Here is a 57,450-nt window from a genome sequence, read left to right as displayed (position 1 = left end):
GCAATTGGTTAATTTCAATTGCAATCACAGCAGCTCTGCTAAAATCACTCTGTCTTTCAGCTTCTTTTAGTTCTAATTCTTTTTCTTTTATTTTTAACAATTTTTGATAATTCAACACCTGTTTGATATAATCAGTTAATTCTTGATTGCTTAACTCATCATTTATCGACATCATTTCAATATTAGCAACCATTCTTCTAAGATTTTCATCTTGAATATAGGTTAAAAATGCGCTCGAATCAGGTTCTAAATGATTTTCATAAAATCCCAATAGATATGTTATTATTGCCTGATGTTCATCGATATTAAACGTGTTACCTTGTAATAATTCCTGAACCTTGTAAGCAACATCACGGTCTTTTAGCATATGGGCTATTAAGCGCCTTTCTGCAGTGTAATAAGCAGGCTTTAATTCCTCGACGGGCCTTTTTATTACGATTGTCTTACTGATATTCTCATTTTTCCCGGTTGACTTTCTTTTTTCTGAAAAGAAAATCTGCTTTTGCTGTTCTCTTAACGCATCTAAAGAAAGCGAAAATTCAGCTGCAAGCTGCCGTAAATAATGATCCCTTTCAACTGCCTTCGTTAATTTGCTAATTTCTTTGATTATTTCTTCGATATAGGCAAGTCTATCTCCTTCAAGCTGAAGATTTTTTCCCCTTCGAAAGTAAATAAACTTAAATGCCATCCAAGTTAAACTGGCACCGATAACTTCTTTTTGAAATTTATCAGGACCAAACTTTTTAATATATTCATCCGGGTCCATACCATCAGACATCATGCCTACTTTTATTTGAAAGCCAGCTTCGTTAAGATGATTACCTGCACGGTAGGCAGCCTCAATTCCGGCCTTATCGGAATCGTAACAGATGGTTACAGACTGGACACTTTGCCTTAAGAGGGCGATATGATCATCTGTTAGGGAAGTCCCCATTGTGGCGATGCCATTTTCCACACCAGATCGATCAGCAGCAATTACATCAGCAAATCCCTCAAAAAGGACAGCTTGCTGCATTTTTTTTAGGCTTGATTTTGCTTGATGATAATTGTATAATATTTTGCTTTTATTAAAGATTGCCGTTTCAGGACTGTTTAAATATTTAGGCTCATCAGATCCCAGAGATCTTCCAGAAAAGGCAATCGGATTTCCATTCCGATCAAAGATTGGAAACATGATCCGATCTCTAAACCGATCAAAATACGTCCCATCCCGTTCACGTTTGATAATTAATCCTGCCCTTTCCATCCAGTCAGGTGCAAAATCCCGCTTTGATAGGAATTTCGTAACGAAATCCCAGGAATTTAAGGAATAACCAATTTGGAACTTATCAATCGATTCACGGGTAAATCCTCTGCCTAGCAAGTATTCCAATGCATGCTGGCCTTCCTTTGTATTTACCAGCAAGTGATGGTAGAATTTAGTTAACAGTTCATGAGCATCAAGCATAGCTTGCAAATCTTTTGCAATTTTTCTTTCGCCACGAGCTCCTGCAAGATTGATATCAAGATCGATATTTCCTTTGGCAGCAAGCTTAATGGCAGCTTCTTGAAAAGAGATTCCCTCAAGCTCCATTAAAAAAGAAAAAACATTTCCTCCAGCACCACAACCAAAGCAATGGAAAATTTGTTTGTCGGGTGATACTGAAAATGATGGTGTGCTTTCACCATGGAAAGGACATAATCCGAAGTAATTTCGCCCTTGTTTTTTCAGTTGTACATAATCGCTGATAATTTCAACAATATCAACTGTTTGACGAATTTGATCAATTTTTTCTTCGGCAATACGATCCGCCATGGAAACAACCTCATTTGTTCTTACATAAATTCTACGTTGAATAACTAAATTCCTGCAAATTTCGACAAATTTCTTACTAATTCCATCATGAAATATCCTGAGTAATAACTATGTCCCCAGTTTGTGCATGATTCATAATGAATAAATTCTCAGCTTCCTTTCCAGAATCAACATATTCCAATTTGAGTATGTAATTTCTTTCTAACATGGTGATCATAGGAAGCAATAAAAAGAACTTGCAGAAATTTAGAAGCTATTTCGACAATCTCCTCTTTTACCGGGCAGTAATCTGCATCGACAAAATCAGTTGAAATGCCTTTTATATTAGTATTAATTCTACATCACTCTGCATTTTCCTTCTTTAGCTATTAATTTTATAAAAAAGGATTTATGTCGAATTTTTTCAGGATATTTTATAGGGACCTACTTGACATCTAACAATAAATAGTTTATTCGTTCACATGCAAGTCTAAACCTAAAAAGTATATTTTTATCACAATTTTTTATTATAGTACAATTAATATCATTTTGCCATAACTTTTTTATTTTCTTTTTTCAATAAAAAACACATAATCTTATGACTATGTGTCAGGGTCTGCCTTTTTGAATATAATTTAAAATAATATTGGCCGTTTCTTCAACAGCTTTATTGGTAACATCAATCACAGGGCAATGAATTTTTTTCATGACTGTGTCAAAAAAGGTCAATTCCTCTTTAATCCGATCAATATTTGCATAGCTTGCCTTATCGTTTAAACCCAATGAAATCAATCGTTCTCTTCTAATATTGTTTAATTTTTCCGGGCTGATTTTTAAGCCAAAGCATTTTTCAACGGGTACCCTGTATAGCTCTTCAGGAGGGTCTACCTCTGGTACAAGAGGCACATTGGCCACTTTTAAACGTTTATGTGCTAAGTACTGTGATAGCGGAGTTTTTGAAGTTCTCGATACACCAATTAAGACAATATCCGCTTTTAGGATGCCCCTAGGATCACGCCCATCATCATACTTTACTGCAAATTCAATTGCTTCTACCTTTTTAAAATAATCCTCATCAAGTTTCCTAACAAGGCCTGGTTCACACAGTGGAGTCTTTCCGCTAAAGGATTGAATTTGATCCATAATTGGGCCAATTAAATCAACAGCAATAATCCCTTCCGCAGATGCCCTTTCTGTTATATATGTACGCATTTCTGGTTTGACTAAAGTAAAAGCAACCATTCCTTTATCGAGCGCAACAAGTGAGAGCACCTCATCGATATGTTCCTTGTCTTCAACATACGGGAACCTCTTTAATGTCATTCCGGATCCATTAAATTGGCTAATTGCCGCTTTCGTCACTAATTCCGCTGTCTCCCCGACGGAATCAGAAACCACGTAAATGATTGGCATACTCATTCTTCCAAATCCACCCCTCTTTTTATTCGTCACCTAATGTAACAAAAGCCTTTGTTATGTTTGTTTTCGTTATTCGGCCGATTACTTCAAATCCTTTATCGGATTTTCTAACTACTGGTAAGGCATCAATTTGTTTTTCAATTAATTTTTTAGCAATATCGATTAAAAGATCATCACGTTCACACATGGTAATATTCGGCATTCTAGTCATGATAATATTAACCGGGATGGTGGAAAGCTCTTGTTTTCCGATACTTGCCCGAAGCAAATCTTTTCTCGATAGTACCCCAACTAATGAGGAGTTATGGTCCACTACAAATAATGTTCCCACATCTTCAAGGAACATTGTGCAAATAGCATCATAGACTGAAACATTTTCGCTTACCACAACAGGAATGGACTGATAATCCTTAACATAAATTTTTTGCAAATTTTCAGTCAGCAGCTGTGCTCCAGATTTCCCAGTATAAAAATATCCGACTCGCGGTCTGGCATCTAAATAGCCTGCCATTGTTAAAATGGCGAGGTCAGGTCTTAATGTGGCTCTTGTCAAGCTTAATTGATCGGCGATATGCTCCCCTGTTATCGGTCCTTTTTCCTTTACTATTTGCAGAATATGTTCCTGGCGCTTAGTCAGTTCGATTGTGCTCACCACCTTATACATAATCGTTATACTTTTATAACAATATTATATACTAGTTAATTTTCTTTTGAAATTAATACAGTGGTTAAAATATACATTAAAGGTGCGGAGGCCCGCACCTTTTAATTTGGCTATGTTAAACTTGGCTGTTGAGTTGCACTTCAGCGCTTCGCTTTCCGCTCCAATCAACAGGTTAAAAAGATCAACAATTGTATTTAACAAGGCCTTTTTTTAGAACACCATTTTCTCCTGTAGGAAGCTGACAAGTTCTGAAATCGGAATACGTGTTTGCTCCATTGTGTCACGGTTTCGCACTGTTACCATTTGATCTTCTTTGGAATCAAAGTCATAAGTGATACAGAACGGTGTTCCAATTTCATCATGACGGCGATATCGTTTACCAATTGATCCCGCTTCATCGTAATCCACTGAAAAATGCTTAGATAATGCAGCAAAAACCTCTCTCGCCTCATCCGATAATTTTTTCGATAACGGTAATACCGCTGCCTTAAATGGAGCTAATGCCGGATGAAAATGCATGACTGTTCTTGTTGTGCCGTCTTCAAGCTGTTCTTCATCATAAGCATCGATTAAGAAAGCTAAAGTTACACGGTCTGCACCTAAAGATGGCTCAATACAGAACGGAATATATCTTTCATTTGTTTCAGGATCAATATAGTTGAAATCTTCTCCTGAGAATTCCATATGTTGTTTCAAATCATAATCCGTTCTTGAAGCCACACCCCATAACTCTCCCCATCCAAATGGGAATTTAAATTCAAAATCGGTTGTAGCATTACTGTAATGAGAAAGTTCATCATCAGAGTGATCTCTAAGTCTTAAATTTTCTTTATTAAGCCCTAAGGAAAGCAGCCATTGTTCAGCAAATTGCTTCCAATAGTCAAACCACTTTAATTCCTCACCAGGCTTACAGAAAAACTCAAGCTCCATCTGTTCGAATTCTCTTGTTCGGAATGTAAAATTACCTGGTGTAATCTCATTGCGGAAGCTTTTTCCTATTTGCGCGATACCAAATGGCAGCTTCTTTCTCATTGTCCGCTGCACATTTTTAAAGTTAACAAAAATTCCTTGAGCAGTCTCTGGGCGTAAGAAAATTTCATTCGTGCTTGATTCAGTCACACCTTGGAAGGTTTTAAACATAAGATTGAATTGGCGAATTCCAGTAAAGTCATGGCTTCCGCAGTCTGGACAGGCGATATTATGCTCTTTTACCAGCTCTTCCATTTTTGAAAAAGGCAGTCCGTCTACAACCATTTCGATTCCTTTTTCTTCAAGGGCATTTTCAATTAATTTATCAGCTCGGTGACGGGCTTTACAATTTTTACAGTCAATCATTGGGTCATTAAAGTTACCGATGTGTCCAGATGCTTCCCAAGTCCGCGGGTTCATCAAGATACTTGCGTCCAAACCAACGTTGTATGGTGACTCTTGAACAAACTTTTTCCACCATGCCTGCTTGATATTATTTTTAAATTCAACGCCTAATGGGCCGTAATCCCAAGTGTTTGCTAATCCGCCGTAGATTTCTGATCCTGGAAAAATAAATCCTCTGTGTTTTGCGTGCGATACAATTTGCTCCATTGTTACTTTCATTTTAAAAGCTCCTTTAATAGTTTTTTCTGCAAATAAAAAACTCCCGACCCTATGCTTACAATAAGCATAGGGACGAGAGTTACCCGCGGTTCCACCCTATTTGCTGCTAAATTAGCAGCCTCCTTAAAATGTGTTGATCAACACATGATTGCTCAGGAACGCCTTCGTTAGTGCCCTATACCCTAGCTTCCACTGTCCTAGGTTCGCTTCTATAGAGCTTACTAAGTACTACTCTCCATCAACGCAATTATTAATTTTAAAGAAAATATTAACTAAAAGTAGAAAAAATGTCAACAGAAACTATAATAAATTGCGAAATTGGGCCATAGAATTGAGAAACTTCTTGGTTTTAAGATGCAGACCAGAATATTCTTCATAATAAGCGGTAATGACATTTTTTAATTCTGCTTTCGTTTCTTCTTTTACAGAAATATTCCCTAACCTAGAAAGATCAAAATAATAAAATAGCCGTAATAATTTCACTGCCGCTGGTGATAATTTAAAATGGTACGGATCTTTTTCAAGGCATCGGTGGCAAATAAATCCGCCTTCACGAATGGAAAAAGAAAAATGCCCGTCTGTACTGCCGCAAACGGAACATTGATTTAACACCGGATACAACCCCATCACATTTAACATTTTCATTTCATAAATATTCATAAGAATATCCGGGTCATAACCTTCATTCATAAAATTGAGTGTTTGATAAAGCAGTTCAAAATGAAAAGGATTAGGCTTCTTTTCCTCTGTACATTTATCAGTTAATTCGACAATATAACTAGCATAAGCAGTTAAGAAAATATCCTCGCCAATGGAACGCATGGAAGAAATCATTTCACCCTGTTGCATGCTGCCTAATCCAGAACCTTTTTGAACTAGAAAATAACCATGAGTGAAAAGCTGGGTAATGGAAGAAAGGCGGCTATTTGGCTTCTTTGCACCTCTAGCCATTACGCCAACCTTTCCCCATTCCCTCGTATATATTGTTACAATTTTATTTGTTTCACCATAATCTGTTGTTCTAATGACGATGCCTTCACACTTCTGAAGCATAAATGTCACCTTCTAAAGAGCGCGAAAGACTTGCTTATGAAACGGGAAAATCTATTTGTGCTAGCTCTTCATCAAGATTACCGGGTATTTCTTGGTTTTCCTTCTCAAGCTCTTTAAAGAGAAGATATGTGTCAATATTCCCTGTCTGGGTAAATACTTTCCACGTAAAATCCATCATCGAAAACCCCACCTTTCATTATTTAGACTAGCCTAAAGTTCAATCCCAAACCTTACATTTATCATAGCCTGCCTGCGCAAAAATCATAAGACGAAAAAATTGTTAATGTTGTCCATGCATAATCTTGTCAATTGATTAATATTTTAGTTAGGGTTATTCATCAGTATTCATCTTCATTAAAGCCATAATCACGAAGCTGGGACATCTTGTTGCGCCAGTCTTTCTGAACCTTTACCCATAATTCTAAAAACACCTTAGACCCTAGAAGATTTTCAATATCTACGCGAGCCCGCTTTCCGATTTCCTTTAACATGCTGCCTTTTTTTCCAATGATAATACCTTTCTGTGAATCCCTTTCCACAATGACCGTTGCCATGACATGAATTATATCCTTACCTTCTTGACGCTCCATTTTGTCTAATACAACAGCTAAGGAGTGTGGAATTTCTTCTCTAGTCAGGTGAAGTGCTTTTTCCCTGATTAGTTCAGTAATGATGAATCGTTCCGGATGATCTGTAACTTGGTCTGCCGGATAGTATTGCGGCCCTTCAGGTAAAAAGGATTTAATTTGCGTAAGCAAACGCTCTACATTATTACCTTCTAGTGCAGATATTGGCACTATTTCTTCAAAGTTGTATTTTTCCTTATACGATTCAATAATCGGCAATAAATCATCAGGATGAATTTGATCAATTTTATTTATTACAAGAAAGATTGGAGTGCTTACGGTTTGAAACTTTTCAAGGATAAATTCTTCACCACGGCCAAATCCCTCTTCAGCATTTACCATAAAAAGAATTAAATCAACTTCTTTTAATGTATTTTGCGCAACTTTCATCATAAAATCGCCCAATTTGTGTTTTGGTTTATGAATACCTGGTGTATCAATAAAAACCATTTGGGTGTCTGAAAGTGTAAGGACGCCTTGAATCTTGTTGCGGGTTGTCTGCGGCTTATCGCTCATAATAGCAATTTTTTGACCAATCACCCGATTGAGAAACGTTGATTTTCCGACATTAGGCCGGCCAATAATCGAAATAAATCCAGATTTATAGCCTTTATTTGTAATGGTATTATTTTGATTATTATGCATGCAGATCCTCCGGTGAAAAAGCGCCAGGCAATAAATCTTCGACAGTCATTTCTTGAATATCACCTTTTAGATTTGTTAAAACCACTTTCATCTCTTTTGGGCATAATTCCGAAATAACCTGCCTGCATGCCCCGCATGGAGAACAAGGCCGTTCAGTATCGGCAACAACAGCCAGCATTTGAAAATCCCTATCCCCTTCTGAAAGCGCTTTAAAAAGGGCAGTTCGTTCTGCGCAGTTACACATACTATAGGCAGCATTCTCTATATTACAGCCCTTATATACTTTTCCATCTGTTGTTAATAATGCTGCTCCTACTCCAAACTTTGAATAAGGAACATAGGCTTTTTCTCTTGCATTTTTTGCTTCTTCAATTAGTTGAACAATGTTCACTAGTTTTTCTTCCTTTCCAGCAGAAACCTGCTGTGTCTTTATTTTACATTAAAAATCAGAGAAAATCATTAGTTGTAAATAAAAAGTAATAAAAAATTTTAAAAAGTTAGAATTTTCTCATAAATGTATTTGTCTTAAAAATTTCTTGTTGATTAGTCATTTTACCGAAATAAAATTCCCTTTTCAAATCCGTCCCTCGATAGTTAAAAAAGACTAAATAAATACGGTAAAAAGATTACTATCCCAATAATGACCGAAAGTATAGCATACACAAAAACTGCTCCTGCTGCCAAATCTTTCGCTTGTTTTGCCAGTGGGTGATATTCTAAGGTTGCCAAGTCAACAACCCGTTCTATTGCGGTATTCATTAGCTCAAGCGCAAACATGCCGCCTATTGAAATAAGAACAAACAACCACTCGATCTTTGTAATAGAAAAGAAATACGAAAAGAATAAAACAACTATCGAGCTAACAGCATGAATCCGCATATTTCGCTCCGATTTAAGAGCAGTCAAGATTCCAGTAATCGCATAGGTAAATGACCGAATTAATGGAATAATCTTTTTCTTATCTAATGAGTCCATACTCATTTAAAATATCCTTTTGCAGGGTGAACATTTCTTTTTCTTCTTCCTCGGTCATATGGTCATAACCCAATAAGTGCAAGAATCCATGCACAGCTAAAAAGCCAAGCTCGCGCAAAAAATCGTGTCCATATTCTTCTGCCTGCTCTTTTGCTTTTGGAACTGAGATGATGATATCTCCTAACACACGAGGCATATCAGCCCCAATCAAAGCGACTTCACCTTCTCCCATCTCCTCCATCGCGAAAGAGATAACATCCGTTGGAGCATCCTTATCCCTATATTCACGGTTAATTTCATGAATTCGCTCATTTGAAACAAAAGTGACGGATACTTCACTATGTTCTTCAATGTTTTGTTTATTAGCCGCAAAATTTATTAGTCTCTCAATTTCAAGCATTTGCTCGTCTGATAATTCATTCGTTTCATCAACACTATCAATAAGTAATGTCATGCTTGCTTCACCTTCTTATTCATTTCTGGATATTCGATCCTGGAATGGAAAATTCCCTTCAATGTTTCACATAGAGTGTGGGAAACAATTTCAATCTCCTTCATTGTGATATCACATTCATTTAACTGGCCATCCTGCAGTCGGTCGGCAACTATTTTTTTGACTAACGACTCAATTATTTCCGGCGTAGGTTGTGATAAAGAGCGGACAGCCGCTTCCACGCTGTCCGCGATGCCAACAACAGCAGATTCTTTTGTCTGAGCTTTAGGGCCAGGATAACGAAATTCCTCTTCCTTTATCTCTTCACCATTTTGATTCGCCTTATGATAAAAAAATTTCAATAGCGTTGTACCATGATGCTGCTCGGCGATATCAATAAGTTCTTTTGGCATATGGTATTTCCTCAAAATATTTGAACCATCAATGACATGGGCAATAATGATTTGTGCACTTTTTTCCGGCGGCAAACGATCATGGGGATTGTCATGATGCATTTGATTTTCTATAAAGAAGTTTGGCCTTTTGGTTTTACCAATATCATGATAATAGCTTCCGACTCTTGCTAATAGGCCATTTGCACCTATTGCTTCACAGGCAGATTCTGATAAGTTAGCGACCATCACACTATGATGATATGTACCTGGTGCCTCCATTAAAATCTTTCTAAGGAGTGGATGATTGGGATTAGATAATTCAATTAACCGCATAGTCGACAAAATTCCAAAACTTGTTTCAAAGAACGGAAGTAAACCAATCGTCAGTACGGCTGAACCAATTCCTGAAATTAGGGCCGTAATAAAATAGTACCCATATTCCAGTCCGGTAAATCGGCCATTTGGTATATACATCAAAGCTAAAATAGTCAATAAATTGACAATGGCTGCAAACGAACCAGCTTGGAGAATTTTTGAGCGCTGATTTTGATTTGTCAAAAACAGGATTCCCGCTAAAGCACTAAAGAGAATATAAATTCCCACCGAAAAGTTAAGTGAGCCAGTCACACCCTCATTAAATAAAATGCTTCCGCAAACAGCAAAAATAATCGCCATCAGGATTGCTAGCTTTTCATCAATTAATATTTTAATCAGCATTCCCCCCATTGCAGCAGGGAATAGATAGCCAATCCAAGAATAATTATATACTTGGAGCATGCTAATAATTTTCAAAATAAAAATCGAAAGAGTGAAAATCATTCCGTACAATAACAAATAGGTTTGTCTTTTATCCGGTGCAATTTTCATTTGATAAAAATAATAATAGATGCCAGAAAGAATAATCGCAATTAATACCATTAGACCAATGTATGGTTTAAAGGATTTTTCATTATTAATTAAACCCACGAGCTTTAATTGTCGATAAATATCCTGGTTTATCAGTTCGCCCTCTTCCACAATAATTTGCCCTTGAAGAATTTTTACAGGCTCTACACTTTCTGCTGCCTGCTGTCTTAGCTCCTCTGTCGCAACAGGATCATAAAATTCATTTTGAATGACCGCATATCTTCCCAGTTCGATAGCAGCAAGCCGTAAATTATCGTTCAAAGCCGAAAATTTTAGTTCCTCTTCCACTCTTTTCTTTGCATTTTCAACGTCATCAGCAGAAATTCTATTATTCATCACATTATTAATGGCTGTAACGGTCAAATCCTTTGCAATCGATAACTCATCGTGCCCAGCTTGTACTAAAGCAGAAAAAACTTGATCAGAAAGATCCTTAGTCACATTAGGAGTTAATTTCCCTTTTAATCTTGTTACTTTTTCTTCAACACTAGGTTCTGAATTGGCAGGCTGCTCGTCAGTGGCTGCCGCTTCTTGTTTCTTCATTTCATCCTTAACTTCATCATCTACTTCAATTGCGGATTGGAAGATAGAAGTAATTAAATCCACTCGGTTTTGCGTATATTCCTTTTTTAAGGCATATACATCCTGAACTTGATCAAGAGCATCTTTTCGTTTGTTTTCAGTAGATTTCTTGTCCTCAACGGTCCCTGGGGAACGAATAGTTTTTTCAGCAACAGAAAACAAGCTTAAATCCACTTTTTCAGGCTTTACATTACTAAACAGGGCGGTATATAACAAAGCCCCTAAAACCAGAAAAAATAGAACTCGAAAAAAGGTTATATCGAGCAGCTTCCTTATCCGTATGAAGTATTGCTGCAGTTTATCCAACCCAATCCCTCCAACCACGGCCAATGAAAATTCTGTTTCAATGAGTTTTCAACTGAATTTAGTTAAAAGTACACGTTATGTAAAATGATAACAGTTTTTCTGTCAAGTTTCATCTTTTAATAAAATCAAAAAGGGATAAACCTTTACCGGTGCATCCCTTTAACGAGTGGATTAGTTTTGTTTGGCCTTTTTTTCATAAGCATCGATGATTTTTGCAACCAGAGGATGACGGACAACGTCACTCTGCTCTAAAAAGACAAAGGATAGTCCCTTTACATTTAGGAGGATCTCTTCGGCCATAATTAAACCGGATTTGGCTCCTTTGGGCAGATCAATTTGTGTTTGATCACCGGTAATAACCATTTTAGATCCAAAGCCCAATCTGGTTAAAAACATTTTCATTTGTGCGTGAGTGGTATTCTGAGCCTCGTCTAAAATAACAAAGGCATCATCTAATGTACGCCCTCTCATATAGGCTAATGGAGCAATTTCAATCGTTCCGCGCTCAATTAACCTTTGTGTATGTTCTGCACCTAATACGTCATGCAAAGCATCATAAAGAGGTCTTAAGTAAGGGTCGACCTTCTCTTTTAAATCTCCGGGAAGGAATCCGAGGCTTTCCCCCGCTTCAACAGCTGGCCTCGTTAAGATAATTTTATTTACTTGCCCATTCTTAAGGGCATTGACTGCCATCACAACGGCAAGGTATGTTTTCCCTGTTCCAGCAGGGCCAATACCAAACACCAAGTCATTTTTCTTAATAGCGGTAACATACTGCAGCTGTCCCAGCGTTTTAATTCTTATTGTTTTCCCTTTTACGTTTTTAGCAATTTCTTCATCATACAAATTTACAAAATAATCGAGCGTTCCCTTATTTGCCATTTCGATGGCATAGACAACATCCCGCTGGCTAATGTTAATCCCCTTTCGGATGACAAACATCAAGCGATCTAGAATTTGCCCGGCCAAGGATACCTTGTCCTCATCACCTGACAAACTTACGGATTCACCTCTGGTGATGATCGAAACGCCAAGCTCCTGCTCAATGATTTTTAAATTTTGATCAGAATTTCCTAGCAGCGTAATTGCCTCTGCAGGATTTTCAAGCTGTACATTGATCGTTGTTAATTTTTCTGTCATTCATGAGTCTCCTTGGAAATCGGTGCCCCGACTGCAATGTTTTCTATTATCTTAAAATGGATATCTAGTATAACCTTACCATTTTTAATTGCTTTGTGTAAAATTTTTTCATCTTTAATGATAGCATCTTCATCTAATTGACTTTTTATTTGTTTTTTAGCCAGCTCCAGTGCATTTTGTTCAGCCTCTTCATTCGTATAGGTTCGTGTGAATTCTTCTCGTTCCCGAATGGTTTTATGAATATAGGAAACAGGAAGCTCCCATTTTAAGAAATGAATTTTATGAACATCCTTTTCCGTTTCGAATTTTTTAAAGCCATGTTCTCCAAAGCCCCAAATAGGGACTTCTAACTTCCCAAATGAAAGATAATACTTTTGTTTTTCTTTCCCATTAAAAACATTAAAATTCGTTTTAAAAGGGAGCTCTACATGGCTTTTATACCAGGTTTCTCCCCAAACCTCGCCTTGAGCTGAAACTAATTCCGGTTTTAGGCCATCCTCACCGATTATTCCGGATACTAATAGTTGTCCCGCCTCCACATGATCATTCCTATCTACAACCTTTTGGCCATATTCTATATCCATTTTTACAATGATAGCCTTCTTTTTCGCGATTAGGTTCTGTGGTAATAATTGTTTCTGCTTTTTCGGCTCGTTTTTTTCCACCACTTGCAGGTGGTAGGTTGTCCCGTTTAATTCCACACCAACCCATGTAAGGTCGCCAACATTATTGGTTAACCGTCTTTGAATTCCTTCCACATTATCGACAAAAAACTGGAGCTTACCAATCTTTACACCCATCTTGTCCAATTCTTTACGAATCTGATATTCAGTAGCCGGTTTTGCTCCTTTTATCTCAATTCCCCATATGACATTGGATAAAAGCAAAAGGATGAACAGAAAAATTCCTGCCCCAATTAAAAATCCGCTATTTTTTAATAATCTTTTAAAAAGAAAAGGGACGCCGCTCCTTTGCAAAAAGGAAATGTTACACTCACTATGTCTCGCAAAGTGTCTGATGTTCTTAGCATCCTCAAGTCTCATTTTAAAGGTAATGGTCTCTGTACCATGCCTCTTAATATTCCAAATATGCAAACCGTTTCTGGCTAAAATATTTAAAAAACGTTCAACCCCCTTTCCTGAGACTTTTACCGTTACTCTGCCAAATATAAATTCTATCCACTGGTTCTTCATTTTGCTCCTCCCGGATTATCAGTTATATATATGACCTGATCGATTTTCCCTTCGAGTAACACCTCTTCAGGTAAAAACGTTTTAATAACGAAGGATTTTCCTTTTATCAATAATTGCCCTTGCTTTAAAAGCAGACGGAGTTCTTTGTCTGTGTATGCAAGCAATCCGCGATGATTCTCTATATAAATATGAATCTGCCCAATCATAGTGATACGGGGTAAATCCATCATGACATCTTGAGGAAGATCCATTTTTTTAGCCATCCAATTTCGGACTTTCTGGCCCCATTTTTTCGCCATAAAAAAAGAACCCCCTTTCATCTCATATGTATGAAATGAAATAGGGTTCTAGCACATTTTTCTCCAATAAGATGGATTGTTTTATTCGGTTTCAGCCTGCCTTTTCCTTGGGAAATATGGTTTCCTCGACCGTGGTTCTCCAAGGATTTCGGACCAGATTATGCCGTTGATGATTGAATTTGGATTAGGGGTCTCAAATTCTGGTTCACCATCATTATCTAAAGCAGCATATAAAGGGTCTTTAGTTTTTTCTTTCTTTAGTTGCCCTTGATTAGCTGGATTCGTAAATCCTTTTTGGATGACATCCGATTCCTGTTTAATTTGTTGATAAATTTTTTCTACATCCTGTTTTTTTGGCTGATGAGAATTCTTTTTCTCTTGAACAGGATGTATTCTTCGGTCCGTTTCATTCTGGAATAGGTTTTTAAGCTCATATAAAGTATTCATGGAAAATGATTTGTTTTTTATTGGCAGCTTTTTCCCCTTTTTCTTGCCAAATATAGAGGAGAGAATCCCAATTATTATTAAAAAAACTAAAGTTTCCATACTACCGCCTCCTTTATTTTTTTAGCGGTCGTCTTTCTTCTCACCTGTAATTTTGCCGATGGAGCCCCTCATATCGGTATCAGCCGAAATATTTTTAATGTTCATATAATCCATCACACCAATATTTCCAGATTTAAGCGCTTCTGCCATCGCGAGAGGGACTTCTGCTTCGGCTTCCACTACTTTCGCTCTCATTTCCTGAACTTTTGCCTTCATTTCCTGTTCTTGAGCCACAGCCATTGCCCTGCGTTCCTCTGCTTTTGCCTGAGCTATTTTCTTATCGGCTTCGGCTTGTTCTGTTTGTAATTCTGCACCAATATTCTTGCCGATATCTACATCTGCGATATCAATTGAAAGGATTTCAAAGGCCGTTCCAGCATCCAGACCTTTAGAAAGAACTGTTTGAGAAATCAAATCCGGGTTTTCTAAAACCTTGCTATGGCTATCCGATGAACCAATTGTTGATACAACCCCTTCACCTACACGGGCTACTACTGTTTCTTCACCTGCACCACCAACGAGTCGATCGATATTAGCTCTAACGGTAATTCTTGCTTTTGCTTTCACTTCAATCCCATTCATCGCCACACCAGCAATAAATGGCGTTTCAATCACCTTTGGATTAACACTCATTTGCACCGCTTCTAAAACATCACGTCCAGCCAGGTCAATCGCGGCACAGCGTTCGAAACTTAATTCAATATTTGCCCGGTGTGCTGCTATAAGAGCATTCACCACTCGGTCAACGTTTCCGCCGGCCAAATAATGGCTTTCAAGCTGATTAGTCGTAACATTAAGACCTGCTTTATGAGCTTTAATAAGCGGATTGACCACTTTGCTTGGGGTTACCCTTCTTAAGCGCATCCCGACCAATGTAAAAATGCTAATCCGGACACCTGCTGCAAGGGCTGATATCCAAAGCATTACTGGGACAAATGATAATAAAATTCCTAAAAAAATGAAGACCACAACTACAAGGGCAATAATAAAGATTGTTCCATTTGTGACCATTTTCCAAACCTCCTAATTATTCGATTTCCCTAACGACAATCCGGGCCCCTTCGACTTTAATCACTTTTACGGGGGCATTTTGCTCAATAAACCCGCCCTCACTCACGACATCAATTCGTTCATTCTGAATGATGACTGTTCCAGCAGGCCGTAATATCGTCAGAGCGATGCCCTCCTTACCAATTAAATCGGTACGATTAATATTCGAAACATACCCATCCTCTTTTCTAGCCGACTCTGACAAAACCATCCGATTAAAAAGGACGAGTTTTTTGCCAAAGATCTTAATCATCAAAAAGAAAACAAGAATTGAAATGAAAATAGCGATTAAGATGGATACTCCCATCTGTAAGGCATTTTCCCCTGCTAAAAAGAGACTTAAAATTAAGGCTGCGACACCCAAAGTCCCTGAAATAGCTCCAGGCAGGAAAAACTCCAAAAAGATTAGAAGTATTCCTCCAGCAAATAAGATCAATGTACCGAATCCGGCATATCCCGCTTGGAAATGCGCATAAAAGAATATTAGCAGTGCCAATACACCTATGAAGCCAGCCACACCAAACTTCGCTGAAAAAAGCTCTAAAACAATTCCAACGCCCGCGATTGTTAAAAGAACAATAATCACAATCGGGTCAGTAAGAAACTCAATCATACTTGGGGCCCCCTTTCTTTCTATATAGCCGTTATTAATCAATACGTATGTATGTTAGAAAAGTTTCACTATTAATAAAATTAAAAGACCACAAGCTCTTGAGCTTGTGGTCTTAATGTCAGAATACTTATGAAAGGTGTTGTTGTACAAATTTATTTACAAGTGATCCATCTGCCTTGCCCTTTACTTTAGGCATAATCGCAGCCATCACTTTTCCCATATCCGCTTTTGATTTTGCGCCGACTTCAGAAATCGTTTGTGTTACAATTTCTGACAGCTCTTCTTCAGAAAGCTGTTTCGGTAAATACAGCTCGACAACTGCTAGTTCTGCACGCAATTTTTCAACTAGGTCTTCACGACCAGCCTTATCAAATTCATGGAGGGAGTCTTTGCGTTGTTTTACTTCGCGAGAAAGGACCGTTAACTCCACATCTTCGGATAGTTCTTTTACTCCAAGCTTAATGGCTTCATTTTGCAATGAAGATTTAACCATCCGAATAACAGAGAGTTTGTCTTTTTCCTTGTTTTTCATCGCTTGTTTCATGTCATTATTTAAACGCTCGAGAAGACTCATGATTACACCCTCTCTTAAAACTTACGTTTTCTTGCTGCTTCAGACTTTTTCTTACGTTTTACACTTGGCTTTTCGTAGAATTCGCGCTTTCTTGCCTCTTGCAAAGTACCAGTTTTTGATACTGTACGTTTGAAGCGACGAAGAGCATCTTCAAGCGATTCGTTTTTACGAACGACGGTTTTAGACATTCTCTTTCCCTCCCTCCGAAACACAACACACTTACATTCAATCCATGTACCTTGCAATTATAATATAACCTTGATACAAGGTCAACTGAAATTCGCAGTGTAAAAAATGCTTTTTATTTTTTATGCATGTTTAAAACAAAATTATCATAGCCTATCTTTATTTTTGCAGCAAGGTGGCATGTCCCTTCATCAGCGGCCATACAATGAAGGGAGGGGGGCCTTAGACATGCTATACATATTATTATTTGTCCTTTGTATTTTATTATTTATTTTTGGAATGACCATTATAAGATTTGGCTTATTTAATTTATCTGCAAATAAATTGAAAACATGGCTGATTAAACTAACCAGTTCTCCATTAAAGGGAATGCTGACGGGAACCTTTGTAACGGCCCTGTTGCAAAGCAGCTCAGCTGTAATGGTGATCACCATTGGATTAATTTCAGCAAAGATTATGACATTCCCACAGTCAATTGGTATCATTCTTGGTACCAATATTGGGACTACCTTTAAAACAGAGTTAATTACCTTTAATTTGGATGCCATCCTTGTTCCTTTGGCTATTTGCGGCGCCGTCTTGATTTTGTTTAAAAACAAGAAGGCGCGGAGTATTGGAATGTTGATATTTGGAATCGCCTCTGTTTTTACAGCAATGAAGGGCTTCGAATTATTGGCTCATCCTTTAACTTCGATGGACATTATTAATAAATTTATTTTGTCCATTAACGACAATATTTTCTTAAGCTTATTAACAGGGACTATTATTACGGCCATTATTCAGTCTAGTACGGCAATGACCGGAATCGCCATGGGTTTTTTAACGGCAGGATCGCTTCAGCTGGACGCGGGAATTGCCATTGTACTTGGAGCAAATATTGGGACTTGTATTACGGCCGTTATCGCCTCTATCGGGGGAGGAAAGGAATCCAGATTGGCAGCTTTCGCTCATGTTTGGCTAAATGTAATTGGTGTCTTGTTATTTATTCCGTTGATTCCGACTTTAACGGATCATGCCCTATTACTAGCTAATCGAAAAGATGTGCAATTAGCACATATTAGTGTGATTTTTAATGTAGTATCCTCCATGCTCATCCTTCCTTTTGCAACTAAATTTGGTGAAATGATATTATTTTTACACGATAGGAAACCAAATAAATAAGACGGCCATATTCGGCCGTCCTTCTTTAATAATCTGCAGTCACTTTTAGTCCATTAATAATCGCTACACTTGAACTGGCCCCAATCCTTGTGGCACCAGCTTCAATCATCATCTGAGCATCCTCAGTACTACGAACACCGCCAGAAGCTTTCACACCAATATCTGGCCCAACTGTCTTTCTCATTAAGGCAATATCCTCAAAAGTTGCTCCTCCAGTTGAAAATCCAGTGGATGTTTTCACATAATCAGCACCTGCTTTTACTGATAATTCGCAGGCACGAATTTTTTCATCTTTCGATAAAAGACTTGTTTCAATAATTACCTTCGTAAGTGCTTTGCCTTTCGCTGCATCTACGACGGCACGAATGTCGCTTTCTACAAATTCATCATTCTTATCCTTTAAAGCACCAATATTAATGACCATATCCACTTCATCCGCGCCATGATCAATCGCATTTTTAGTTTCAAACGCTTTTGTTTCGGGAGTGGAAGCCCCAAGAGGAAAGCCAATAACAGTACATACCTTCACAGCACTTCCTTGTAATAATTCCTTTGCTGTACTGACCCATGTTGGGTTTACACAAACAGAAAAGAAATCGTTTTCTCTAGCCTCTTTGCAAAGCGTTTCGATTTGATCTCTAGTCGCCTCAGGCTTTAGTAAAGTATGGTCAATCATTGCAGCAACATTATTAGCCATTTTACAAGCTCCCTCCAATTTAGATAAGAAAGAAATATGCTGCTTAAAATAGTATGCCCTGAACCAAAAGAAAAAAGGACCTATATTGGTCCTTAGATTGCTGCTTCTTTACTTGTAAATATTTCTTCTTTTACTAATTTTGTGTCCTCAACCACACGGACAAACTGCCCTTCATTGTAAGGGTAGCCTGCTTTAGTAATTTTTACTTTAACGATTTTTCCGATCATATCTTCTGTTGCAGGGAAAACGATCTTTAGATAATTATCTGTATAGCCTACAAATAATCCTGATTTGCCTTCTTCGTTAAATGCCTCTTCCGGAATCACTTCTAATACTTCGCCTTCAAACGTGGAGGCGTATTCTTTAGCCAATTGATCAGAAAGGGAAATTAAGCGATGTACCCGCTCATTTTTTACCTCTTCATCCACTTGGTCGTCCATCCGGGCAGCCGGAGTACCCGTGCGTTTTGAGTATGGGAATACGTGTAGTTCAGAAAATTTATGTTCGTTAATAAAATTATAAGTCTCCATGAACTCTTCCTCAGTTTCACCAGGGAAGCCGACTATAACATCAGATGTAACAGCAAGACCAGGGAGTACCTCTTTTAACCGGTCTAATCTTTCACCAAAGAACTCCATTGTATATTTACGGCGCATTCTTTTTAAAACCGTATTTGAACCTGATTGCAACGGAATATGCAAATGGCGGACAATAATATTCGAATGTTTGATTACCTCAATGACTTCATCGGTAATCTGGCTTGCCTCAATTGATGAAATGCGCAGTCGCTCTATACCTTTTACTTCTGCTTCTAAATCACGGAGTAAAGCTGCGAGATTATAATCCTTCATGTCTTCACCATAACCACCTGTATGAATTCCAGTTAAAACGATTTCTTTGTAACCGGCATCCACTAGCTGTTGTGCTTGGCGAATGACTTCTTTTGGGTCGCGGGATCTCATTAAGCCGCGGGCCCATGGAATAATACAGAAGGTACAGAAATTATTGCAGCCTTCTTGAATCTTTAAAGATGCACGTGTTCTATCTGTAAACGAAGGAACATCAAGTTCTTCATAAACACGATTTTTCATAATATTACCGACACCATTAATCGGCTGGCGTTCAACCTTGTACTGCTCAATATAATCAAGCATTTTTATACGATCTTGTGTACCTACAACAATATCCACACCAGGGATGGCCATTATTTCCGCTGGAGACGTTTGTGCATAACAGCCTGTTACACAAATTACGGCATCAGGATTTTTTCGCACAGCTCGTCTAATTACCTGACGGCTTTTTTTATCTCCAGTGTTGGTTACTGTACATGTATTGATAATGTATACGTCCGAGATGGATTCAAACTCAACTCGGTCATAACCTTCTTGCTTAAATAATTGCCAGATTGCTTCAGTTTCATAGTGATTTACTTTACATCCAAGTGTATGAAATGCAACTGTTGGCATTGATTGTTCACCTCATTAATTCAAAATGGTAGGAAATCGCCGCGAGCGCATATAACGGCGCGGTTTCCGTTCTCAATATTCGCGGCCCTAATCCACACAAGTTAAAACCGTTGTCTTTAAAGGCTTTGACCTCTTCTTCTGATAATCCTCCTTCAGGACCAAACACGATCAGGAGGGATTCCCCGCTTTGCATTTTCTGAAGTGTTGCAGAAAAAGTAGACGTTTCACCACTTCTGCTTTCATCTTCAAATGCCGCTAATTTATAATTAAATTCCTTACTTTTTTCAAGCAAAGCTTTGAAATTCATCGGATTCAAAACTTGGGGTACAAGATTGCGATGCGATTGTTCTGCAGCTTCTTTAGCAATCTTTTGCCATCGCTCTATTTTCTTAGCTGCTTTTTTCTCATCCCATTTCACAATTGACCGAGCGGCAGAGTATGGGAGGAACTGATGTGCGCCTAATTCTGTTCCTTTTTGAATAATCCACTCAAGCTTGTCCCCTTTAGGGAGCCCGCTGGCAATTGTAATTGAAATCGGAAGCTCTGAAATCTCCATTTTCCATTGTACAACGTCTGCAACGACTCTTTCATCGGTAATTTCTGCAATTTTGCAGACAGCGGATTTTCCATCCGGGTCGACACAAATGATTTGTTCACCAATATCCATGCGCATAACCTTAATTATATGATGGCGGTCATCAGCATCAATAACAAAACGGTCTTCATTTGCTCGGTCTTTAACAAAGTAGCGTTGCACACGATGCACCCTCTCTAAAAACATTTTACGCCTTATTTTACTAAATGTAAGTTCATTTTGAAAGCAGAAAAAGGGGTTAATCCCCCTTTTCTCAAATAGTTATTTCCTTTTTGCAATAATGGCAACCCAATCTTCCATCAAAATGGTTTCAGTGATTTCAAAGCCTGCACTTACAATTGCTTCTTTAACTAACTCTTTCTTCTGCTGAATGATTCCCGATGCAATAAATGACCCGCCAGGCTTAACCACCCGCGCAACATCGTCTGTAAAGCGCAAAATCACTTCAGCTAAAATATTCGCAACAATGACATCCGCTGAATTTTCCTCAACACCATCCAGCAGATTGTTTTGCGAAATGGTAACCGTATCACTGACTTTATTTAATTTAATATTTAATTTGGCCTGTGTCACAGCCACTTCATCAAGATCATACGCCCGAACATCCTCAGCACCAAGCTGCGCCGCAGCAATGCTTAAAACACCTGAGCCCGTTCCAACATCAATAACCCGGTCTCCTGGAAGGACTGTCCGTTCAAGTGCTTGTATACACATAACCGTTGTCGGGTGGGTTCCAGTCCCAAAAGCCATGCCTGGATCCAATTCAATGATTAATTCGTCGCTGCTGACAGGTTCATAAATCTCCCATGTAGGGACAATTGTAAATTTCTCAGAAATTTTAACTGGATTATAATATTTTTTCCAGGCTGTTGCCCATTCCTCTTCATTTACTTCACTGATGGTGACTTGATTTAAACCTAAATCGATATCATAAATAATTAAATTATTAATCGATTCTTTAATGGCCTCGACTGTTTCACCTAGAAAGCTGTTAACTGGAAGATATGCTTTTACGATTACGCCTTCTTCCGGATAGTCATCAGGATTGAGTTGGTAGATTTCACCGAATTGATCTACCCTTTCCTTTGTCAATTCGAATGGATCTTCAATCACTACACCGCTCGCCCCAGCTTCATGCAATATATGTGAAATAGGTTCGATCGCTTCATTTGTTGTGTGGATACTAATTTCTGACCACTTCATTCTACCAACTCCAATCCTTACTCGCCTTTAAAGGCACGTTTTACTTTTGAGAAAAAACTTTCTTCATGTTCACCTATTGGCGCCGAACCACTGGCTTCAGCAAACTCACGCAAGACCTGTTTTTGTTTATCATTGAGCTTGGTTGGGGTAATGATGCGTACCTGAATATGCTGATCACCAACACCGTATCCACGGACATTCGGAACCCCTTTACCTTTCAGGCGGAATCTCGTTCCCGTTTGTGTTCCAGCTGGTACCTTCAGCTTCACTTTACCATGCAGGGTTGGGACTTCAATTTCATCACCTAGAGTAGCTTGCACAAATGTGATCGGCATCTCGCAGTAAATATCATCGCCATCCCTTTCAAAAAACTCATGCTGACGGACTTGGAAGACAACATAAAGGTCTCCGGCTGGTCCTCCATTGATGCCCGCTTCTCCTTGCCCAGACATTCTTAATTGCTGGCCATCGTCAATTCCCGCTGGGATTTTCACATGGATTTTCTTGCGTTTCTTCACTTTTCCTGTTCCGCCGCAGGTTGAACATTTATGTTTAATTTCTTTACCAGATCCATTACAGTGATGGCATGTGCGACGGTTCACAATTCTGCCAAATGGAGTATTCTGTTCAACATTTAATTGCCCTGACCCCTGGCAATGCTTACATGTTTCGGCTTTAGTCCCAGGTTTAGCCCCAGAACCGCTGCAGGTACCACATGTTTCTTCACGAGGAATTTCAATATCGGTCTCTTTTCCAAACGCTGCTTCTTCGAAGGAAATCGTCATTGTATATTGCAGGTCTGCTCCTTGTCTTGGAGCATTCGGATCACGTCTTCTTGAGCCGCCGCCACCGCCAAAGAAGGTGTTAAAGATGTCTTCAAAACCGCCAAAGCCGCCGCCGAAATCACTGCCGCCGCCAAAACCTTGATTTGGATCGGTATGGCCAAATTGGTCATAATGAGCCTTTTTCTGATCGTCACTTAAGACTTCATATGCTTCAGCAATTTCTTTAAATTTATCAGCTGCATCTGGCTCTTTATTAATATCTGGATGATACTTTTTTGATAGTTTACGATATGCCTTTTTTATTTCATCCTTTGAAGCGCCCTTAGCTACACCTAGCACCTCATAGTAATCCCGTTTACTCATGATTACCACTCCCGAATCTTTCACATAAAGATTATTCTAACATCGTTATTAGTGCTATTGCAATAAAAAAGCCAAAGCAGCTAAACTGACTTTGGCTTTTATCTTTATTTTCACAGCCTATTACTTATCATCTTTAACTTCTTCAAATTCTGCATCAACAACGTTATCGCTCTTGCCAGCTGTGCTGCCGCTCTCTTGACCGCCTTGCTGCGCTTGTGCTGCCTGCTCATATAGCTTAACTGTCAAAGCTTGAACGATTTCTTGAAGAGCATCCTTTTTAGTACGGATTTCATTAAGATCATTCTTCTCAATGGCTTGTTTTAAAGCATCCTTTGCATCATTAGCTTTCGCAACTTCAGCAGCGTCCACCTTGCCTTCAAGATCTTTTAATGTCTTTTCAGTTGTGAAGACAAGTTGGTCAGCTTCATTGCGAAGCTCTACTTCTTCTTTACGTTGTTTGTCAGCTTCTGCATTTTCTTCTGCTTCTCTGACCATCTTTTGAATTTCTTCATCAGATAGACCAGTTGATGATTTAATTGTAATTTGTTGTTCTTTATTTGTGCCAAGGTCTTTCGCACGAACGTTTACAATACCGTTTTTATCAATATCAAAAGTAACTTCGATTTGCGGAATTCCACGTGGTGCTGGTGGAATATCTGACAACTGGAAGCGTCCTAATGTTTTATTATTTGCAGCCATTGGACGTTCCCCTTGAAGAACATGGATATCAACAGCAGTTTGATTGTCTGCAGCGGTAGAGAATACTTGCGACTTTGATGTAGGTATAGTTGTATTACGGTCAATTAGTTTTGTAAAGACGCCACCCATAGTTTCAATACCAAGTGATAATGGAGTTACGTCTAGTAAAACAACATCCTTCACATCACCAGTGATAACGCCGCCTTGAATGGCAGCACCCATTGCAACCACTTCGTCAGGGTTTACACCTCGGTGCGGTTCTTGACCTGTAGCTTTTTTAATTGCCTCTTGAACAGCAGGAATACGTGTTGAACCACCTACAAGGATTACTTTATCAATCTGTGAAGGAGTTAAACCTGCATCACTTAAAGCTTGACGTGTAGGGCCCATAGTGCGCTCCACAAGATCTGCTGATAGTTCTTCAAATTTAGCACGGGACATGCTGACTTCAAGGTGAAGCGGGCCTGCAGGTCCAGCCGTGATAAATGGCAATGAAATTTGCGTTGAAGTTACACCTGAAAGGTCTTTTTTCGCTTTTTCAGCTGCATCCTTTAAGCGCTGCAATGCCATTTTATCTTGAGAAAGGTCAATACCATTTTCTTTCTTGAATTGCTCTACTAAGTAATCAATAATAACTTGGTCAAAATCATCTCCACCAAGACGATTATCCCCAGCAGTTGCTTTTACTTCGAAAACGCCGTCACCAAGTTCAAGAATGGAAACGTCAAATGTACCGCCGCCAAGGTCATAAACTAGAATCGTTTGGTCTTGGTCCGTTTTATCTAAACCGTATGCAAGTGCAGCAGCTGTTGGCTCGTTGATAATCCGTTCAACTTCAAGACCGGCAATCCTGCCTGCATCCTTTGTAGCTTGACGCTCAGCATCATTGAAATAAGCAGGAACAGTAATAACCGCTTTTGTAACGGGTTCGCCAAGATAGTCTTCTGCATAAGACTTTAAATATTGAAGGATTGCGGCAGAAAGTTCTTGAGGAGTATAGTTTTTCCCTTCAACCTCCACTTTGTAATCAGTGCCCATATGGCGTTTAATAGAAATAATCGTATTTGGATTTGTAATAGCTTGGCGTTTTGCCACTTCCCCTACCTGACGTTCGCCATTTTTAAAGGAAACAACAGAAGGTGTTGTGCGGTTTCCTTCTGGATTAGGGATAACTTTTGGTTCTCCGCCTTCAAGTACAGAAACACATGAGTTTGTTGTACCAAGGTCAATACCGATAATTTTACTCATTACCTTTTCCTCCTAGATAAAATATGTAAACTTTTATTGATTGACTTTAACCATAGATGGCCGGATGACTCTATCTTTTAATAGATAACCCTTTTGAAACTCCTCAATGACAATATTGGAACCATAATTTTCATCTTCCCCCTGCATGACTGCCTGGTGCTGATGTGGATCAAATTCCTTGCCAACCGCTTCAATTGGTTCAACACCTTCTTTTTTTAAGGCATCTACCAAACTGCGGAATACCATGTCCATTCCTTGCAAAAGAGATTTTGTTTGCTCATTGTCAGCTTCCACTTTCAATGCTCTTTCAAAATTATCTAAAGCAGGTAGCAAATCCGTAATTAATTTTTGTGCTCTATATTTTTCACTCGCTTCTAGATCGAGTCTAGTACGGCGACGGAAATTATCAAAATCTGCTTGAAGACGAAGATAACGATTATCTGCTGCATCTAACTTTTCCTGAAGCATTTGAATTTCTTTTAGTTGTTCTTCAAGAGGGTTCACCGCTTCTTGTTCAACATTTTCTTCTTCAGCAAAAACTGGCTCAGCCACTTCTTCTTCAGTAAGTTCAACTTTTTCATTTAATGATTCTACTTCTTCATTGATGGTATTGTTCTTTTCATTTGTCAACTTACTCACCTCCCTTAAAGAATTACTCGCAAGCTAAATTAAAATACATTTCCATGGTAAAGGGGGTGAAATAAACAGGCATTTCACCCTTACTCAATATTACCAGTGCTAATTATTTTGATACAGCTTAGTTAAGACTTCAGTTAAATCATGACTTAATAATTGTAGCAGACTGATGACTCGGGAATATTCCATTCTGGTAGGTCCAAGAATCGCGATTGTTCCTAAATTTTCTGCTCCAACAGAATAAGAAGCCGTAATTAAGCTGCAATTATCCATGGCACTTACATTATTTTCTTTGCCTATTTTCACATTGATTCCAGAGGAGTTTTTCCTTATTAAATTATAAATCCACTCTTCCTGATCAATCATCGTTAAAAGACTCCGAATTTTTGTAATATCATGGAATTCTGGCTGACTTAACATATTGGTTTTTCCGCCAAAGAATAACTTTTCATTAATTGGCATTTTAAAGGATTCACCAATGGTGTGAAGCATTAAATCATAATTATGGATATGCTGCCTTAAAAGAACAGCTACCTCTTTATAAATCTTATCGTTCAGATCTTCGAGTGAAACTCCTGCTAAACGATCATTCAATATATTCACCGTTTTTTCCAAATCACTAATATCTATAGACGGTGGTAATGAAAAGGAGCGGTTCTCAACATGCCCTGTATCCGTAACAAATATAGCGACCGCTGTTTCTTTGTTTAACGGAATGATTTGTATCCTTTTTAACTTATTAATACTCACAGCCGGCCCTAGAACGATTGATGTATAATTAGTTAAATCCGATAGAATTTTAGCAGATCTTTGAATGATTTTTTCAAACTCAAAAATTTTCTCAGCAAAAATCGATTGAATGATTGAAATATCCTGCTGATTTAAAACCTGAGGCGAAAGCAAATGATCTACATAATAACGATAACCTTTTTCAGAAGGCACACGACCTGATGAGGTATGCGTCTTTTCAATAAACCCCATTTCTTCAAGGTCAGCCATTTCATTGCGAATCGTCGCTGAACTAAAGGAGATTTCCTCTTTTTTCGACAGACTTCTTGAGCCGACAGGTTGTGCAGATCGAATAAAGTCATCAACAATAACCTGAAGAATTAACAATTGACGATCTGTTAACAACATTCATCACCTCTGTTAGCACTCCATGTTACCGAGTGCTAATTATATTAATAAATTATCAAAAAAGGGGGGATGGTGTCAATCATTACACATCACATACTCCTAAAAAGGTTTGAAAAACTTCATTTCCTAAAAGACGCCCCTTTTTAGTTAAATATATATGATCATCAGAGACTTCAATCCAATGTTTCGCAGCAAGCTCCTCAAGCTGATGTTTAAATATTTCTAGAGGATTTCGGTCAAATTTTCCGGTGAAATGAGAGATCGAAACTCCGGCTGTCTTACGCAGCCCCAGGAACATCTCCTCTTCCATTTGTTCCGAAATGCTTACTTGATTTTCCTCCAAAATAGGCATTTCACCTTTTGTTATGAGATCCATATATCTTTTCAAGGGACCCACGTTTGAACGCCTTATTCCATTTAAATAACTATGTGCTCCAGCTCCAAAACCATAATAGTGTTCATTATTCCAATAGGTAAGATTATGCCTGCTTTCATAGCCAGGCTTTGAAAAATTACTAATTTCATACTGAGAAAATCCGTTTTTTTCCATTTCTTCCATTAATAATTCATACATTGCTGCTTCTGCATCTTCACCTGGAGTCGGCAGACTACCTTTTTTCAATAAATTATAAAAAACTGTTTTTGGTTCAATAATTAGCGAATAGGCGGAATAATGAGTTATATCGAGCGTGAAGGCCTCTGTTAAAGATTCCTTTAAGTCTGCAATTGTTTGAGTTGGCAGGCTGAAAATAAGATCAATACTGATATTCTCAAAGCCTACGGATTTTGCATTTTCAACCGATTGGTATACTTCTTTCGCCCGATGCACACGGCCAATTTTTTTTAGCAATTCTTCATTAAATGTTTGGACACCCAGACTAATTCGGTTTACACCTGCATCCTTTAATATTTGCAGTTTTTCCTTTGATAAATCTCCTGGATTCGCTTCAAAAGTAAACTCCAAATCTGTGCTCTTCGGTAATCGTTTATTTATACTTTCACAAAATCGCTGCAGCTGCTGCTCATTTAAGGACGTTGGTGTGCCACCGCCTACAAAAATGGTTTCCAGTTCATCTGTTGGAAATTTTTGAAGTGTCAACTCCATTTCGCGATCCAGTGCCTGTAGGTATTCATCAACCGGCTGTCCTTTCAAAAACACTTTATTAAAATCACAATAATGACAGATATGCTCACAGAAAGGGATATGAAGGTATGCTGCTTTTATCAAGTTTTTCACTTCCTAATAAAAAGAGGCAGGGTTCACCATATTTGGCTAGTCCTTACCTCTCTTTCATGTTTATTTTTTTGTATTATTATCGTCCATTTTTAAGACGGCCATGAAGGCTTCCTGCGGTACTTCAACAGAGCCAACTTGTTTCATCCGCTTCTTACCTTCTTTTTGCTTTTCCAACAGCTTCCGTTTACGAGAGATATCTCCCCCATAACATTTAGCCAATACGTTTTTACGCATTGCTTTAATCGTTGAACGAGCAACAATTTTTTGACCAATTGCAGCCTGAACAGGTACTTCAAATTGCTGCCTTGGAATTAATTCCTTTAGTTTTTCAACAATTACTTTTCCTCGTTCATAAGCAAAATCCTTATGCACAATGAAGCTTAAGGCATCAACTTTTTCAGAGTTTAACAATATATCCATTTTAACCAGACTAGATGGTTTGTAACCAATTAATTCATAGTCAAAAGACGCATATCCCCTTGTGCCAGATTTCAATTGATCAAAGAAATCATAAACTATTTCTGCCAATGGAATTTCATAAATAATACTTACGCGATTTTCCCCTTGGTATTGCATATCAATAAAGATTCCGCGTTTTAATTGGCAAAGCTCCATAATCGCCCCTACATATTCATTAGGAGCCATCATGGTTGCTTTTACATAAGGCTCTTCTACCCGATCAATTTTCTGAGGATCCGGTAAATTAGACGGGTTATCTACCTTTAATTCAGTTCCATCTGTCATGTGTACGTGATAAATAACACTTGGTGCAGTGGTAATTAAGTCTATTTTAAATTCACGCTCAATCCGCTCTTGAATGATTTCCATATGAAGAAGACCTAAGAAACCACAACGGAAACCAAAACCAAGCGCTTGGGATGTTTCCGGTTCAAATTGAAGGGCGGAATCATTTAACTGAAGCTTTTCAAGGGCTTCACGAAGGTCATTAAATCTAGCTGTATCGATTGGATAAAGTCCACAATACACCATTGGATTTAGTTTCCGGTAACCAGGAAGAGGTTCTGTCGTTCCATTTTTGGCATTCGTAATTGTATCACCAACACGAGTATCCCCGACATTTTTAATCGATGCTGTTAAAAAGCCAACATCACCAACGGTTAATTCATCAAGTAACGTTGTTTTAGGAGTAAATACTCCAACTTCATTTACTTCGAACTCTTTTCCAGTGGCCATCATTTTAATCTTATCGCCGACTTTTACTGATCCTTCAACGACACGGATATAGGCAACAACACCACGATAGGCATCATATAATGAATCGAAAATGAGAGCCTTTAATGGTGCTTCAGGGTCTCCAGTTGGAGCCGGAACAGTCTTTACTACTTGTTCAAGGATATCTTCAATACCAATTCCTGCTTTAGCAGATGCTAAAACTGCTTCGGAGGCATCTAAGCCAATTACTTCTTCAATTTCATTTCGAACCCTTTCAGGTTCAGCACTAGGCAAGTCTATTTTATTAATAACAGGTAGAATTTCAAGGTTGTTATCGAGGGCAAGGTAAACGTTCGCTAGTGTCTGTGCTTCTATTCCTTGTGCTGCATCTACGACCAAAATCGCCCCTTCGCAGGCAGCAAGGCTCCTTGATACCTCATACGTAAAATCGACGTGCCCTGGTGTATCAATTAAATGGAAAATATATTCTTCTCCATCTTTTGCTTTATATTTAAGCTGGACGGCATTTAACTTAATCGTAATGCCTCGTTCTCGTTCAAGATCCATTGAATCGAGCAGCTGGTCTTTCATTTCACGTGATGAAAGAGCATTGGTTTTCTCTAAAATCCGATCTGCCAATGTTGATTTACCATGGTCAATATGGGCAATAATCGAAAAATTTCTAATCTTTGATTGTCGTTTGAGTTTTTCTTCTTTGTTCATGTCGTTCACTCCTACTATACTCGCACATGTACACTATTTTTGATTATATCAGCAGGGAAATCAAGATTCAATTAAAATCGAAAAGCGGAAGCGCCTTGCTCAGGGGCGACAAGCATTAGACAAGCTGGCGGGAAGGTTGTTCTTTAACCTTCTCGACCTCGAGCCCCAAGGCGCTGGAGCTGGACAATCGAAAAGCGGCCTATGTAATCGGCCGCTTTCAAAAATTTTCATTCGGTAATTTGTTTGATCAGTTTTCCAGAGGCACCTGAGAGCCCGTCCGATAATTTCTTTCCCATTGAGGAAAAAAAATTAAAAGCACTTATTTCTTCAAGCTTCTTCTTTTTTGCTTCTATATCATGACTGGAAACATCCTTCCCGAGAAAGGTTGCATTTAAGTCTTTGTCCGTTTCATTGATGGAAACAGCATTTTGAAAATTCGGATCATCATAGCCTTTCATTTTATGAATTCCATCATTAGCTAATTGCATTCCTGCTAAAACGGAGATAAACATAAGCGCTGCAACCCCTAAGCTTTTTAGCATGAACATCTTCATAAGCATGCTCCCTACTTCTATTGTTTATTCGTTGATTGTTCAACATCCTGATTAACCTTTTCGGCCTGCCAGAAATATTCACTAAACACGTCGGCCAGCGCATCGGCAGAACGATTTAATTCATCGAATGTATTATCTACACCGCCAAATTCGATTAAGATCGCATTATCTGAAAGGTTTTGATTATAAACTGCATTTCCACCCATTTTTACGATCACACCCCTGCTCAAACCCTTATATTTTTTTTGCAAAAGGTTATGGAGTTCAGTTGCTAACTTTTCATTTTTTTCATGATTCGCATTTTTGCCGCCAATAATAAATGCAAGCTTTGCGTAGGCCTTGCCATTAATGGTAACAGTTGTTTGAGGTTTCCGTTTAGAATCTCGATGAATATCGATAAAATAATGTAAATCACGATCTGTCGCCATTGCCGTTTGTACAATTGAGCGGGATTCTTGGTAAGAATTCACATAATTTAATCCTTTTTTATTTAAGTTCGCCTGTACATCTGTCTTATCTAAAAAGGTTCCAATTCCTCTATCCTCTAAACTTGTTTTTAGATGATCGCCAATTTTTGTCACGTTGATTTGCGAATGATAGGCTAAATCCGGGTTGGTGACACCTTTAAGATATGGTAAATAGGATTCCCGGTTATGTGTGAAGTAAAGGTATACTACTTTTCGATCTCCTGTTGTCTGCCCAGGTGTTGGACGAGGATTCTCATCATCCGGCTTGTCCAAACCCTCTACATTTTGCAAGGCTGCCTCACGTTCCGCTTTCATAATTTGGATTGGCGGCGAGGATTCTATCGGCATATTGGTGTAATTCGTTCCCTCACCAGCCACAACAATTTGTCCATCAAATTGAAAAAATCCAGGCAATTCCCGGCCAAGCAAACTTCGTGGATCATTCAAATTAATATTGCTTGACAGCTTAAATACTAAATTGGTTAATTTAGGGGCAGTTGTCCAATTGTTATCAACCTTTAAAAAATGATGATTTTCCCAACCCATCAATTGATACAACAGTTCACCGTTCACCTTCATGGTCGCTTGGTTAACGGAAGTCGACATTAATCGATATTGTGGTTTTAACGAGGTTAACAACCCACTTATAGAGAAAATCAATAGCAAAAACACAAAAAGTGCTGCACCGGCTTTCAATAGACTTGTCCCTTGCACCATTACAAACGTTCCTGAAGATTTAGATTTCATGGTTCCACCTCGCAAAACGGATTCTAGTAAATCCTATGACATTGCTAGAGTTGGTAGAACCACATTTTTAAAAATAAGAGATTTCATCGAGGGGCCAAAATGGCCCCTTAAATATATGCTATCTCGTATAGTATCCAGCATTCTCCTGATCAACCGCACTGTGGAGCGAGGAATTCAATCCATTGGCAATTAAATTAGCCATATCTTCAATAAATACATCGACTTCCTTAGGTGTAACCATTAAATTGTGGCCAAGCGGGGATAAAACTTCATAAATTAACTTTCTTTTCTCCTCATCAGGGAGTGTCCCAATCATTCCAAGAAAGGTTTTCCGATGCTTTTCTTCAGGCATATCTTCTTCTGTCAACTTGCGTCGTTCACCAAAGCTCATTCCTGCCGGAGCAAGTGCACGTGATGGACGATTTCCTTCCTTCATCTCTTTACCAAAATGTTTTAGAATGAAGTCAATCGTGTCACTTGTAATGGAAACTGCATCCACCACTGTGGGTACACCAATGGCGATTACAGGAATTCCTAATGTTTCTTTACTTAATTCCTTTCGTTTGTTCCCAACCCCTGAACCAGGATGTATGCCTGTATCGGAAATTTGAATGGTAGAATTAACCCTTTCGATTGAACGAGATGCCAAGGCATCAATCGCAATCACGAAATCAGGCTTTGTTTTTTCTACCACCCCAAAAATAATATCGCTCGTTTCAATTCCTGTTAACCCCATTACGCCAGGTGAGAGAGCACTGACAGAGCGATATCCTTCCTCAACATTTTCCGGCTGGAGTTGAAAAAGGTGACGTGTAACCAGAAGATTTTCACAAACCATGGGTCCCAGCGCATCTGGCGTTACATTCCAGTTCCCCAGCCCAACAACAAGACAGGAATCGGTTTTTTTAATTCCTGAACCTTCTATAAAATGAGAGAATTCTTTGGCAAAAATCTCCTCAACCTTTTGCTGCACCTCTGTGTTCTGCTGGCGAATCCCTTGAACTTCCAAAGTTAAATACCTGCCAGCTTTTTTTCCAAGCTGCTCTTCACCTTGTTTTGTAACCTCTACTAATGAGATTTTTATATCATCAACATCTTTTTCTTTGATGATGACGCCTTCAATTTGTGAAAGATCTTCCTCCTGCTGTACAGATCCACCTCTGCCAGCAAGCACCATTTCCCTTGCTTCAATCGCTAAATCTGTTCGAACAGAATACTGACTTAAGTCGACAGACTCACCCATTTCAGATCACTCCAATCAAAAAAATTTCCTTAAATATAGAAACTATTTCCTATTTTTACCCCTTTTCGATAAAAACATGCAGGGTAAACTAACTAACAAGGTAATTTCTATATTGCAATATAGGGTCCCATTTGATAAAATATCTCTTGTTGCGAATTATGAATAATGAATGTTAAGTCGAGTTCATATAGTCTCGATTCTTTGTAGGAGGTGAAAGTAATGCCTAACATTAAATCTGCTATTAAGCGTGTAAAAACAAGCGAAGCTCGTAATGCTCAAAATACAACTGCTAAATCTGCAATGCGTACTGCTGTTAAGAAAGCAGAAGCTGCTATTTCAACAAACGATGCAGCTGCTGCAAACGAAACATTAGTAACTGCTGCTAGTAAATTAGACAAGGCTGCTGCAAAAGGTCTTATCCATAAGAACGCTGCTGCTCGTAAAAAATCTCGTCTAATGAAAAAAGCTAACTCTCTATAATAAAAAAAAACGGTTCCTTATTTAAAGGAATCGTTTTTTTTATTTCTTTAAGCGAAACAATAGCATTTCGATTAATAAGGATTTATTCATTCCACCCGTTTTCATCTGATAGTCTGCTTCGGCAAGAAGGCCCATCAAATGGGATAAGTCCTCATCAGTAAAGCTGGCTGCCTGTCCGAGAGCAAGCTTTACACGGAACGGGTGAGTTTTCAAATATCCCGCAATTTGCTGTTGACCGTATCCTCTTCTTGAGAGCTCTTTTACCTGATAAATCAATCTAAATTGGCCAGCCAGAAGAGCGAGTATTTTAATCGGTTCCTCATTTTGTTTTAATAAATCAAAATAAATTCTTAATGCTTCATCAAGTTTCCGCTGAACTACTTTTTCAACTAAGGTAAAAATGTTTTGCTCAAGTGACCTTGCCACTAATTGCTCAACAATCGTTATATCAATTGTTTTTTTCTCTGCAGCATATAAAGCCAGTTTTTCTATTTCACTAGAAAGCATAAACATATTAGTTCCGCTAAGTGCCAGCAATTGATCAATTGCGTCTTGCTCGAATTCAATTCCACTGGATTTCGCCCTTGTTTTCACCCAGTTTTTTAGTTCAAACTCATTTAATTTCTTCGCTTCTACTATTTCAGCGTTCCTTTTCAGTTCTTTTGTGATTTTCTTTCGTTCATCCAATTTCTCATACGGAGCAGAAATAACCATGATCGTGTATGGTGCCGGCTCCTTTAGATATGCCTCAAATCGTGTTAAATTATGGTCCACTTTTTCTTTTGTTTTTTCGGCCGTTAAAAAAACAGGATTATGTAAAAAAATAACCTTTCTATCACCAAGAAAAGGGAAGGTTTCTGCATCTTCTAAGGCTATTTCGATAGGTGTTTCCTCTAAATCATAAGCAGCAAAATTAAATTCCTTCTCCTCTTCCCCTAAAACACTGTTTAAAAGGAGTTGTTTTGTTTCATTGATTAAAAATGCCTCTGTTCCATATAATAAATAAATAGGGGCAAATTCCCTTTGCTTTATTTTTTTCCAAACATCTAATACCATTTGCCAAGCGCTCCCCTTCAATTCACTCACATATTATCGTAAAGAAGCTTGGACGATTTGACAAGTACTTAAAGGGAATTAGCGCTTTCTAAAAAGTGCCAATTCCCGATCTATAATGAACGCAGCATCAAGGCCCTAGGAACTTCTTAATGCTTGCGGAATTTCTTTGTAGTCATAGTGTAGCCCGCGGCTAATCAAACTATTTTGACAACACTTGTCAGTTATTAAAAGCAATTTGAGGCAGGCTGGATTTTTTCAAGCGAATGGCTTATACTATATCTTGAAATAGGAGGGGTAAATTGTGAACGAATTTGAAAAAAACATTATAAGTAAACGTAACGATGCAATTGATTCTGGAGTTGGCTTTGGGGTTTCTTTTGGCTTTTTTGCCATTATGTTTATTATTGCAACAGTCATTAAACTAATCGGATCTTAATAAATAGCTACATATGATTAACTAAAAAGGGCTGCAGTAAATGCAGTCTTTTTTAGTTCTGGGTTAATTGCTATATCCTATGGCAAATAGGTTGTAAAGGTTCCTTTTCTCTGGTAAAAACGATACGTAATCGCCCCTTGGATATCAGTACGGTATATCGTAATATTAGCCGCCCTTAATCGATCGAGCACTTCCTGATGGGGATGTCCAAATCGATTATGCTCACCAGCAGAAATTAACGCAATACTCGGCATTGTTTGATGAATGAAAGCTTCAGCGCTAGATGTTCTGCTTCCGTGGTGTCCCGCCTTAAGTACATCTATTTTTAAATGAGGATAGTTTTTGATAATTGCTTTCTCTCCTTCCTGGTCTAAATCCCCTCCAAAAAACCAGCTGACACCCCCTATTTGAGCAATTATGGAAATAGAACCGCGATTCCGTTCACCTTCAAAATTGTTTTCTGGTGAAACGATATAAAATTCATTTTCTCCACTGGTCCAATGATTTCCCTTTGAGACTTTAATTACAGGTATCCCTTTCTGTTTTGCCAAACTAACAATGGCACTTTCTGTATCCGAAGGATCGTGAACGGATGGCATTAGAATTTGATTTACTTTTATCTCCTTTAAAATGGAAAATGCCCCCCCAATATGATCCATATCACCATGGGTAAGAATAAGTTTATCGATCTTAGTAATGCCTTTTCCCTTTAAGAACGGAACCAACACATCTCGTCCCACTTCATACGGTTTTCCCTTCTCTTTCCAGCTTTCCTCCGTAAATTGCATCGTCCCGCCAGTATCAATAAGGTAGGTGCCGCTATTGTGTTGAAAATGAAGCAAAATGCTGTCGCCTTGTCCGACATCAATCATCGTTACTTCACCAAAAGGATTAAGAAAGTTCCACAAGGGCTGAAAAATAAATAACACGATCGTAATAGAAAATAGCTGCGCATTTCTTTTGAAAGTGGATCTGGATTCCCAAATACAAAAAATCCTGAAAAGAATGAGAATATAAATAATAAGGAGAAATAGGTTTGGCCTTCCTGGAACAAATGAAATAATGGAAAAGCCAGCCATAATACCAATAAGATGATTGAAAAAATTTATTATCAATAAAAATAGTGAGATTAGAAACGGCGGGGTATGGTGAAAAATGAGTTGAATGAAAAACAATAAATATAAACCCGGCAGGTAAACAAAAGAGAAAAGCGGTATGTATAACATATTAGCGAAAATCCCAATCATGGACATACCGAAGTAATGATACAGTATAAAGGGAAGTGCCGCCAATTGAGATATGATTGACGTAACCAACATCTTTGCCCCATTTGTGAGATAACCTTTAAGAATTGAACTAGATGACAAAATAATCACAAAGCTTACGGAAAAGGAAAGCTGAAAACCGATATCAAAAAGAACCAGCGGACTAAAAAAAATATAAATCATAAATGCCAAACTTATAGCATCAATCGGCAGAAGCTTGAGACTTCCTTTCCATTTATCCGTGATTAAAATGAATAAGATCATAAGTGCTGCCCTTATAACCGACGGAGATGCTCCAGTTAAGATTACATAAATCGGAATCACTATAAGCAAGAAATCCAACATGAACTGCCGGGTTAAACCTATTCGAATGCCTATATAAAAAACCATTCCAATAAGCAAAGAGACATGCAGCCCTGAAATAGCTAATAAATGGACAATTCCCGTTTGTTGATAATCCCCAAGGAGTTGACTGTCAAGCATATTTCTATCACCAAAAATTAACGCTGATGACAGTGATGCGATTTCAAGCGGAAAATGTTTTTCAAGGTAGCGTTCACCCATAAAACGAAGCTGTTTAATTATGACTGTGGCGGACTGATGAACTGGAGCGCAATTCTGAAGGGGACTTCTTTGGATTTCAACTATCCAAAAGATTTCTTTAGCGGTTAAATAATTGCGGTAATTAAAGCCATTAGGATTTTTGGCCACTTTCGGTTTTTCCAAAGTGCCAGAAGCCTTGCATATATACCCATAAAAACTTTTACTATGCAACAGGTTTTTTTCTTGTTCGGATTGGATGTAATAGCGGATTAATATTTTCTCTTTATACCGTTGCTCGAAAGCCTGAACCTGCAACAAATCGCCATCAATTTTGGGATCTTGAGTATATTCAAGCAAAAAGGCTGTTTCTGTTTCTGGAATCTTTGTTTTGTTTTTAATAACAGCAGAATGTCCAGCGAAAAAAAATATAAGAACAATAGCGATCAAAAGCAATAGTTGTTGATTGTTAAATCTCTTGTATTTATACAAAACATAAATATAGGTTACGGTTAAAAGAAAAAAAGGAAGAAATTCACTTAGTACGCTTAACTCCGCTATAAAGGCAGCAATGGCAAAATACACATATTTTCCGTACATTATTTTTCTCCAATTTGAGGGGATTTATGAGGAAAGAGATTCGCCGGCGTTTAAACCGGCGATATTTGAGGATTATTGATTAACCTTTCGAAAATCGATAAATGATTCAGTTAGCTCTACTTTTTCTACCTTTACATTTGCTTGGTCAAATAATTCGATGGCATGAGGGTGATTCTTATAATCCTCAGCATAATAGACCGTTTTAATGCCCGCCTGGATAATAGCCTTACAGCATTGTAAACACGGAAAATGGGTGACATATATCTCAGCATCTGCTGTTGGGACACCAAACTTGGCACACTGCAAGAGTGCATTCATTTCCGCGTGGATAGTTCTAACACAATGGTTATCGATTACATAGCATCCTTTATCAATACAATGGTCACCGCCAGCAATCGATCCGTTGTAGCCTCCGGCAATGATTCGTTTATCTCTGACAATTGTTGCCCCCACTGTAAGACGGGTACATGTGCTTCTTAGTGCGAGCAAATGACTTTGTGCCATAAAATATTGATCCCAGGAAATCCGTTTCATTTTCTCCCACTCCCTTGAAAAAGAAATCTTTTTATTAAAGTGTAAACGGCTTGTACGATTTGGTCAATTGGTGTATTTAATGAACATCGACCAAATCCTTTAACTTTTCGAAGGTTTTATCGCCAATCCCGCTTATATTCTTTAAATCCTCTACCGCTTTAAAAGGGCCGCTCGTGTTCCGGTATTCAATGATTGCGGCTGCCTTTGAAGGTCCGATTCCCGGAAGGTTTTGCAATTCATTTTCATCGGCTTTATTAAGATTAATTTTCCCCTCTTTTTGAGCCCCATCGCCGGATAAGGCTGTACCTCCCGAAGATACTGGTGCAGCGCCCGCCTCCCCCTTCGCTGGAATATAGATAACCATTTCGTCCTGGACATGCTCAGCAAAATTCACCTGTCCCTGATCAGCTTGGTCTGTTAATCCGCCAGCTCGGCTGATAACATCAATCACCCTTTCACCTATGTTGGCTTGATAAACCCCAGGCTGCTTAATTTGTCCCTTAACATCCACCATAATTTTATCAGGCACTTTCGATTGTTTTTCCTGCTGATTATTTTCCCCTTCTTGTTCGTTTGTTTGAGGGGGTGTGTTTTCCAATCTCACGGTTTGGTTGGATGTAGACGAGGCATCATTACCCATATAGAAGAAATAATAAAGTCCTCCAAAAGCAATGATTGCAGCAAGGATAACATATAACTTGTGTTCATTTAACCAGTCTTTCAATTGGATTCATCCTTTCTAAAGGTATATTTCACTATTGGTTTTCATATTGTTATAAGAGAATCTTTCATGTGAAGGAGGGTCGTATCAATGAATATAGGCATCATCGGTACCGGAAATATGGGGACGATTTTAGTCGAGGCTTTGATTGATGGAAAAGCAATCTCCCCTTCTTCAGTAATGATTACAAATAGAACAAAGTCAAAAGCGATGCTGCTTAAAGAAAAATATAAAAATATAAAAATTGCGGCGAATGCAGTGGAAGTTGCGGCAGAGTCCGATTTAATATTTATTTGCGTGAAACCATTACAGATTTTTAAAATACTTGATGAGATAAATTCCTATTTAAGCAAGGAAAAATGCCTCGTTTCCATAACAAGTCCAGTCAGTACAAGCCAAATTGAAAAAAAAGTTTCATGTTCCGTCGTCCGAGTAATCCCAAGTATCACAAATCGGGCATTGGCTGGGGTTTCATTAACTACCTTTGGAGAAAATTGCAGTGATTATTGGAAAGTAGAAGTTGAAAAATTAATTACGAAGATATCTGTGCCAGTTTCAATAGATGAAAAAATTACGAGAGTTGCCTCTGATATTGTTAGCTGTGGGCCTGCATTCTTCAGCTATTTACTTCAGGGTTTTATAAAAGCAGCGGTGAAAGAAACGGAAATTGATGAAGAAACAGCGACAATATTTGCCAGTGAGATGGTCGTGGGGCTCGGTGAATTGTTAAAACAAGGTCATTATACCTTACCGTCACTTCAGGAAAAAGTTTGTGTAAAGGGCGGGATAACAGGTGAAGGAATAAAAATATTGGAAAATGAGGTTGGCGATATGTTTGAACACCTATTTCAAGCCACACACGCGAAGTTCAAAGAAGACCTTTCAAAGGTAGAGGGACAATTCTTTAATAATTAATTCGCCAAATTAAGACAAAATCCTTCTATATTTTTATAAAAAAGCCATCTTTTTTTAAAAGATGGCTTAAATTATTTTTTCCTAGCGGTAAAAAAGATTCTTTCGGAATGATCCTTTGGAGCAAAATCTTCAAAATCATAACTAATTTCTAATATGTCGAAGCCAGCATCACTCAACCAATTCGAGTATTGTTGAACAGAATAGGTCCGTTGTAAATGAAGCTCATCATAACGGTCATATTTCCCCGATTTTTCATCCAATACAAAAAAGCTAAGCTCATGTTCCACACTGTTAGGTTTTTCACCAAGGAAACTATTCCAGATATATGACACGTGGTCATCACTATGAGCAAACGTCTGATTGATAAAAACCTCGGTCATTTTGTAGATCGAGTGCACATCAAAAATAAAAATTCCAGTTTGACTTAAATGCTGGTATACATTTAAAAAGGTATTCTTTATCTCATCCTCTGAATCAAGATAGTTCAATGAGTCACAAAAAATACCGATCACATCAAATTCTCCATGGCCCTCCAAATCAGCCATGTTTTGTTGAAAGAAAGGAATCTTTATTCCGGCTTTCTCTCCTTTTGTATGAGCGACAGCCAGCATATCAGCAGACAAATCAACACCAGTCACTTGATAGCCCTCCTCTGCAAAACGGACCGAAAGCTCTCCCGTCCCGCAAGCTAAATCAAGTAATCTTATTGGCCCTTCGCTAATACCATATTTTACAAGTTTATCTTTGACAAACTGGACCCACTCATCATACGGTGCATCCTGCATCAGTTCATCGTAAAGATAAGCGAACTGTTCATAGCTCATGAATTTAGCTCACTGCGGATATCTTCTAATGGAGCATCGCCCCATAAGCGTTCTAGATTATAATAACTTCGTTCATCACGATGGAAAACATGGGCCACAACATCCCCTAAATCAATCAATACCCATCTAGCTTCATCAAAACCTTCTATCCTTTTAACATCATACCCATTTTCCTGCGCTTTTTCTTTCATCTCTCTGGCAATAGCCTGAACTTGTTTATCCGAATTTCCATGGCAAATAATAAAGTAGTCCGCAATTAGGGAAATTCCCTTCATATTTAATGCCATTATATCCTCTGCCCGCTTATCATCTGCGGCCTTTACGGTAATCTTAAGTAACTCATGTTTATCCATTAATCAATCCTCCAAATTTTTTATTAGGTCATTATACGTATGAAAAGTATCCGGGTATACCATTTGATTCTTTTTCATTAAAAATACAATTGTATTTTGAACCGCTTTAATTAATGCTTTATCTAAGCTTCCTTGTGCCATTTCCCTTACCTCATCGACCCCTGGAAAATGTCTTCCCGGTTCAATATAATCGGCCAAATAAATAATTTTTTCAAGAAGTGTCATTCCCGGCCTGCCGGATGTATGGTAACGGATTGCATCCAAGACATCACGGTCCGATATGCCTGCTTCCTTCTCAACTAAATATGTACCAACAGGTGCATGCCAAAGTTCAGCATTATATTCGAGCAAATCCTGCGGAAAACCCTTTGCAGCAATAATATCTTTCATTTCTTCCTTTGGACGAAATTTTGCATAATCATGAAAAATCGCCGCAAGTTCAGCTTTTTTTTCATCTGCACCATATCGATTAGCTAAGATAATGGCGGTTTCCATTACCCCTAAAGTATGCTGGTATCGATGTTCGGTTAATTGTTTCTTTACTAACTGTAAGGCCCTTTCACGTTCCATATAAATGTTTCTCCTCAATATAAGAAATAACGGAATCTGGCAGTAAATAACGGACCGTCTTCCTGCTTTTTATTCTCTCTCTGATCATGCTTGAAGAGATATCCAACGAGGGTACGTCTACATATTGGACAGGGTAATTGGTTTGATGGCTATAATGAGGCCGATCCACGCCAACAAATTGAACGAGCTTTACGAGCTCGTCAATGTTATGCCATTTAGGTAAATACTCAATCATATCAGCCCCAATAATAAAGAAGAATTGATGGTCAGGAAATTCGTTATTGATTAACTTCATTGTCTCAACAGTATAAGATGGACCCTCCCTTTCAAGTTCAATGGACTGAATTTGAAAAGCATGATTATCTCCTAAAGCTAACTGAAGCATATGAAGCCGATCTTCATTTTTTACTGAATCAGATTTTTTCTTGTGTGGAGGCTCCTGATTTGGCATAAACCAAATCTCATCTAGCTGAAGTGCGAAAAGAACCTCGTTTGCAATCAAAAGATGTCCGAAATGCGGCGGATCAAAAGTACCGCCTAAAATCCCAACTTTCTTCATGCTCCACCGCCTTCATTTTATGGAAGAGTAATTTGCTTCTTTTCCACTGATTCCTTGTAAAGGACAATAGTATTTCCGATAATTTGCACGATTTCCGCACCAGCACCCTCAGCCAGCTGCTCGGCAACTACGTTTTTGTCTTCTTCACAGTTTTGCAAAACGCTCACTTTAAATAGCTCTCTCGCTTCAAGAGCATCTGTAACCTGTTTAATCATATTTTCATTCACTCCGCCTTTTCCTACTTGAAAAATAGGGTCGAGGTGGTGTGCCTTTGAACGTAAGAATCTTTTTTGTTTACCTGTTAACATGTTTTTCCTCCTAGTTGGTTTAACACATTTTCCCGCATTCTTTCAGCATCGGGAAAAATCCCGGTCCATTTTTCAAAAGCAAGGGCTCCCTGAAAAACAAACATATCGATGCCATTTTGGATGCTTGCTCCTATTTCTTTTGCTTCCTGCAAAAATAGGGTCTCAAGCGGGTTATATATTATATCACATACTAATGCTTGTTTCTTTATATTTGTTACGTTTAAGGGCAATTCCGCAATTTTTGGTGACATGCCAATCGTCGTGGTTTGGATGATTAAATCATATTCCTCTAAGTTTCTGCTAGCCTCATCCAATGTATAGGCGCTCGATGAAGTGCTGTATGGGCAAGCTTCAATTAGACCAGAGGCCTTTTCCACCGTACGATTTGCAATGTCTATTGCCAGCGCTTTTTCCTTAGCTAAAGTAAAATAAATCCCTCTTGCAGCGCCGCCTGCTCCAATAAGTAAGACTTTCTTACCTTCTATAGAAGGCATGTACAGCTCTAATCCCCTTAAGAATCCAGGTCCATCTGTATTGTATCCGATTAGTTTGCCTCCATCATTGACAACCGTATTAACTGCTCCAATATTTAAAGCCAATTCCTCTACTTCATCGAGGAAGGGAATAATGGCGCTCTTATGCGGGACCGTTATATTAAATCCGCCCACCCCAAGTGCTCTCAATCCTTTAACAGCATCCTCCAAGTCATCATTCTTGACATGGAAAGGCAGATAATGAGCATCAATTTGATAATACGAAAATAAATCATTATGCATAATGGGAGACATGGAATGTCCAATTGGATCCCCTAGTACTGCAAATAATTTCTTCATTTATATCTCCTCATCCCACATTTATCTTTAAATTAATGATTTTCGAATTAGCGTTTGAACTCCCTTAGGTACGTAAGCAACAACTTTTGCCCCTGGCTCATTCACCGTTATCCAGCCAAGTCCCGAAAATACAATGTCTGTCTTAGCATCTTTAATAATAAATTCCTGTTTAACGAGTTCAGGGAACGAACCTAGTTGCTCTTCTCGAGGAGGGGTCAGCATTTCTCCGACATGCTTTTCATACAGCTCAGTGGCATTTTCCGTTTTGGTTCTATGAATATTAATGTCATTGGAAACATAACAAACAAAAGATCTTCTTCCTCCGCTTACATAATCAAAACGGGCAAGTCCGCCAAAAAACAAGGTTTGGCCCTCATTTAATTGAAATACCTTTGGCTTTATTTCCTTTTTCGGTGTAATCACTTTTAAATCCTTTTTATCTACAAAATGAGCCATTTGATGATGATTGATGATTCCTGGTGTATCAATTATTGCTTTTTCATCATCTAAAGGAATTTCAATAATATCTAAAGTAGTTCCAGGAAAGTGAGAGGTGGTAATAACATCCGCCTCCCCTGTCACCTCTTTAATAATTCTATTAATAAACGTGGACTTACCAACATTTGTACAGCCAACAATATAAACGTCCTTACCATTACGTATATCATCGATCGCTGCTGCAGTTTCTTTAATATTCAAGCCTTTTGCAGCACTAACAAGGAAAACCTCCTCCGCCCTCAGGCCAAGTTCGCGGGCTTCTTGTTTCATCCAGTGAATTAATTTATTATGCTTAACCGATTTAGGTAATAAATCAACCTTATTTCCTACGAGCAGAACTTTGTTGCTTCCTACAAAACGGTGCAATCCAGGCAGCCAGCTGCCATTAAAATCAAATATGTCGACAATCATGACGATTAAAGCATCAGATTTACCAATTTCATTTAAGATTTTTAAAAAGTCGTCGTCCGTTAAATCCACATCTTGAACTTCATTATAATGCTTTAAACGAAAACATCGTTGACATATAATTGTTTCCTTTTCCAAGGCGGAAGCAGGAGCAAATCCTATTTTCCCAGGATCTTCTGTTTGAACCTTTACACCGCATCCCATACATACATATTGTTGGTCAATCACAGCCTATTCCTCCCACTGAAGCATGCCTTTTTTGCGGAACCAATTCAAAATTCTGCGTTCTGCAAAACGGTTAAATTTTGTAAAAAAGCCGTCTGTCTGCGCTACAGGAACAACCAGTATCGTATGGAACCCGCTTCGGTTTCCTCCCAGTACATCCGTTAATAATTGATCGCCAATTACCACTGTCTCTTCTTTTTTTAGCCCCATTTGTTGCAGGGCTTTGTGAAAAGCAGGTCCCATTGGCTTTTTAGCTCGAAAAATAAACGGGATATTGAGCGGATCGGAAAAAGCCTTTACTCTTTCTTCATTATTATTAGAAACAATTGTGACAAGAATATTTTGTTTTTTAATTTCATCAAACCATCTGATTAAGGCCGGAGTCGCATTGGGGCGGTCCCATTCCACTAATGTATTATCCAAATCCGTGATAATCCCTTTAACTCCGCGTCCTTTTAATTGTTGCGGTGATATATCAAGAATGCTTTTCACATGTTCATCGGGTAAAAATTGTTTTAACACTAAGCTTACACCTCATTGATTTTTAAATAGACTAACATGGCACTTCTCATCATAACCAATTTTAACCTTTGATACAAAGAATAAATGTCATGTTCTTATTGTTCATCAAAACACGCCAATACATGAGATTCAAAAATATGGTGAAATGATTAAAAACAAAAAATATTTTTCGACAAATTTCAGCAATCTCAGACTCTGTGGATAACGTTATTAACATTATACCCATTGAGTCAGTCCATTTTCCTTCCCTTATAAACAAATTAATCACAAGTTATCCACTGGATTATGTGGATAATTAGAACGATTGTTCTACAGGAATAAATTTGGTAGATTTAGGGTACACCAATTGAACGTACTATTTTATGTTTGCGAATCGGCAAATAGAACCTTAATATTCAAATCGGAGGTGGATTCTGACGTGCGGAAACTGTCAGATGAATTATTAATCGAATCCTATTTTAAAGCAAGAGAACTAAAATTAAGTCAAGAATTTATAAATCTTATTGAATCCGAAATTCACCGACGTTCCTTATACAATAAAATCAAAATGACATCATAATGATCAAAACCTGCCCATTAAGGGCTTTTTTTTTTGTAAATCAACGGTACATGAAAGGTGACGTCTTGTTACGAACCAATTTCCTTTAGAACTCCTATTCTTTCCCCAACCTTAATTTCCTTAGGAGTATGTAGATTAGCGTCAACCTGGAATATGTCCTTTTCAAACAGCAAAACAACCGTGGATCCAAATGTGAAATACGCCATTTCAGCACCCTTTTCTAACTCAGATCCTTTATGTGTGGTCTCGATGGAATTAACAAACATCGCTCCAACCTTTACAATCGCCACATGACCAAATTCCGTTTTAACTTCCGTAATGACGCGGTAGTTTTTTGCAAGTGTTCGGACTCCGTATTTTAACCCTAATTTATTTACGGGATAGGATTTTGTACCGAGTGCCCATTGTTTTGTTACCGTTCCATTAACAGGGCTATGGATCCGGTGATAATGGCTTGGGCTTAGATATAGAATCATATATGTACCGTTTAAATATTTTGAAAGCAGTTCACGGTCCCCAAGCATCTCATCAATGGAGTAGGTCTTCCCTTTTACAATAATGTCACTTTTTTCATTGATGGGACCAACATCTTCAATGACAGCATCCACCGGGCTTGCTACGGAATCATAATCTTTATGAATAATCCTCGCTTCACTTTTCAAGGTTCTAATAAACAGATCATGAAGGGTTGGATATTCTGACAGTCCTTTATCCATTTCTTCTTGATTCAATTGATAGATTCTAGCGAAGGATGGTACGATTAACCGACTTACACGCGAACGCGCAAAGCTCTTTAATATGCGAGATGTCCACCTTCCATTTGTTAATTCAATCAAAAGACGATACATAGGTTGCAACATTAAATGACCCCCAAATAGTGTAAAAATACTCTTTACGAAAAAGCATAAAACGCTTAGAATTAAATAATATAGAATAAACTCAAGAAATGGAATTCCCTTCTGGCTTTTTAAAAAAGGAGTGATGAGGAGAAATGTTTTTATTGGACGTTTTGGATCAAACCATCAAAAAGCTTAAATCCCAAACAGCCAATGTTATTACGTTAACAAATTTATCATTGGGTGGGTTTGCAATTATTTTCGCACTTCATGCCAATAACCTGCGATTAAGCTTATTGCTTATTTTTATTGCAGCCTTGGCAGATCGTTTTGACGGCTTGATTGCAAGAAAGTTTAATATCGAATCAGAGCTCGGTAAACAATTGGATTCCATGAGTGATATTATATCATTTGGAGTGGCTCCTGCACTATTGCTATACCAGGGAGTTTTGCATGAATTCGGCGGACCGGGCACATTTTTCACTGTATTTTATATTGGCTGCGGCGCATTCAGACTTGCACGTTTTAACATTACCGAAAGCAATGGATATTTCACTGGTTTACCAATCACTGCAGCAGGATGCTTAGCAACCTTAAGCTTTTTGGCCATTAACTACGTACCATCCCAAACGTTCTTATTTATTATTATTATTCTATCCTTCCTAATGGTCAGCTCCTTCAAGCTTAAAAAAGTTTAATAATTCAGAAATACAAAAATGACTTGCTTGGGCAATAGCCAAGCAGGTTATTTTTTTTTAGACAATAAAATTTTCTGGACAGACACAATTTCCCGTTTTCTTCATAGGAATTAGTAATAGGCAGATGCCCAAAAAAAGATACGGGGGTGGAAGTAGATGTCTGGTATCTTGACAGCTCTTGGCTACTTGGTGAAAGAGTTTTTGTTTCTTGTATCTTATGTGAAAAATAATGCCTTTCCTCAACCCCTATCTGCTGCAGAAGAAAGGAAATATCTACGATTAATGGCAGAAGGGGATTCGCATGCACGCAATATGTTAATTGAACATAACTTACGCTTAGTTGCCCACATTGTCAAAAAGTTCGAAAATACCGGTGAAGATTCAGAAGATTTAATCTCCATCGGAACAATCGGATTAATAAAAGCGATTGAAAGCTACTCAGAGGGGAAAGGAACAAAACTAGCCACCTACGCTGCACGATGTATTGAAAATGAAATTCTTATGCATTTACGTGCGTTGAAGAAAACGAAAAAGGACGTTTCCCTGCATGACCCTATTGGTCAAGACAAAGAAGGGAATGAAATTTCTTTAATTGATGTATTGAAATCAGAATCAGAAGATGTCATTGATACAATCCAGTTAAATATGGAGCTAGAAAAAATAAAGAAATATATTGAAGTGCTTGATGATCGCGAAAAGGAAGTGATTATCGGACGCTTTGGCCTTGATTTGCAGAAGGAAAAAACACAGCGTGAGATAGCCAAAGAACTTGGAATTTCCCGTAGCTATGTCTCCAGAATCGAAAAGAGGGCATTAATGAAAATGTTTCATGAATTCTACCGGGCCGAGAAGGAAAGAAAGAAGAAAAGCTAAAGACATAGTTGAAAAAGAGCTGGGTTTACTCCAGCTCTTTTTTACCGTCTTTTAATAACATGTTCCATGTTTTTCCACCGTCTATAGATTGGTATAAATCATTTCTATACGTGGTGAAAGCAATTTGGTTTTGATTTTTTTGATTCACCGCTAAATAAGTAATTGGATTGTCATAATCAAGAAACGGAATCGCGATATTTGTTATGCCGCCAGTAGCAGGGTTCCAAGTTTTCAAGAAAATTGAATTGTTTTCAACACTGGAAAATAAAATTGAATCACCGTTAAACGTAAGGGCTGTAACCATGAAAGGATCCGTTATTCGTTTCATCGTATTTCCATTGTTAGTAGAATAATAAATTCCTGATCTAGTTGACATCGCCATGATATCCCCGTTAGTTGGGTGAACCGCCATCATTCCCAATGAATCCGCACCAAAATTTTGGAACACACTTTTTTTCCAAGTTCGACCGTTGTCTTTCGAATAATTGACGCCTTGGCTTAACTTATCATGCGGCTGTTCACTAATTACATAAATGGCATCACCTGAAAAACTTGCCGCCATAAAATAAAAATCCGTATCACCATAGAAGGCTAATTTTTTGAGGGATTTTCCTTTGTCACTACTTTGTACCAAACCAAGCGGGTCTTTAAGGCCTGTCCCTTTTTGCGGAATTCCACTTGATACAAAGCCTTTTTCAATTGCCTGAAAGCCAATATATTCATGTTTATTTGTAGTTGTTTTGTACCATGCTGAATTTTTCAACATTTTTAAACCATCATTAGAAGCAACATAAAGACTATTATCATTTCCTGGAATGCCAATTCCTCGTATATTTTCTAATTTAAATGATTTCACTTCGACAATTTCAAATTTCGTTTTATTTACAGCCTCATTCTTTGGTACTGCATTTTTTTGCTCGTTTCCGCTGCTGCAGCCGGCAAGAATCAATAAAATACCTGTTAAAATAACTTGTAATACTTTCTTTTGAATCTTCACTTTTTTCCTCCTGATTCTAATCCCTATCCATCCACTTATACCCCAGTCCCCAGACAGTTGTCAAATATTCATCAACTGGAAAACCAGTTTTTCTTAATTTTTCTCTTAGATTCCGCACATGAGAATCAACCGTTCGGTCTTCTGTCGGTGCAGCATATCCCCAAATGGTAGTTAACAAGTGTTCACGGGTAAATACTTTATTTCGATTCTGCAAGAAAAGTCCTAATATCGAAAATTCTTTAGGGGTAACAGGTACATTATTATCACGATAAGAAACTTCAAAGGAATCTTCATTTAAGGAAAGACCATTGAAGGCTACGACCCCTTTTATTCCATTCTTTCTTCTTAATATGGCTTCAATCCTAGCGATTAGCTCCTCTTCATCAAACGGTTTAGAAATATAATCATCCGCACCCATTTTTAAGCCCTTAACCACATCGATTTTTTCACTTCGAGCGGTTAACATGATGATGGGGATATCCCAATTTTTTCGTATCTCCAGGCATGCCTCCCAGCCATCCATTTCGGGCATCATTACATCCAATAAAATGAGATCTGCTTTTTCCTTCTCCAAATAATGAATCGCCTTTATAGCAGATTTCATTTTTATACACGTATATCCCTTTGGTGTTAAGTAGAGGGAAAGTAAATCTAACATTCTTGCTTCATCGTCTATCAGTAAAATTTTTTTCACGTGCTGTCCTTCTCCCCGATTAAATCTAAAATAAATTATACTACAATTGGATAAAAACAAATGTGAATTTCGTTTGGACAAAAGCGGACATACACTTCTGCCTATACAAGCACGGGCTAGGGCACATACCCTATTGTAAAAGGATAAAGGGGGGAATTATATGCCATATAGTTATCCATACCCGCCCGCCTTTTACCCTGTACCATATCCTGTGCCATATCCTATCGGCGGTGGAGGATGGTATGCACTCTTTATCGTCATCTTGATTCTCGTTTTAATTTTCGGCGGCTGGTGGTATTATTCTCGGTTTTGTTAGGATTCTTTGGCTTATACAATTTTGTATAAGCCGTTTTTGTTTCGAGAACCGAAAATATAGAATCTTTAAAAAAATATATTATAATGAAGAAGTACATATTCAAAGGAGGTACTTTTGATGACAGCTGCTTCATATTTAGATGTTTGGAATCTTGAAGTATTTTTTAAAGGAGGTAGTGCATCTCCTGAATTTGCAGACCACTTAAACCAAACCGCAGAATTAATTCAAATTTTCCAATCTAAAGTAAATAACTGGACACCACTTAATACTATGGAAGATCAAAAATATTTGCAGGAACTGTTGGAGGACTTTGAGCATGCTGCTAAAAAACTCCGACAGGCAGGAGCATTTGTCGCATGCCTTCAAGCACAAAATACCGAAGATAAAAAAGCCTTTAACCTTGAATCAAAAGTAACTAGCTTAAGCGCTGCCTTTCAATCAGCGCTAAGTGCTTTTGATAGTCTGCTTACATCCATAAAGGATGAAGTTTGGTCTCAATTGCTTTCAGATGAGACATTAAACGAACTTTCCTTTGTACTAACGGAAAGACGTGAACGTGCCAAAGAGAGACTTTCTAAGGAAGAGGAAGCGTTAATCAGCGCTCTGGGTGTTGACGGATATCACAGCTGGGGACAATTGTATGATTTAATTGTTGGAAAAATAAAAATTCCGGTTCAGGAGAATGGCGATGAGAAGCTTCTGTCTGTCGGCCAAGCGTTTAACAAATTTGCAAACCCGGACCGCAGCCTCCGAGCAGCTGTTTTTAAAAATTGGGAAAAAGCATGGGGAGACCAGTCTGACTTTTTAGCGAAAACCCTCAATCACCTCTCCGGTTTTCGTTTAAATGTTTATCAAAAAAGAGGCTGGGAAGAAGTCTTAAAAGAACCGCTTAGCATTAACCGAATGGAAAAGGAAACCCTTGAAGCGATGTGGACGGTCATTTCTGAAAATAAACAAAAGCTTGTAACCTACTTAGAAAGAAAGGCAAAGCTTTTAGGTCTTAAAAAATTAAGCTGGTTTGATTTAGATGCCCCATTCGGGAAAACTGCCTCAAAACTTTCTTATCAAGAGGGAGCTGAATTTATTGAACAGAATTTCGCACTTTTTGGCGAGAAAATGGCCGCATTTGCGAAAAAGGCATTCGAGGAGCAGTGGATTGAAGCGGAGGATCGGCCTGGTAAGGCACCTGGAGGATTCTGTACCTTCTTCCCTGAAAGTGATCAATCAAGGATCTTCATGACCTATTCAGGAACGCCTTCTAATGTTTCCACACTCGCACACGAACTGGGACACGGCTTCCATACGTTTGCTATGAAAGGTGTTCAGCATCTTAACCGCAACTATGCCATGAACGTCGCCGAAACAGCGTCTACCTTTGCCGAGATGATTGTAGCCGATGCTGCGGTGAAGAACGCAAAAGATCCAGAGGAAAAACTCGTCCTGCTGGATGACAAAATTCAAAGAACGGTAGCGCTATTAATGAATATCCATGCCCGCTTCCTGTTTGAAACACGTTTTTATGAAGAAAGAAAACAAGGTCCAGTTGCCGTGGAAAGATTAAACGAATTAATGCTTGAGGCTCAAAAGGAAGCCTACTGCGAAGCACTGGAAGAATATCATCCATTATTCTGGGCATCCAAACTTCACTTCTTTATTACGGGTGTCCCGTTCTACAACTTCCCATATACCTTTGGTTACCTATTTTCACTCGGTATTTATGCACAGGCTCTGGAGGAAGGAAAAGGATATGAAGAAAAGTATATTGCATTATTAAGAGATACAGCTTCGATGTCAATAGAAGATCTGGCAAAGAAACATTTACAGGTCGACTTAACAGAAAAGGACTTCTGGGAAAAAGCAGTCCAAATTTGCATGGATGATGTGGATGAGTTTTTAGAGCTAACCAAATAATTTGAATAATAAAAGCATCGGCCATAAATGAATGATGCCGATGCTTTTACTACTATTCAACACTTAATTCTGCTGAGATTACGCAGCCAATCGCCCCAGTAATGACCAAGGCCATCACAACCATGAACATTTTCTCCACCCCTTAAAATAGTTCTGCTTTTTCTATTTTGAATTTATCATATTTTCACAGTACTTATCTTTATGGGATGTGAACATTTTGTTAATTAACAAAACCTGCTATTAGCATAATGAATGAACTAATGATATCATTTTTTCTTTGATTTAAAAATTAGCGATATTAATAAAATATGCAGCGGCATTATCGTTACCTCCTATTGTTAATCACAAAGCTAGGTGGTATCTTTCATACCCCATAAGCTTGCTCCTCTTCCTTGCATTAGATAAATCATCTTTAAAACCACCTTTCTTTTCATGGACTTTTTAGTTCTTACATAAAACGGTGCATAGAGATTTGACGGTCTTTATTTTGTTCATACAGTTTTTCAACTAGTTCCTGTTGAACTGCTTCTTCAAGAGTCACATTTCGTTTCTTTATTGTTATCGAGAAAAATAATATATTTAAGGTCATTTCGTATCACTTCCTTTCATTTTTAGTTTAGGTGTTTGATTCCATTACATTTGATGGTACATGGATATTTGGCGGTCTTTGTTTTGTTCATAAAGCTTTTCAACCATTTCCTGGTGGACAGCTTCACGAAGATTCACTTGACGTTTTTTAAAAGTAATGGAAAAAAATAATATATTCAGGGTCATAATTAACCACCTCCTTTGATGTTTTATTGCCAGCTCTTCAACACAATTTACAATTTATGCAAGACATATCCAATTGGCGAGTAAAAAGGGCACAAAAAGGCCGCAAGAAGTCAGCTCCCTGCGGCCGGTTTTTTTAGACACAAAAATACCGCAAGGCGTCATTCTCCCTGCGGCATGGATATGTATTGTCACAAAATGCTAAGCAATCCATTCCAGTCTGGTCGAATGCGTGTTATTCAAATATTTAGATGATTTCGCGCCAAAGTATGTTAACATCATTTTATTCGACCTCCTTTTGGAATTTTTTACTTACTACGGTAATTATATCCATACACCCTTACTTTGTAAACCATTTTGAACAAATTTTTTTAAAAATAAGGAAATGGCCCTTTTAACGCAAAAAAAGTGCCCCCAATTTGGGAACACTTACTTTTTCTTAAAATCATTATAGCCATCTTCCATCTCTAGGAGCTTTATTTGATATATCTTCACTTGAAGAAAGAATAAAATAGACGCAGCTAAAAATGAAATGGCTGTATTGATCATCATATTTAAATCCAAGACAGTTTTTCCTGCATATGGGATTATCGCACCTAAATAGAAAAATATTCCGAAAGCAAATAAAGTCAGCGCAAACCGTTTGAAATCAGCTATTTTCTCAAAAAGACTTTTCAATTGCTGTTCCACTACCATCACCTGCTTCTCTTAAAATCTACTAACCTACTTTACCACAGAAAACAGCGTTAAACAGTATGTAAATATTAGAAAAGGTGTCAGGCACCATGTGAAAATTTCACATGGTGCCTGACACCCATTGTTACGTTAATACTATTCTAATGCTTGTGACAGGTCCTCGATTAGGTCTTCTACGTCTTCGAGGCCTACTGAGATGCGGACTAGGCCATCGGTGATACCTAATTCTGCTCTCCGTTCAGCTGGAATGGATGCATGTGTCATTCTTGCTGGAACGGAAATTAAACTTTCAACAGCACCTAAACTTTCGGCTAAAGTAAAATATTTTACTTTGCTTAAAAGTTTATCTGCATTTTCCCCGCTTCCGACATCAAATGAAACCATACCGCCAAAACCTCTGGATTGTTTTTTAGCTATGTCATGATTTGGATGTGTTTCTATGCCTGGATAGAATACCTTTTTCACTTTAGAATGCCCTTGTAAAAACTCCACAAGTGCCTTTGTATTGGATTCAGTTTCTTCCATGCGGATGCCTAATGTTTTGATTCCTCTGATTAACAGCCATGAATCCTGAGGCCCTAATACACCGCCAGTTGAGTTTTGAACAAAATGAAGGTCTTCAGCCAGCTTATCACTATTAACAACCACTAACCCGGCTACAACATCACTGTGTCCGCCAATGTATTTCGTAGCACTATGCAAGACAATGTCTGCTCCAAGTTCAAGAGGATTTTGCCAGTAAGGTGTTGAAAATGTATTATCAACAATCGTTAAAAGGTTATGTTCTTTAGCAAGCTTGGCAGCCGCTTCAATATCCGTGACTTTTAAAAGTGGGTTTGTCGGTGTTTCTAAATATACTGCTTTTGTGTTTGGACGAATTTCACTCTTAATATTTTCTAAATTACTTGTATCAACAAAAGTGGAATCGATTCCGAAACGGTTCAAAACCTTAGTCATAACTCGGAATGTTCCTCCGTACACATCGTCTGTTAGAATGACGTGGTCACCACTGTTTAACAGCATGATTACGGCTGTAATTGCTGCCATACCGGAGCCAAAAGCAAATCCTGCTTTTCCTCCTTCGATATCTTTAATCAGTTCTTCAAGAGCATTTCTCGTTGGATTGCCGGTTCTTGAGTATTCGAAGCCTTTGTGGCCGCCGACACCTTCTTGCTTATACGTACTTACTTGGTAGATTGGAAACGATACAGCACCTGTTGCCGGGTCTTCGCTAATACCGCCATGAATTAACTTCGTTTTTCTTTTCAAACTAAATGCCTCCCTCAAAAATTTTTTTGCTTAAATATCGTTCGCTTCCATCAGGGAATATCACTACAATATTTGTTCCTTGCTTTGCTGTTTCCGCTTCTTTAAGCGCTGCATATAAAGCCGCACCGGAAGAACTGCCAACCAGCAGGCCTTCTTTTGCAGCCAGTTCTTTTACAAGGTGAAAGGAATCGACGTCCATCACAGTATGAATGGCATCAAAGTAATCTGTATCCATAAACGGAGGCAAAAATTCCATCCCAATCCCCTCAGCTTTATGTGGTCCTGGTTTTCCTCCGTTTAAAATTGAGCCTTCCGGTTCAACTATGACGGTCTTGATTTCTTTCTTCTTTTCTTTTAAATACCGCGAGGTCCCCATAAAGGTTCCGCCAGAGCCTGCTCCGGCGACAAATATATCAATCTGTCCGTTCAGTTGCTCCCACAATTCCGGCCCAAGTGTTTTATAGTAAGTATCAGGATTCGCTGGATTAGCAAATTGCTGAGGACAAAAGGATCCTGGAATTTCCTCTAAAAGTTCCTGCGCCTTGGCTATAGCACCTTTTATTCCAAGTTCTGTTGGGGTATTTACAATCTTGGCACCAAGGGCCTTCATGATTTCCTGCTTTTCCATACTGAACTTTTCCGGTACACAAAAAATAACCTGTACTCCTTTGTTTATTGCCGCAAGTGCCACGCCAATACCTGTATTTCCGGCAGTCGGCTCGATAACTGTTCCACCTTGCTGCAGCTTTCCGGATTCAAATGCATCTCTTAAAAGCTCTAGACCAAGTCTATCTTTAACACTGCCTCCGGGGTTCATGAATTCCAGCTTCGCAAAAATGCGAACGCCTTCAGGCAATGGAAATTGAGTAATCTCGACAACTGGTGTGTGCCCAATTAATTCATGTACGTTCTTATAAACCTTCATTTTTACACCCCTAGTTCCTATCTTAAAGCTTCCACCATTTTCATAACCAGCGTGGCAGAATTGGTTGCGGCTTTATCAATAAATTGATCAAATGAGATTTCCGACTCTTTACCAGCGATATCGGAAAGGGACCGAATGATCACAAAAGGAACACCAAAGCGATGAGCGACCTGAGCTATCGCCGCCGCTTCCATTTCCACTGCTTGAAGATCTTTAAACTTCTCTCGGATAAAATCTACTTTAGCTGGATCCTCCATGAAAGAGTCCCCCGTAGCAATTAAGCCTCTGACGGTTTGAAATCTGTCTAATTCTTTTGCAGCAGTTTCTGCTACCCCAATTAATTTATCATCAGCTTCGAAAGCAGCTGGAAGCTGAGGAACCTGGCCATACTCATATCCAAACGCTGTTACATCGACGTCATGATGGCGAACCTCAGTGGAAATGACAGCATCACCTACATTTAACGAAGGATTAAGTCCTCCTGCTGAACCGGTATTGATGATATAATCAGGCTTATATTTATCAAGCAGTATGGTCGTTGATATTGCTGCGTTCACCTTACCAATCCCCGAACGCAAAAGAATTACCTCTTCTCCATGCATTTTTCCAAACGTAAATTCACAGCCGGCAACAGTTTCCTGTGTTTGATCCGCGATATTATCTCTTAAAAGAGTCACTTCTTCTTCCATGGCACCGATGATGGCAATTTTCATTTTTTTACCTCTTTCTTATTGTTTCACGCCTTCCATTACCCAGACAAAATCGTTGAAGCGCGTAAAAGTAACGCTAAAACCGTTTTTCTTTAAAATATGTTCTAAAAAGGGAATTGTTGTATAATACTCCGTTTCCAAATCTTTTGCCAGGTTATGAAAGCCATTATTTTATGCTTCTACAATTGCATTATTATAATCTTCCTCAGATTCATACATCGTATCCGCGAACACTATTTTACCACCAATAGAAAGAAGTCTGCCATATAAAGCTTGCGCTTCCGTTTTTTTATTGAAATGTCTAAAATAAAAATGAACAGAAAGGATGATTTATATGATGAATTTCCAGTTTGACCTCATTGAGGATAAAGTTGAATTTTATGAGGCCAATAACCTTAAAACATTACAAAAAAAGATTGAGGCACAAATAGAGGAAAATAAAGCGATTATGCTGGGAGTTCATTCGGTTTCCCATCAAATGCATGTAAATGAAAATGGACAAACCTATTTTACTGCTGTCGTTCATTTTAAAAAGAAATAGGATGGTGCCAATAATTGGCCCATCCTTTTATAGTTTTTACTTATTGTGAAAGTTGTTCTACTTTTGTTGGCATCCAGCCTTGGCCTTCGACCCATTTAATATAAACTCTATACTTCTGTTTAGTGTCTTTGGATTCAATCGTTCCTACTGAGGCATTTTGCGTTGATTTATCTCTTCCTAGCCAATATACCGTCATATTACTTTTATCAATTCCTGTTGCATAGGACATTGCAGCTAGCATTTCCTGCCAATCTGCAGAATTTTGATCATATACCGGGGTATGTTCACCTGATTGAGCTGTGCCTACAGGCTTCCATGAAGGATTTTCAACTGATTGTGAGACATCCGATGAACTTCCGCCTTCTGTGACGACTGCCTGTGAGTCATCTGGCTGTTCAGCTGTTGCAGCTTCCTCACTTTGATCCTCCGATTCAGTATCTGCATTCTTGGATGATGTATCATCTTCCTCTTTTGAAACATTCGCTTTTTTCTCTTTTACTTCCTTGTGCTTTTGTTCCGTATTTTGCGTTTCCTTTTTCGGCTCAGCAGCATTGTCATCACCTGAAGCAAAAATATTATATGCCACAAAAATGATTAACAACAGCACAATGATAATTAAACTATTTAAGACGAGATTCGTCTTTTTTCTTTTTGTACGGTTACCAAAGCGCGAATTTTGATTAAGCTCATTACTCAATTTGAATCACTCTCCCTAAAAATTAGGCTCTCAATATTCTAACATGATTTGATAGGAATTTTAAAGGAAAAACCTCCCACCCAACTTTACATTAGGCAATGAAACGAACTTTCATTTACCGCGAGAACCATTTTTTCTCCCGCTCGGGCAATGAAACGCCTTTTCATTTACCGCGGAACCCATTTTTTCTCCCGCTCGGGCAAT

64 protein-coding genes, 1 pseudogene and 1 other annotated feature (1 of these 66 only partly in view) are annotated in these 57,450 nt (G+C 38.4%); of the genes and pseudogenes, 10 read left to right on the top strand and 55 right to left on the bottom strand.

Features of this window, described 5'->3' with window-relative positions; genetic code table 11:
- The 20 genes from dnaG to rpsU all read right to left on the bottom strand — a co-directional run.
- On the bottom strand, positions 1–1,795 hold the 5' portion of the coding sequence (gene dnaG, locus V7161_RS15410) for a DNA primase (protein ID WP_335713869.1). Its footprint begins 14 nt before the window's first position; only the first 1,795 of its 1,809 coding nucleotides appear in the window; the start codon lies at positions 1,793–1,795; its stop codon lies beyond the left edge, outside the window.
- 85 nt (positions 1,796–1,880) lie between these two features.
- Positions 1,881–2,003, bottom strand: a complete 123-nt coding sequence (locus tag V7161_RS15405; RefSeq protein WP_335713874.1) for a DUF188 domain-containing protein — start codon at positions 2,001–2,003, stop codon at positions 1,881–1,883.
- Between the two features lie 380 nt (positions 2,004–2,383).
- On the bottom strand, positions 2,384–3,193 hold the full coding sequence (locus V7161_RS15400; RefSeq protein WP_335713868.1) for a pyruvate, water dikinase regulatory protein: 810 nt from the start codon (positions 3,191–3,193) through the stop codon (positions 2,384–2,386).
- A 22-nt stretch (positions 3,194–3,215) separates the two neighbouring features.
- Complete coding sequence (locus V7161_RS15395; protein WP_263297768.1) at positions 3,216–3,857, bottom strand: helix-turn-helix transcriptional regulator; 642 nt, start codon at positions 3,855–3,857, stop codon at positions 3,216–3,218.
- A 210-nt stretch (positions 3,858–4,067) separates the two neighbouring features.
- Complete coding sequence (locus V7161_RS15390; protein ID WP_335713867.1) at positions 4,068–5,450, bottom strand: glycine--tRNA ligase; 1,383 nt, start codon at positions 5,448–5,450, stop codon at positions 4,068–4,070.
- A gap of 65 nt (positions 5,451–5,515) precedes the next feature.
- Positions 5,516–5,701 (bottom strand) — a binding site (T-box leader).
- Positions 5,702–5,750: 49 nt separating this feature from the next.
- Positions 5,751–6,503, bottom strand: a complete 753-nt coding sequence (gene recO / locus V7161_RS15385; protein WP_335713866.1) for a DNA repair protein RecO — start codon at positions 6,501–6,503, stop codon at positions 5,751–5,753.
- Between the two features lie 34 nt (positions 6,504–6,537).
- A complete protein-coding gene (locus tag V7161_RS15380; protein WP_335713865.1) occupies positions 6,538–6,681 on the bottom strand; it encodes a YqzL family protein in 144 nt (47 codons plus the stop codon).
- Between the two features lie 160 nt (positions 6,682–6,841).
- Positions 6,842–7,774 carry a GTPase Era gene (era, locus tag V7161_RS15375; RefSeq protein ID WP_335713864.1) on the bottom strand — a complete coding sequence of 311 codons (933 nt, stop codon included), beginning with the start codon at positions 7,772–7,774 and terminating at the stop codon, positions 6,842–6,844.
- Positions 7,767–8,165 (bottom strand): cytidine deaminase, encoded by a 399-nt coding sequence (locus V7161_RS15370; RefSeq protein WP_420491624.1) that lies wholly within the window; start codon positions 8,163–8,165, stop codon positions 7,767–7,769. The genes era and V7161_RS15370 overlap by 8 nt, the downstream gene beginning before the upstream one ends.
- A gap of 203 nt (positions 8,166–8,368) precedes the next feature.
- Positions 8,369–8,755, bottom strand: a complete 387-nt coding sequence (locus V7161_RS15365) for a diacylglycerol kinase family protein (RefSeq protein ID WP_335713863.1) — start codon at positions 8,753–8,755, stop codon at positions 8,369–8,371.
- Positions 8,733–9,203, bottom strand: coding sequence for an rRNA maturation RNase YbeY (ybeY, locus tag V7161_RS15360; protein ID WP_223591325.1), 471 nt, complete (start codon positions 9,201–9,203; stop codon positions 8,733–8,735). Before ybeY ends, V7161_RS15365 begins: the two co-directional genes overlap by 23 nt.
- Positions 9,200–11,371 carry an HD family phosphohydrolase gene (locus V7161_RS15355; RefSeq protein WP_335713862.1) on the bottom strand — a complete coding sequence of 724 codons (2,172 nt, stop codon included), beginning with the start codon at positions 11,369–11,371 and terminating at the stop codon, positions 9,200–9,202. Before V7161_RS15355 ends, ybeY begins: the two co-directional genes overlap by 4 nt.
- A 171-nt stretch (positions 11,372–11,542) precedes the next feature.
- Positions 11,543–12,511: a PhoH family protein gene (locus tag V7161_RS15350; RefSeq protein WP_335713861.1), complete on the bottom strand. Its 969-nt coding sequence runs from the start codon at positions 12,509–12,511 to the stop codon at positions 11,543–11,545.
- A complete protein-coding gene (gene yqfD / locus V7161_RS15345; protein WP_335713860.1) occupies positions 12,508–13,704 on the bottom strand; it encodes a sporulation protein YqfD in 1,197 nt (398 codons plus the stop codon). Before yqfD ends, V7161_RS15350 begins: the two co-directional genes overlap by 4 nt.
- Entirely contained in the window at positions 13,701–14,003 is a 303-nt protein-coding gene (gene yqfC / locus V7161_RS15340) for a sporulation protein YqfC (protein ID WP_223591321.1), read from the bottom strand. Before yqfC ends, yqfD begins: the two co-directional genes overlap by 4 nt.
- An 81-nt stretch (positions 14,004–14,084) precedes the next feature.
- The gene (locus V7161_RS15335; RefSeq protein WP_335713859.1) at positions 14,085–14,549 is read right to left on the bottom strand and encodes a hypothetical protein; all 465 of its coding nucleotides are present in this window, start codon (positions 14,547–14,549) and stop codon (positions 14,085–14,087) included.
- 21 nt (positions 14,550–14,570) lie between these two features.
- A complete protein-coding gene (gene floA, locus V7161_RS15330; protein ID WP_335713858.1) occupies positions 14,571–15,560 on the bottom strand; it encodes a flotillin-like protein FloA in 990 nt (329 codons plus the stop codon).
- A gap of 16 nt (positions 15,561–15,576) precedes the next feature.
- Positions 15,577–16,212 (bottom strand): NfeD family protein, encoded by a 636-nt coding sequence (locus V7161_RS15325; RefSeq protein ID WP_335713857.1) that lies wholly within the window; start codon positions 16,210–16,212, stop codon positions 15,577–15,579.
- Positions 16,213–16,339: 127 nt separating this feature from the next.
- Positions 16,340–16,786, bottom strand: a complete 447-nt coding sequence (locus V7161_RS15320) for a GatB/YqeY domain-containing protein (RefSeq protein WP_335713856.1) — start codon at positions 16,784–16,786, stop codon at positions 16,340–16,342.
- Between the two features lie 14 nt (positions 16,787–16,800).
- Positions 16,801–16,974 (bottom strand): 30S ribosomal protein S21, encoded by a 174-nt coding sequence (gene rpsU, locus V7161_RS15315; RefSeq protein ID WP_007087607.1) that lies wholly within the window; start codon positions 16,972–16,974, stop codon positions 16,801–16,803.
- Positions 16,975–17,200: 226 nt separating this feature from the next.
- Between rpsU and V7161_RS15310 the strand changes: the two genes are divergently transcribed.
- Positions 17,201–18,133, top strand: coding sequence for a Na/Pi symporter (locus V7161_RS15310; RefSeq protein ID WP_335713855.1), 933 nt, complete (start codon positions 17,201–17,203; stop codon positions 18,131–18,133).
- Between the two features lie 25 nt (positions 18,134–18,158).
- On the opposite strand, the gene deoC is transcribed toward V7161_RS15310, so the two are convergent.
- The 13 genes from deoC to gpr all read right to left on the bottom strand — a co-directional run bounded on the left by deoC (position 18,159) and on the right by gpr (position 33,106).
- Positions 18,159–18,830 carry a deoxyribose-phosphate aldolase gene (gene deoC, locus V7161_RS15305; RefSeq protein WP_335713854.1) on the bottom strand — a complete coding sequence of 224 codons (672 nt, stop codon included), beginning with the start codon at positions 18,828–18,830 and terminating at the stop codon, positions 18,159–18,161.
- A gap of 92 nt (positions 18,831–18,922) precedes the next feature.
- Positions 18,923–20,296: a tRNA (N(6)-L-threonylcarbamoyladenosine(37)-C(2))-methylthiotransferase MtaB gene (gene mtaB, locus V7161_RS15300; RefSeq protein ID WP_335713853.1), complete on the bottom strand. Its 1,374-nt coding sequence runs from the start codon at positions 20,294–20,296 to the stop codon at positions 18,923–18,925.
- 7 nt (positions 20,297–20,303) lie between these two features.
- Positions 20,304–21,053 (bottom strand): 16S rRNA (uracil(1498)-N(3))-methyltransferase, encoded by a 750-nt coding sequence (locus V7161_RS15295; protein WP_335713852.1) that lies wholly within the window; start codon positions 21,051–21,053, stop codon positions 20,304–20,306.
- A gap of 99 nt (positions 21,054–21,152) precedes the next feature.
- Positions 21,153–22,094, bottom strand: a complete 942-nt coding sequence (gene prmA / locus V7161_RS15290; protein ID WP_335713851.1) for a 50S ribosomal protein L11 methyltransferase — start codon at positions 22,092–22,094, stop codon at positions 21,153–21,155.
- A gap of 17 nt (positions 22,095–22,111) precedes the next feature.
- Positions 22,112–23,242 (bottom strand): molecular chaperone DnaJ, encoded by a 1,131-nt coding sequence (gene dnaJ, locus V7161_RS15285; RefSeq protein ID WP_335713850.1) that lies wholly within the window; start codon positions 23,240–23,242, stop codon positions 22,112–22,114.
- A gap of 120 nt (positions 23,243–23,362) precedes the next feature.
- Positions 23,363–25,189 (bottom strand): molecular chaperone DnaK, encoded by a 1,827-nt coding sequence (dnaK, locus tag V7161_RS15280; RefSeq protein WP_335713849.1) that lies wholly within the window; start codon positions 25,187–25,189, stop codon positions 23,363–23,365.
- A gap of 33 nt (positions 25,190–25,222) precedes the next feature.
- A complete protein-coding gene (gene grpE / locus V7161_RS15275; protein WP_335713848.1) occupies positions 25,223–25,819 on the bottom strand; it encodes a nucleotide exchange factor GrpE in 597 nt (198 codons plus the stop codon).
- Positions 25,820–25,927: 108 nt separating this feature from the next.
- On the bottom strand, positions 25,928–26,959 hold the full coding sequence (gene hrcA, locus V7161_RS15270; RefSeq protein ID WP_335713872.1) for a heat-inducible transcriptional repressor HrcA: 1,032 nt from the start codon (positions 26,957–26,959) through the stop codon (positions 25,928–25,930).
- 85 nt (positions 26,960–27,044) lie between these two features.
- Positions 27,045–28,190 (bottom strand): radical SAM family heme chaperone HemW, encoded by a 1,146-nt coding sequence (gene hemW / locus V7161_RS15265; RefSeq protein ID WP_335713847.1) that lies wholly within the window; start codon positions 28,188–28,190, stop codon positions 27,045–27,047.
- Positions 28,191–28,259: 69 nt separating this feature from the next.
- Complete coding sequence (lepA, locus tag V7161_RS15260; protein ID WP_335713846.1) at positions 28,260–30,095, bottom strand: translation elongation factor 4; 1,836 nt, start codon at positions 30,093–30,095, stop codon at positions 28,260–28,262.
- A 227-nt stretch (positions 30,096–30,322) separates the two neighbouring features.
- Entirely contained in the window at positions 30,323–30,649 is a 327-nt protein-coding gene (locus V7161_RS15255) for a DUF3679 domain-containing protein (RefSeq protein WP_335713845.1), read from the bottom strand.
- A 17-nt stretch (positions 30,650–30,666) separates the two neighbouring features.
- The gene (spoIIP, locus tag V7161_RS15250) at positions 30,667–31,863 is read right to left on the bottom strand and encodes a stage II sporulation protein P (protein ID WP_335713844.1); all 1,197 of its coding nucleotides are present in this window, start codon (positions 31,861–31,863) and stop codon (positions 30,667–30,669) included.
- A 118-nt stretch (positions 31,864–31,981) separates the two neighbouring features.
- Positions 31,982–33,106 carry a GPR endopeptidase gene (gene gpr, locus V7161_RS15245; RefSeq protein ID WP_335713843.1) on the bottom strand — a complete coding sequence of 375 codons (1,125 nt, stop codon included), beginning with the start codon at positions 33,104–33,106 and terminating at the stop codon, positions 31,982–31,984.
- A gap of 219 nt (positions 33,107–33,325) precedes the next feature.
- On the opposite strand from gpr, the gene rpsT reads away from it, so the two are divergent.
- Positions 33,326–33,586 (top strand): 30S ribosomal protein S20, encoded by a 261-nt coding sequence (gene rpsT, locus V7161_RS15240; protein WP_335713842.1) that lies wholly within the window; start codon positions 33,326–33,328, stop codon positions 33,584–33,586.
- A 39-nt stretch (positions 33,587–33,625) separates the two neighbouring features.
- Here rpsT and holA read toward each other — a convergent pair whose 3' ends face one another.
- A complete protein-coding gene (gene holA / locus V7161_RS15235) occupies positions 33,626–34,642 on the bottom strand; it encodes a DNA polymerase III subunit delta (protein WP_335713841.1) in 1,017 nt (338 codons plus the stop codon).
- Positions 34,643–34,943: 301 nt separating this feature from the next.
- Here holA and V7161_RS15230 point away from each other — a divergent pair, with 301 nt between their 5' ends.
- Complete coding sequence (locus V7161_RS15230) at positions 34,944–35,078, top strand: YqzM family protein (protein WP_223591290.1); 135 nt, start codon at positions 34,944–34,946, stop codon at positions 35,076–35,078.
- Positions 35,079–35,155: 77 nt separating this feature from the next.
- Here V7161_RS15230 and V7161_RS15225 read toward each other — a convergent pair whose 3' ends face one another.
- The 3 genes and pseudogenes from V7161_RS15225 to V7161_RS15215 all read right to left on the bottom strand — a co-directional run bounded on the left by V7161_RS15225 (position 35,156) and on the right by V7161_RS15215 (position 38,741).
- The gene (locus tag V7161_RS15225; protein ID WP_335713840.1) at positions 35,156–37,483 is read right to left on the bottom strand and encodes a DNA internalization-related competence protein ComEC/Rec2; all 2,328 of its coding nucleotides are present in this window, start codon (positions 37,481–37,483) and stop codon (positions 35,156–35,158) included.
- 87 nt (positions 37,484–37,570) lie between these two features.
- Positions 37,571–38,017: pseudogene (locus V7161_RS15220) on the bottom strand (ComE operon protein 2); the annotation flags it as partial.
- 76 nt (positions 38,018–38,093) lie between these two features.
- A complete protein-coding gene (locus V7161_RS15215; RefSeq protein ID WP_335713838.1) occupies positions 38,094–38,741 on the bottom strand; it encodes a helix-hairpin-helix domain-containing protein in 648 nt (215 codons plus the stop codon).
- Positions 38,742–38,828: 87 nt separating this feature from the next.
- Between V7161_RS15215 and comER the strand changes: the two genes are divergently transcribed.
- A complete protein-coding gene (gene comER / locus V7161_RS15210; protein ID WP_335713837.1) occupies positions 38,829–39,653 on the top strand; it encodes a late competence protein ComER in 825 nt (274 codons plus the stop codon).
- Positions 39,654–39,724: 71 nt separating this feature from the next.
- On the opposite strand, the gene V7161_RS15205 is transcribed toward comER, so the two are convergent.
- From V7161_RS15205 to V7161_RS15170, 8 genes are read right to left on the bottom strand one after another with little or no spacing between them, the layout of a single operon-like run.
- Positions 39,725–40,477 carry a class I SAM-dependent DNA methyltransferase gene (locus tag V7161_RS15205; protein ID WP_335713836.1) on the bottom strand — a complete coding sequence of 251 codons (753 nt, stop codon included), beginning with the start codon at positions 40,475–40,477 and terminating at the stop codon, positions 39,725–39,727.
- Positions 40,474–40,830 (bottom strand): ribosome silencing factor, encoded by a 357-nt coding sequence (rsfS, locus tag V7161_RS15200; RefSeq protein WP_223591280.1) that lies wholly within the window; start codon positions 40,828–40,830, stop codon positions 40,474–40,476. Before rsfS ends, V7161_RS15205 begins: the two co-directional genes overlap by 4 nt.
- Before the next feature lie 3 nt (positions 40,831–40,833).
- Entirely contained in the window at positions 40,834–41,400 is a 567-nt protein-coding gene (yqeK, locus tag V7161_RS15195; RefSeq protein ID WP_335713835.1) for a bis(5'-nucleosyl)-tetraphosphatase (symmetrical) YqeK, read from the bottom strand.
- A complete protein-coding gene (locus V7161_RS15190) occupies positions 41,390–41,959 on the bottom strand; it encodes a nicotinate-nucleotide adenylyltransferase (RefSeq protein ID WP_335713834.1) in 570 nt (189 codons plus the stop codon). The genes yqeK and V7161_RS15190 overlap by 11 nt, the downstream gene beginning before the upstream one ends.
- Positions 41,960–41,976: 17 nt before the next feature.
- A complete protein-coding gene (yhbY, locus tag V7161_RS15185; protein WP_335713833.1) occupies positions 41,977–42,267 on the bottom strand; it encodes a ribosome assembly RNA-binding protein YhbY in 291 nt (96 codons plus the stop codon).
- Positions 42,261–43,100: a shikimate dehydrogenase gene (aroE, locus tag V7161_RS15180; protein ID WP_335713832.1), complete on the bottom strand. Its 840-nt coding sequence runs from the start codon at positions 43,098–43,100 to the stop codon at positions 42,261–42,263. Before aroE ends, yhbY begins: the two co-directional genes overlap by 7 nt.
- Positions 43,101–43,127: 27 nt before the next feature.
- A complete protein-coding gene (gene yqeH, locus V7161_RS15175; protein WP_420491625.1) occupies positions 43,128–44,210 on the bottom strand; it encodes a ribosome biogenesis GTPase YqeH in 1,083 nt (360 codons plus the stop codon).
- Between the two features lie 27 nt (positions 44,211–44,237).
- Positions 44,238–44,753, bottom strand: coding sequence for a YqeG family HAD IIIA-type phosphatase (locus V7161_RS15170; RefSeq protein WP_223591274.1), 516 nt, complete (start codon positions 44,751–44,753; stop codon positions 44,238–44,240).
- Positions 44,754–45,171: 418 nt separating this feature from the next.
- On the opposite strand from V7161_RS15170, the gene V7161_RS15165 reads away from it, so the two are divergent.
- Positions 45,172–45,312: a sporulation histidine kinase inhibitor Sda gene (locus tag V7161_RS15165; RefSeq protein ID WP_223591272.1), complete on the top strand. Its 141-nt coding sequence runs from the start codon at positions 45,172–45,174 to the stop codon at positions 45,310–45,312.
- 68 nt (positions 45,313–45,380) lie between these two features.
- On the opposite strand, the gene V7161_RS15160 is transcribed toward V7161_RS15165, so the two are convergent.
- Positions 45,381–46,172: a phosphatidylserine decarboxylase gene (locus V7161_RS15160; protein WP_335713830.1), complete on the bottom strand. Its 792-nt coding sequence runs from the start codon at positions 46,170–46,172 to the stop codon at positions 45,381–45,383.
- A gap of 131 nt (positions 46,173–46,303) precedes the next feature.
- On the opposite strand from V7161_RS15160, the gene pssA reads away from it, so the two are divergent.
- Together pssA and sigK are read left to right on the top strand one after the other, a co-directional pair.
- A complete protein-coding gene (gene pssA / locus V7161_RS15155) occupies positions 46,304–46,846 on the top strand; it encodes a CDP-diacylglycerol--serine O-phosphatidyltransferase (protein ID WP_223591269.1) in 543 nt (180 codons plus the stop codon).
- 156 nt (positions 46,847–47,002) lie between these two features.
- The gene (gene sigK / locus V7161_RS15150; protein ID WP_335713829.1) at positions 47,003–47,719 is read left to right on the top strand and encodes an RNA polymerase sporulation sigma factor SigK; all 717 of its coding nucleotides are present in this window, start codon (positions 47,003–47,005) and stop codon (positions 47,717–47,719) included.
- A gap of 25 nt (positions 47,720–47,744) precedes the next feature.
- Here the strand turns inward: sigK and V7161_RS15145 are convergent, their stop codons facing one another.
- Both V7161_RS15145 and V7161_RS15140 read right to left on the bottom strand, forming a co-directional pair.
- Positions 47,745–48,716, bottom strand: coding sequence for a F510_1955 family glycosylhydrolase (locus V7161_RS15145; protein ID WP_335713828.1), 972 nt, complete (start codon positions 48,714–48,716; stop codon positions 47,745–47,747).
- Positions 48,717–48,732: 16 nt separating this feature from the next.
- Positions 48,733–49,410, bottom strand: coding sequence for a response regulator transcription factor (locus V7161_RS15140; protein WP_335713827.1), 678 nt, complete (start codon positions 49,408–49,410; stop codon positions 48,733–48,735).
- A gap of 160 nt (positions 49,411–49,570) precedes the next feature.
- On the opposite strand from V7161_RS15140, the gene V7161_RS15135 reads away from it, so the two are divergent.
- On the top strand, positions 49,571–49,726 hold the full coding sequence (locus tag V7161_RS15135) for a hypothetical protein (RefSeq protein ID WP_335713826.1): 156 nt from the start codon (positions 49,571–49,573) through the stop codon (positions 49,724–49,726).
- 117 nt (positions 49,727–49,843) lie between these two features.
- Entirely contained in the window at positions 49,844–51,637 is a 1,794-nt protein-coding gene (locus tag V7161_RS15130) for a M3 family oligoendopeptidase (protein WP_335713825.1), read from the top strand.
- 448 nt (positions 51,638–52,085) lie between these two features.
- Here V7161_RS15130 and V7161_RS15125 read toward each other — a convergent pair whose 3' ends face one another.
- The 6 genes from V7161_RS15125 to mtnN all read right to left on the bottom strand — a co-directional run bounded on the left by V7161_RS15125 (position 52,086) and on the right by mtnN (position 56,011).
- Positions 52,086–52,226, bottom strand: a complete 141-nt coding sequence (locus V7161_RS15125) for a YrzI family small protein (protein ID WP_335713824.1) — start codon at positions 52,224–52,226, stop codon at positions 52,086–52,088.
- Between the two features lie 44 nt (positions 52,227–52,270).
- On the bottom strand, positions 52,271–52,411 hold the full coding sequence (locus V7161_RS15120; RefSeq protein ID WP_335713823.1) for a YrzI family small protein: 141 nt from the start codon (positions 52,409–52,411) through the stop codon (positions 52,271–52,273).
- Between the two features lie 426 nt (positions 52,412–52,837).
- Positions 52,838–53,098 carry a YrhC family protein gene (locus tag V7161_RS15115; RefSeq protein ID WP_335713822.1) on the bottom strand — a complete coding sequence of 87 codons (261 nt, stop codon included), beginning with the start codon at positions 53,096–53,098 and terminating at the stop codon, positions 52,838–52,840.
- A 141-nt stretch (positions 53,099–53,239) separates the two neighbouring features.
- Complete coding sequence (locus V7161_RS15110; protein WP_335713821.1) at positions 53,240–54,373, bottom strand: bifunctional cystathionine gamma-lyase/homocysteine desulfhydrase; 1,134 nt, start codon at positions 54,371–54,373, stop codon at positions 53,240–53,242.
- A 1-nt stretch (position 54,374) separates the two neighbouring features.
- Positions 54,375–55,298: a PLP-dependent cysteine synthase family protein gene (locus V7161_RS15105; RefSeq protein ID WP_335713820.1), complete on the bottom strand. Its 924-nt coding sequence runs from the start codon at positions 55,296–55,298 to the stop codon at positions 54,375–54,377.
- Between the two features lie 17 nt (positions 55,299–55,315).
- Complete coding sequence (mtnN, locus tag V7161_RS15100; protein ID WP_335713819.1) at positions 55,316–56,011, bottom strand: 5'-methylthioadenosine/S-adenosylhomocysteine nucleosidase; 696 nt, start codon at positions 56,009–56,011, stop codon at positions 55,316–55,318.
- 334 nt (positions 56,012–56,345) lie between these two features.
- On the opposite strand from mtnN, the gene V7161_RS15095 reads away from it, so the two are divergent.
- The gene (locus V7161_RS15095) at positions 56,346–56,549 is read left to right on the top strand and encodes a DUF2536 family protein (protein ID WP_335713871.1); all 204 of its coding nucleotides are present in this window, start codon (positions 56,346–56,348) and stop codon (positions 56,547–56,549) included.
- 40 nt (positions 56,550–56,589) lie between these two features.
- On the opposite strand, the gene V7161_RS15090 is transcribed toward V7161_RS15095, so the two are convergent.
- Positions 56,590–57,246, bottom strand: a complete 657-nt coding sequence (locus V7161_RS15090) for a DUF1510 family protein (protein ID WP_335713818.1) — start codon at positions 57,244–57,246, stop codon at positions 56,590–56,592.
- Positions 57,247–57,450: the final 204 nt, after the last annotated feature.

The sequence above is a fragment of the Neobacillus drentensis genome, from assembly GCF_036965425.1.
GTDB classification, from domain to species: Bacteria; Bacillota; Bacilli; order Bacillales; family Cytobacillaceae; genus Neobacillus; species Neobacillus drentensis_F.
This window is presented reverse-complemented; position numbering and strand designations above follow the sequence as displayed.

What these genes read in the sequence shown, in the direction of transcription:
- V7161_RS15350 (WP_335713861.1), bottom strand. Translation starts at nt 12,511, where the DNA reads ATGACAGAAAAATTAACAACGATCAATGTACAGCTTGAAAATCCTGCA.
- mtnN (WP_335713819.1), bottom strand. Translation starts at nt 56,011, where the DNA reads ATGAAAATTGCCATCATCGGTGCCATGGAAGAAGAAGTGACTCTTTTA.
- holA (WP_335713841.1), bottom strand. Translation starts at nt 34,642, where the DNA reads ATGGTATTAGATGTTTGGAAAAAAATAAAGCAAAGGGAATTTGCCCCT.
- V7161_RS15225 (WP_335713840.1), bottom strand. Translation starts at nt 37,483, where the DNA reads ATGTACGGAAAATATGTGTATTTTGCCATTGCTGCCTTTATAGCGGAG.
- V7161_RS15405 (WP_335713874.1), bottom strand. Translation starts at nt 2,003, where the DNA reads ATGTTAGAAAGAAATTACATACTCAAATTGGAATATGTTGATTCTGGA.
- yqfD (WP_335713860.1), bottom strand. Translation starts at nt 13,704, where the DNA reads ATGAAGAACCAGTGGATAGAATTTATATTTGGCAGAGTAACGGTAAAA.
- V7161_RS15190 (WP_335713834.1), bottom strand. Translation starts at nt 41,959, where the DNA reads ATGAAGAAAGTTGGGATTTTAGGCGGTACTTTTGATCCGCCGCATTTC.
- V7161_RS15125 (WP_335713824.1), bottom strand. Translation starts at nt 52,226, where the DNA reads ATGACCTTAAATATATTATTTTTCTCGATAACAATAAAGAAACGAAAT.
- V7161_RS15395 (WP_263297768.1), bottom strand. Translation starts at nt 3,857, where the DNA reads ATGTATAAGGTGGTGAGCACAATCGAACTGACTAAGCGCCAGGAACAT.
- V7161_RS15255 (WP_335713845.1), bottom strand. Translation starts at nt 30,649, where the DNA reads ATGAAGATGTTCATGCTAAAAAGCTTAGGGGTTGCAGCGCTTATGTTT.
- V7161_RS15310 (WP_335713855.1), top strand. Translation starts at nt 17,201, where the DNA reads ATGCTATACATATTATTATTTGTCCTTTGTATTTTATTATTTATTTTT.
- dnaJ (WP_335713850.1), bottom strand. Translation starts at nt 23,242, where the DNA reads ATGAGTAAACGGGATTACTATGAGGTGCTAGGTGTAGCTAAGGGCGCT.
- aroE (WP_335713832.1), bottom strand. Translation starts at nt 43,100, where the DNA reads ATGAAGAAATTATTTGCAGTACTAGGGGATCCAATTGGACATTCCATG.
- sigK (WP_335713829.1), top strand. Translation starts at nt 47,003, where the DNA reads ATGTCTGGTATCTTGACAGCTCTTGGCTACTTGGTGAAAGAGTTTTTG.
- pssA (WP_223591269.1), top strand. Translation starts at nt 46,304, where the DNA reads ATGTTTTTATTGGACGTTTTGGATCAAACCATCAAAAAGCTTAAATCC.
- deoC (WP_335713854.1), bottom strand. Translation starts at nt 18,830, where the DNA reads ATGGCTAATAATGTTGCTGCAATGATTGACCATACTTTACTAAAGCCT.
- V7161_RS15320 (WP_335713856.1), bottom strand. Translation starts at nt 16,786, where the DNA reads ATGAGTCTTCTCGAGCGTTTAAATAATGACATGAAACAAGCGATGAAA.
- spoIIP (WP_335713844.1), bottom strand. Translation starts at nt 31,863, where the DNA reads ATGAAATCTAAATCTTCAGGAACGTTTGTAATGGTGCAAGGGACAAGT.
- gpr (WP_335713843.1), bottom strand. Translation starts at nt 33,106, where the DNA reads ATGGGTGAGTCTGTCGACTTAAGTCAGTATTCTGTTCGAACAGATTTA.
- V7161_RS15135 (WP_335713826.1), top strand. Translation starts at nt 49,571, where the DNA reads ATGCCATATAGTTATCCATACCCGCCCGCCTTTTACCCTGTACCATAT.
- prmA (WP_335713851.1), bottom strand. Translation starts at nt 22,094, where the DNA reads ATGAAGTGGTCAGAAATTAGTATCCACACAACAAATGAAGCGATCGAA.
- V7161_RS15160 (WP_335713830.1), bottom strand. Translation starts at nt 46,172, where the DNA reads ATGTTGCAACCTATGTATCGTCTTTTGATTGAATTAACAAATGGAAGG.
- mtaB (WP_335713853.1), bottom strand. Translation starts at nt 20,296, where the DNA reads ATGCCAACAGTTGCATTTCATACACTTGGATGTAAAGTAAATCACTAT.
- V7161_RS15095 (WP_335713871.1), top strand. Translation starts at nt 56,346, where the DNA reads ATGAATTTCCAGTTTGACCTCATTGAGGATAAAGTTGAATTTTATGAG.
- V7161_RS15335 (WP_335713859.1), bottom strand. Translation starts at nt 14,549, where the DNA reads ATGGAAACTTTAGTTTTTTTAATAATAATTGGGATTCTCTCCTCTATA.
- V7161_RS15400 (WP_335713868.1), bottom strand. Translation starts at nt 3,193, where the DNA reads ATGAGTATGCCAATCATTTACGTGGTTTCTGATTCCGTCGGGGAGACA.
- V7161_RS15130 (WP_335713825.1), top strand. Translation starts at nt 49,844, where the DNA reads ATGACAGCTGCTTCATATTTAGATGTTTGGAATCTTGAAGTATTTTTT.
- lepA (WP_335713846.1), bottom strand. Translation starts at nt 30,095, where the DNA reads ATGAACAAAGAAGAAAAACTCAAACGACAATCAAAGATTAGAAATTTT.
- yhbY (WP_335713833.1), bottom strand. Translation starts at nt 42,267, where the DNA reads ATGTTAACAGGTAAACAAAAAAGATTCTTACGTTCAAAGGCACACCAC.
- yqeK (WP_335713835.1), bottom strand. Translation starts at nt 41,400, where the DNA reads ATGGAACGTGAAAGGGCCTTACAGTTAGTAAAGAAACAATTAACCGAA.
- era (WP_335713864.1), bottom strand. Translation starts at nt 7,774, where the DNA reads ATGCATAATAATCAAAATAATACCATTACAAATAAAGGCTATAAATCT.
- V7161_RS15365 (WP_335713863.1), bottom strand. Translation starts at nt 8,755, where the DNA reads ATGAGTATGGACTCATTAGATAAGAAAAAGATTATTCCATTAATTCGG.
- V7161_RS15120 (WP_335713823.1), bottom strand. Translation starts at nt 52,411, where the DNA reads ATGACCCTGAATATATTATTTTTTTCCATTACTTTTAAAAAACGTCAA.
- rsfS (WP_223591280.1), bottom strand. Translation starts at nt 40,830, where the DNA reads ATGGATAAACATGAGTTACTTAAGATTACCGTAAAGGCCGCAGATGAT.
- rpsT (WP_335713842.1), top strand. Translation starts at nt 33,326, where the DNA reads ATGCCTAACATTAAATCTGCTATTAAGCGTGTAAAAACAAGCGAAGCT.
- V7161_RS15380 (WP_335713865.1), bottom strand. Translation starts at nt 6,681, where the DNA reads ATGATGGATTTTACGTGGAAAGTATTTACCCAGACAGGGAATATTGAC.
- recO (WP_335713866.1), bottom strand. Translation starts at nt 6,503, where the DNA reads ATGCTTCAGAAGTGTGAAGGCATCGTCATTAGAACAACAGATTATGGT.
- rpsU (WP_007087607.1), bottom strand. Translation starts at nt 16,974, where the DNA reads ATGTCTAAAACCGTCGTTCGTAAAAACGAATCGCTTGAAGATGCTCTT.
- yqfC (WP_223591321.1), bottom strand. Translation starts at nt 14,003, where the DNA reads ATGGCGAAAAAATGGGGCCAGAAAGTCCGAAATTGGATGGCTAAAAAA.
- V7161_RS15105 (WP_335713820.1), bottom strand. Translation starts at nt 55,298, where the DNA reads ATGAAGGTTTATAAGAACGTACATGAATTAATTGGGCACACACCAGTT.
- comER (WP_335713837.1), top strand. Translation starts at nt 38,829, where the DNA reads ATGAATATAGGCATCATCGGTACCGGAAATATGGGGACGATTTTAGTC.
- yqeH (WP_420491625.1), bottom strand. Translation starts at nt 44,210, where the DNA reads ATGGGATGCGGTGTAAAGGTTCAAACAGAAGATCCTGGGAAAATAGGA.
- V7161_RS15325 (WP_335713857.1), bottom strand. Translation starts at nt 16,212, where the DNA reads ATGATTGAGTTTCTTACTGACCCGATTGTGATTATTGTTCTTTTAACA.
- floA (WP_335713858.1), bottom strand. Translation starts at nt 15,560, where the DNA reads ATGGTCACAAATGGAACAATCTTTATTATTGCCCTTGTAGTTGTGGTC.
- dnaK (WP_335713849.1), bottom strand. Translation starts at nt 25,189, where the DNA reads ATGAGTAAAATTATCGGTATTGACCTTGGTACAACAAACTCATGTGTT.
- ybeY (WP_223591325.1), bottom strand. Translation starts at nt 9,203, where the DNA reads ATGACATTACTTATTGATAGTGTTGATGAAACGAATGAATTATCAGAC.
- V7161_RS15390 (WP_335713867.1), bottom strand. Translation starts at nt 5,450, where the DNA reads ATGAAAGTAACAATGGAGCAAATTGTATCGCACGCAAAACACAGAGGA.
- V7161_RS15205 (WP_335713836.1), bottom strand. Translation starts at nt 40,477, where the DNA reads ATGAGCTATGAACAGTTCGCTTATCTTTACGATGAACTGATGCAGGAT.